This is a genomic window from Parahoeflea olei (genome assembly GCF_001703635.1).
Taxonomy (GTDB): domain Bacteria; phylum Pseudomonadota; class Alphaproteobacteria; order Rhizobiales; family Rhizobiaceae; genus Hoeflea; species Hoeflea olei.
This window is the reverse complement of the sequence record NZ_LQZT01000023.1, coordinates 171,623-228,481: the sequence shown is the minus strand read 5'-3', so window position 1 is coordinate 228,481 and position 56,859 is coordinate 171,623. Positions and strand designations below refer to the sequence as shown.

Sequence of the window (56,859 nt, the reverse complement as noted above, 5' to 3'; positions counted from 1 at the left end):
CGAGACTGACGGGGAGGAGCATGGGAGGATTGGATGTCGGCATCAGCGGCGGACCAGGGTCGCGGCACGGGCGCGAACCTGCTGACGGCATTGCGAGGAACGACGGGCCCGCTGATCGGCCTGATCCTGCTGTGCCTTTTCCTGACATTCGCCACCGACAAGTTCATGTCGGCGCGCAACCTGCTCAATGTTCTCGACCAGATCACGGTGCTCGGCATCATGGCCGTGGGCATGACCATGGTGATCCTGATCGGCGGCATCGATCTCGCCGTCGGCTCGGTGCTGGCGCTGGCGATGATGGTGATGGGCTATCTCGCCAACCAGCTCGGCCTGCCGCTGCCGCTGAGCATCCTGCTCGCGCTTGGCGTCGCCGCGGCCAGCGGCGCCGTTTCGGGCCTGCTCATCACCGCGCTCGGGGTGCCCGCCTTCATTGCTACGCTGGCGATGATGTCGGTGGCGCGCGGCCTTGCCAACATGATCACCGACGGCCAGCAGATCGTCGGCTTCCCCTCCTGGTTCAGCCTGCTCTCCTACAACCGCTATGGCGGCTTTCTGACGGTGACGGTGGCGGTGATGCTCGTCGTCTTCGTGCTCGGCTGGCTTTATCTGCGCTATACCTCGGGCGGACGCTCGCTCTATGCGATCGGCGGCAACCAGGAAGTCGCCCGCCTCGCCGGCATCAATGTCAATCTCTACACGATCGGCGTCTATGTCGTCTCCGGTCTGCTGGCCGGCCTCGCCGGCGTGGTGCTGGCCATGCGGCTCGACTCGGTGCAGCCGACGGCCGGCGTCTCCTATGAGCTCGACACGATCGCGGCCGTCGTCATCGGCGGAACCAGCCTCAGCGGCGGCAAGGGCGGCATCCTGGGAACCATCATCGGCGTGCTGATCATCGGCGTGCTGCGCAACGGCCTGAACCTTCTCGGGGTCTCGCCCTTCACGCAGGCCGTCATCATCGGCGTCGTCATCGCACTGGCCGTCGCGGCCGAAGCCATCAAGAGGAATTGAGGACGCGGCAGGCACCGTTTTGGCGGCGCCGCCGCCAGATCAACCCCGGGCATCTGCCGGGCAACCCCCTCGGTCCTGCGATGGTCGCAGGGATCCCGAACCAACGGAGGAGTTCCACCATGAAATTGAAGACCATGCTTCTGGCCGCCGCAGCACTGGCGACGACCGCCCTGCATCCGCTCGGCGCATCCGCCGATGAAGTCAAGAAGATCGGGCTCGCCGTCTCCAACCTGCAGGCCGACTATTTCAACCAGATCAAGATCGGCGTCGAAGCCTATGCCAAGGAGAAGGGCATCGAGGTCATCACCGTCGACGCCAAGAACGACAGCGCGACCCAGGTCAGCCAGGTGCAGGACCTGTTGACGCAGGACATCGACGCCTTCATCTACATCCCCGCAGGCGCCGCCGCCGCCGCCGTGCCGACGCGCCTCGCCAAGGAAGCCGGCATCCCGGTCGTCAACGTGGACCGCAATGCCGACGGCGCGCCCGGCGACACCTTCATCGCCACCGACAACGCCACCTCGGCCTATGAAGTCTGCAAGCACATCATCGGGCTCGCCGACGGCAAGGGCAAGATGCTGATGATCCACGGCCAGAAGGGCACCACCCCGGAAGTCGAGCGCACCAAGGGCTGCATGAAGGCGATCGAGGAGAACTCGGGCGTCGAGCTGGTGGCACAGCAGTGGAGCGAGCAGTGGTCGCAGGCAGAGGGCCTCAACATCGGCCAGAACCTGCTGCAGGCACATCCCGATGTGACCCTGATCTTCGCACAGGCCGATGGTCTCGCGCTCGGTGCCGCCCAGGCGGTCAAGGTCTCCGGCGTCTCGCAGCGCGTCTATGTCGGCGGCTTTGACGGCGACACCACCGCCCTGCCGATCCTGGCCGAAGGCGGCTTCGACGCCACCGCAACCCAGCAGGTGCGCGGTATCGGCCGACTGGCCGTCGACAGCGCCATCAAGCTTGCCGCAGGCGAAACGCTTCCCGCCGAACAGCTGCTGCCGGGCTTCCTGACCACGCCCGAGAACGCAGCCGAGTTCGTCGCCGAACATCCCTGATCACGACCGGAAGACAGCGCCATGACTGCCGCCGACCTCGCTCCCATCCTCTCGCTCCGTCAGATCCGCAAGGTCTACGGGCCGCTCGAGGTGCTGCACGGCATCGACCTTGATGTCAGGGCAGGTGAAGTCGTGGCGCTGCTCGGCGAGAACGGCGCCGGGAAATCGACCCTCTCGAGGATCATTTCCGGCGCCGATCAGCCGAGTTCCGGCCAGATGACATGGCTCGGCGCAGCCTATGCGCCGGCCACCCCCCGCGCCGCCATGGATGCGGGCGTCGGCATGATCCACCAGGAACTGCAGCTGCTGCCGCAATTGTCGATCGCCGAAAACGTCTTTGTCGGCCGCTATCTCACCAGCGGCGGACGGATCGACCGGCGGGCCATGGAAGAGCGCGCCTATACCGGCCTGCAGCGGCTCGGCCTCGACGTGTCGCCGAGCCGGCTGGTGGAAGGGCTTTCCACGGCCAAGCAGCAATTGATCGAGATCGCCAAGGCGCTGACGCTGAATGCGCGGCTGCTGATCCTCGACGAACCCACGGCAGCTCTCGGCGGCGAGGAGACCCAGCTCCTGTTCCGCCAGATCGAGCGCCTCAAGGCCGACGGCGTCGGCATCATCTACATTTCCCACCGGCTCGAGGAAATCCGCCAGATCGCAGACCGCATCGTGGTGATGCGCGACGGCGACAAGGTGCAGGAATTCGATCACGGCGACGTGCCCGTGCGCAGCATCGTCGAGGCCATGGTCGGCCGCTCGCTCGACCGCATGTTCCCGGCCGTCCCCACCCCCGCCGACGACGTCATGCTCGAGGTTCGCGGCCTTTCGGCGCCGTCGGGCAGCTTCCGCGACATCTCCTTCGCAGTCAAACGCGGCGAGGTCTTCGGGATTGCGGGCCTGGTCGGCGCCGGCCGCACCGAACTGGTCCGGGCGATCACCGGGGCCGACCCGATCTCCGCCGGCGACGTCGTGCTCGACGGCAAGGTGCTGGCGCTGCGCTCGCCACGGGACGCGATCCGCAACGGCGTCGTGCTCGTGCCGGAAGACCGCAAGCTGCAGGGCCTGGTGGTCGACCACTCGATCGCGGAAAACATCGGCTACGCCAATTTCGATACCGTTTCCAGGTCGGGCTGGCTGACCTCGAAACGGCTCAGCCGGTTCGCCGACGCCTCCATCCGGAAATTCGGCGTGAAGGGGCGCGGCGAACAGAACGCCGGAGAGCTTTCGGGCGGAAACCAGCAGAAGGTGGTGCTGGCGAAATGGCTGGCGCGCAACCCGAAGGTCGTGGTCCTCGACGAGCCCACCCGCGGCATCGATGTCGGCGCGCGCTCCTCGATCTACGACACCATCATGGACCTGGCCCGCCAGGGCATTGCCGTCATCGTGGTCAGCTCGGACCTGGAAGAGGTGCTGGGCGTGTCCAACAGGATCATGGTTATGGCACAAGGGAAACAGGCGGGCATCCTCGACGGCGCCGACGCCAACGACGTGTCGGTGATGGAACTCGCCACACTCTGACTTGCAGGAGAACGACCATGTCGGACATGACTTTGAACGCGCCGAAGCTTTTCGATCTTTCGGGCAATGTGGCTCTGGTGACCGGCGCCGGCAGCGGCATCGGCCAGCGGATCGCCATCGGGCTCGCGCAATGCGGGGCGGATGTGGCGCTGCTCGACCGCCGCAGCGATGACGGGCTGGCAACCACCGCCCGCCACATCAAGGCCGCCGGCCGGCGCAGCATCGAGATCGCCGCCGACGTGACCCAGGCCGCAGCCCTCGACGAGGCGGTCGCCCGCACCGAGGCGGAGCTCGGCAAGCTCACGCTCGCCGTCAACTCGGCCGGCATCGCCAATGCCAACCCGGCCGAGGAGATGGAGGAATCCCAGTTCCAGACGATGATGGACATCAATCTCAAGGGCGTCTTCCTCTCCTGCCAGGCCGAAGCCCGCGCCATGTTGAGGAACGGCGGCGGCTCGATCGTCAACATCGCCTCGATGTCGGGCGTCATCGTCAACCGCGGCCTCAACCAGTGCCACTACAATGCCTCCAAGGCCGGCGTCATCCACATGACCAAGTCGATGGCGATGGAATGGGTCGGACGCGGCATTCGCGTCAACACGATCAGCCCCGGCTACACCGCGACGCCGATGAACACGCGCCCTGAGATGGTGCACCAGACCAGGCTGTTCGAGGAACAGACCCCGATGCAGCGCATGGCCAATGTCGACGAAATGGTCGGCCCCGCCGTGTTCCTGCTGTCCGACGCGGCGAGCTTCGTCACCGGCGTCGACCTGCTCGTCGATGGCGGCTTCTGCTGCTGGTAACGGCCCAAAGCCCCGAATCCTTGCCAAAAGAGCACGGTGCCGCACGCGCCGTGCTCTTTTCGTTGGCGCACCCGGTCGCGATCAACGGGCCAGCCTGCCGATTTTGCCGGATCGTCTTAGTTTAGGCTTGAAAAGCCGGTGCGCTTTCCCCTACTTTGCAAGGGTTCTCAGGGCGGGGTGAAATTCCCCACCGGCGGTATCCGGCAATGCCGGGAGCCCGCGAGCGCTTTCACCCCTGGTGAAAGGCAGCAGATCCGGTGCGATGCCGGAGCCGACGGTTAGAGTCCGGATGAAAGAGAGCATCGGCATTGTGGCTTCCCTCGCGGGCAGGCCTTGGTGCTGTGTTCGCCCAAGGGATGGAAGGCGGCCGCAAGGTCGCAGTTTGGCCGCTCACGCGGTAACCCTTGAAAGGCACTGGAATGACACTTTCGACAATTGAAGATGCACTGGACGCACTGGCGCGCGGCGGCATGGTGGTGGTCGTCGACGACGAGGATCGCGAGAACGAGGGCGACATCATCGTCGCCTCCGATCACGTAACACCCGAGACGATCGCCTTCATGATGAAGCACGCTCGCGGGCTGGTCTGCATCGCCATGGAAGGCGAGCGGCTCGATGCGCTCGGCATCCCGCTGATGGTCCCGAACAATACGGAATACCTCAAGACGGCATTCACCGTCTCGGTGGACTATATCCACGGCACCACGACCGGAATCTCCGCCGCCGACCGTGCGGCGACGGTCAGGGCGCTGATGGACGAGGCATCGGTCGCGGATGATTTCGCGCGCCCGGGCCATATCTTCCCGCTGCGCGCCCACCCCGACGGCGTGCTCGGCCGGCCCGGCCACACCGAGGCGGCCGTGGACCTCGCGCGCCTGATCGGCGCAAACCCCTCCGGCGTCATCTGCGAGGTCGCCAATGACGACGGCACCATGGCCCGGCTGCCGGACCTGGTCGAGTTCTGCCGCCTGCACGGCCTGCCGCTGATCTCGATCGAGGATCTGATCCGCCACCGGGCGGCTCATCCGTCGTCCGCCTCTGCCGTTGCGGCCTGACGCCGGTCTCGCACCGGCACGATGATCCTTGAGCCCCGTGCCTCCCGCTGGGAGGCACGGGGTTCTTCGTTTGCGGGGCGGGCAAGGCCGGGCGGTTCCGGTCAAACGCCGTGGAAATCGGCGTGACAATGCTGTAAGCGGGGGCGTTCCCGGTCCGGCCGGGGAGTTCATGGGCAGGATCGGCCGCGCAGGCGAGGCTCCGGCCGGCAGGCCCGAGCGCGCGAACCGGGCAACATCCTCACCGGTTTCGGCCGGACAGCGCGGCATGGCCAAAGGAATGACCCTGGTGAAACTCGTGGTGACAGGCGCGACCGGATATGTGGGGCGGAACCTCGTTCCGCTGCTGCGGCAGGGTGGCGCGGATCTGCTGCTCGCCGGGCGCGACAAGGCGAAGCTCGCCCGCCTGTTTCCGGGCCAGGCCTGTTGCGATTATGCCGAGCTTGTCCGGGAGGCGCAGGGGGCCGATCTGCTGCTGCATCTGGCAGTCCTGAACACCACATCGCATGAGCCGCCCGAGGCCTTCCTCAAGGTCAATGTCGACGGCGCCCTCGACATGGCGCGCCGCGCACGCGAAGCCGGGATCGCCACCTTCGTGAACCTCTCCTCCACCCATGCGCTCGACCCGTCCAACCGCTCGCCCTATGCGCTCAGCAAGCGGGCCGCGGCCGAGGCGTTGGCCGGGCTCGAGGGCATCAGGGTGCTCAACCTCCATCTCCCCTATGTCTACACGCCGGATTTTGCCGAGCGGCCGGCATTCATCGCGAAGCTGCCCTCCGCGATCGCCCCGCTGGCCTTCGAGGCGGTCGCTTCGCTCAAGCCCACCGTCTCCATCGGGCGGATCGCCGGCGTGATTGGATCGCTCGGCGCCAGCGAGGCAACCCCTGCCCTTGCCGACCCGGCGATCCTCAGCGACGGCCAGGCGGAAAACCGGGTCTACCGCTTCCTCAAGCGCGGCCTGGATCTCGCCTTCGCCCTGGGTGTCGCCGTCGTCTTCTGGTGGGCGCTGGTCCTGATCTGGTTGCTGGTCCGGATAGAATCGAAAGGCCCAGGCATTTTCGCACAGGAACGGGTCGGCAAAGACGGCCGGCCCTTCATCTGCTACAAGTTCCGCACCATGAAGAGCGGCACCGCCAATCTCAGCACGCACGAAGTCAGCGCCAGTTCCGTGACGCGGCTGGGCGCGGTGCTGCGAAAACTCAAGCTCGATGAATTGCCGCAGATCATCAACATCTTCCGCAACGAGATCAGCCTGGTCGGCCCGCGCCCCTGCCTGCCGGTCCAGCGGGACCTGGTGGACGCCCGCCGCCGGCTGGGGGTGCTGGCGCTCAAGCCCGGAATCAGCGGCCTGGCGCAGGTCAACGGCATCGACATGCGCGATCCCGAAACGCTCGCGCGGTGGGACGCGCGCTACCTCGCGCTCCAGTCCCTGCTCCTGGACTTGAAGATCATCCTGGCGACCGCCCTCGGAAGCGGAAACGGAGACAGGGTTGCCAACTAGGCCGATCTCCCGTTCAGTCACACCGGCCGGCCGCACTGGCGGCGGGACAGCGGCGCGCGGCAGAAGGATACCAGCATCATGAAAGCACTTGTCACGGGCGGCGCCGGCTTCATCGGATCGAACCTGTGCCGGCTCCTGCGCTCGGAAGGGCACGAGGTGGCGGTGATCGATTCGCTGCTGAGCGGCTATCGGCGCAACCTGGATTTCGATCCGCAGATCCGCTTCATCGAGGCCGACATCCGCGATGCCGACGCCACCGCGGCCGCCATCGAGGGCTGCGATGTGGTCTTTCACCTGGCCGCCGCAGTCGGCAACAAGCGTTCCATCGACGACCCGCGGCTCGATGCGGACATCAATGTCATGGGCACGGTGACGCTGATGGAAGCCGCCCGCAAGGCCGGCGTCGGCCGCGTCGTCGTGTCCTCCTCGGCCGGCATCTTCGGCGAACTCAAGACCCTGCCGATCGCCGAGGATCATCCGGTCGAGCCCGACAGCCCCTATGGCGCCTCCAAGCTGTTCAAGGAAAAATTCGCGCTCAGCTATGCAAAGCTCTACGACATCGGCGTGGTGGCGCTGCGCTACTTCAATGTCTACGGGCCCAACCAGCGCTTCGACGCCTACGGCAACGTGATCCCGATCTTCGCCTACCGGATGCTGCGCGGCGAACCGATCACCGTGTTCGGCGACGGCGAGCAGACCCGCGATTTCGTCAATGTCGCGGACGTGGCCTGGGCGAACTACAAGGCGGCACTGGCCGATGGCGTCTCGGGCGCCTTCAACCTGGGCAGCGGCACCCGCATCACCATCAACGCGCTCATCGAGATGATGCAGCGGGTGTCGGGCCTCCGCGCCACCGTCGATTACGGCCCGCCCCGGCCCGGCGATGTGCGAGACTCCCTTGCCGATCTCTCCGCCGCACGTGCCGCGTTCGGCTTTTCGCCCTCGGTCGATTTCGAAGCCGGCCTGCGCGACTACATGGCCTGGCTCAAGACGGACATGGCGAGCTGACCATGGATGCCGGACCGCCTGACGGGGACAAGCTCAGGATCCTGATCGTCAGCCAGTATTTCTGGCCCGAGGACATCAGGCTCAACGAGCTTGCCGCCGGGCTGGTCGCGCGCGGGCACGAGGTGACCGTGCTCACGGGCCTGCCCAACTATCCCGCGGGCCGGATCTTCCCCAGCCATGGCTGGCGCGGCCCCTGGACCGAAACGCATGGGGGCGTGCGGATCCTGCGCGCGCCGCTGATCCCGCGCGGGCGGAAGAGCAGGATCGGGCTGGTGCTCAACTATTTCAGCTTCGCGCTGACGGCGAGCCTGGTGGCGCTGTTGCGCATCGGCGCGCGCCATGACGCCGTGTTCGTCTATGAAATCTCGCCCGTGACCGTCGGATTTCCCGGCATGGTGGCCGCGTGGAAGGCCCGGGCGCCGATGTTCCTGTGGGTGCTCGATCTGTGGCCGGAAAGCCTGTCGGCCTCGGGCATGCTCAACTCGCCGCTCGCAGACCGGGTGGCGAGCTGGCTCGCCCGCCGGGTCTATGCCGGCAGCGACGTCATTCTGGCGACCTCGCAAGGCTTCGAAAGCTCGATCCGCCGCGTGGCGGGAAAGCCGCGCGAGGTGAGATGGTTTCCGCAATGGGAGGACCTTCGCAAGGACACGGCCCCGATCGACGCCGCCGGCCTGCCCGGCCTGCCCGACGGTTTCAAGGTGGTGTTCACCGGCAATGTCGGCGCATCCCAGGATTTCGGGACGGTGCTCGCGGCCGCAAGCCTGCTCAAGCAGCGCAAGGACATCCAGTTCGTCGTCGTGGGCGACGGCCACAAGCTCGACTGGCTGCGCGCGCAGGTGGCCGAACGCGGATTGTCCTCGACCTTCCATTGCCTGGGACGGTTTCCATCGACCACGATGCCCGCGTTCTACCGGCAGGCCGATGCGCTGTTGATCTCCCTGCGCGACGAACCCGCCTTCGCGGTGACGGTTCCCGCCAAGCTGCAATCCTATCTGGCCGCGGGAAAGCCGATCGTCTCCTCGGTCAGCGGGGAAGTGAAGAAGATCGTGCATGACAGCGGCGCCGGCATCGGCGTCGATGCCGGCTCGCCCGAGGCACTGGCGGCCGCGATTGCCGGGCTTGCCGCCAGAAGCCCGGACGAGCGGGCGGAGATGGGCCGGCGCGGGCGCGCCTACATGGAAGAACACTACAACATGGACAAGCTGTTCGATCAGCTGGTCGGCTGGTTCCGCGCGGAAAAGAGCGTCCGCGCGGCCGGCGGGCGGGCGCGGCAGTGACGGGAGGGACGACGATGGAGCGGGGCATGCGCATACTTGTCCTGGGTGGCGACGGCATGCTGGGCCACCAGGTCCTCAAGCAGCTGTCTCCGCGCCACCAGGTGGCGGTGACGCTGCGCCAGGACAAGCAGACCTACCAGGCTTGCGGGCTGTTTGACGACACGAACGCGTTTTTCGGCATCGATGTGCGCAGCATCGACCGCGTGAGCGAGGTGATGGCGCAGTTCCGGCCCGATGCGGTGGTCAATTGCGTGGGCATCGTCAAGCAGCGCCCGGCGGCCATGCAGTCGATCCTGAGCCTTGAAATCAACGCGCTGCTGCCGCACCGGCTGGCAGTGCTGTGCCGCCTCTCCGGCGCGCGGCTGGTGCACATGAGCACGGACTGCGTGTTTTCCGGGCGCAAGGGCAATTACCTCGAAACCGACGTTCCGGACGCGGAAGATCTCTACGGCCGCTCGAAACTCCTGGGCGAGGTGGCGGACGAAGGCTGCGTCACGCTCAGGACCTCGATCATCGGCCGCGAACTCAGCCGCAAGACCGGCCTGCTCGAATGGGCGCTGGCGCAGCGCGGCCCCGTCAAGGGATATCAGAAGGCGATCTTTTCCGGCTTCACCACACTCGAGATGGCGCGCATCATCGAGATGGTTCTGCAGGACACGACCGGGGCGCACGGTGTGTTCCAGGTGTCGAGCGACCCGATCGACAAGCATGCGCTGCTGCTGTTGATCCGCGAGCACCTGCATCCCGCGATCGATGTGGTTGCCGACAGCGAGGTCCGGATCGACCGGAGCCTCGATTCGACCCGGTTCCGAAAGACTTTCGGCTACACGCCGCCTTCCTGGGGCGACATGATCGCCGAACTCGCAAGGCCCGGAGCGGCTTCGGCTGCGCCGTGACCGGCGTCCGGTTATCGGGCGGCACGGGTTGACGGAGGTGCGTGAGCCGGGCATCAAACTCCGGGAACGCCTCCGGCCAGCCGAATTCAGGGAAGTCACCGATGTTTGCAGACAAGGTCCTGTTGATTACCGGGGGGACAGGCTCCTTCGGCAGCGCGGCGGTCAAGCGCTTTCTTGACACGGACATCCGCGAGATCCGCATCCTGAGCCGGGACGAGAAGAAGCAGGATGACATGCGCAAGCATTACAATCATCCCAAGCTCAAATTCTATCTCGGCGACGTGCGCGATCCGGCGAGCGTCGACCGGGCCATGCGCGGGGTCGACTACTGCTTTCACGCCGCCGCCCTCAAGCAGGTGCCGTCCTGCGAGTTCCACCCGATGGAAGCGGTGCGGACCAATGTGATGGGTACCGAGAACGTGCTCGAAGCGGCCATCGCGCACCGGCTCAAGCGGGTGGTGTGCCTGTCGACGGACAAGGCCGTCTATCCGATCAACGCCATGGGCATATCCAAGGCGATGATGGAAAAGGTGATGGTCGCTGCCTCGCGCAATCTCGACCCCGCGCAGACGGTGATCTGCGGCACCCGCTACGGCAATGTCATGGCCTCGCGCGGCTCCGTGATCCCGCTGTTCATCGAGCAGGTCCGCGCCTGCAAGCCGATCACCATCACCAATCCGGACATGACCCGCTTCATGATGACGCTGGACGAAGCGCTGGAACTGGTGATCTACGCCTTCACCCATGGCCGCAACGGCGACATCTTCGTCCAGAAGGCGCCGGCGACCACGGTTTCGGTGCTGGCGAAAGCGATCACCGGCCTGTTCGGGAAACCGGATCATCCGATCCGGGAGATCGGCACCCGGCATGGCGAGAAGATCTTCGAAGTGCTGCTGAGCCGCGAGGAATTCGCCATCGCCGACGATCTGGGCGGCTATTACCGGATCCCCGCCGATGGCCGGGACCTGAACTACTCGATCTTCGTGGAAGAGGGCGAGGCCCGCCTCAACCAGATGGAAGAGTACAATTCGCACAACACCAGGCGCCTCGACGAAGCGGAACTGCGCGAACTGCTGATGAAGGTGAGCCATGTGCGCCATGCGCTCGCCGGAACCCAGCCCGACCTCTACGAGTAAGGCGTTCCCGCTTCGGCGGCATCCGGGTCACTGCGCAGGCCGGCTCGCCCGGCTTCGCGAACGGTCCGGTCAGCCGGGTCACTGCGCAGGCCGGCTCGCGCGTCCGATGCCGATGATTTCGAGCCCATAGCCCGCGGCGACCGCCGGGTCGAAGAGATTGCGGCCGTCGAAAATGACCGGATGCTTCAGCTTCCGGGCGATCTCCGCCATATCCGGCGAGCGGAAGCTCTTCCATTCCGTCACCAGCGCCAGCGCGTCGGCGCCGTCCAGCGCCGCCTCCTGAGTCGGTGCCAGCACCAGGTCGGAACGGTCGCCATAGACCTGCCGGCAGGCGTCCATGGCCTTCGGATCATAGGCCTGCACGCGCGCGCCGGCCGCCCACAGCGCCTCCATCAGCGTGCGCGAGGGCGCTTCGCGGATGTCGTCGGTGTTGGGCTTGAAGGACAGGCCCCAGAGCGCGAAGGTGCGTCCGCCGAGATCGCTGCCGAAGCGCGCGCGGATCTTGTCGAACAGCAGCGTCTTCTGGCGGTTGTTGCGGGCGTCGACCGCCTCCATCACCACCGGATCGATGCCGTGCTCGCGGGCGGTGCTGATCAGCGCGCGCACATCCTTGGGAAAACAGGAGCCGCCATAGCCGACGCCGGGATAAATGAAATGATAGCCGATGCGCGGATCCGAGCCGATGCCCAGGCGCACCTTCTCGATATCGGCGCCGATCTTGTCGGCGAGATCCGCCATCTCGTTCATGAAGCTGATCTTGGCGGCGAGCATGCAATTGGCGGCGTATTTGCTGAGCTCGGCGCTGCGCACGTCCATGACGAGGATCTTGTCGTGATTGCGGTTGAACGGCGCGTAGAGCTCGCGCAGCACCTGCTCGGTGCGGCCGCCGGCGGTCTCGACCCCGAGAATGATCCTGTCGGGGCGCATGCAATCCGCCACCGCAGCACCTTCCTTGAAGAATTCCGGGTTGGAGACGACGTCGAAGCCGAGGTCGGCCAGCCCCCGCTGCACAAGCCGGGCCTTGACGGCGGCCCTGACCTGGTCGGCCGTGCCCACCGGCACCGTCGACTTGTTGATGATGATCTTGGGCTCCTGCATCGCCGAGCCGACCAGGTCGGCGACCTCCAGCACGTGCCGCAGGTCGGCCGAGCCGTCCTCGTCCGGCGGGGTTCCGACCGCGATGAAGATGATGGCGGCGGATGCCACGCCAAGAGCCTGGTCGGCGGTGAAGGTCAGCCGCCCTGCCGCCTGGTTGTCGCGCACCAGGGCTTCGAGACCGGGCTCATAGATCGGCACCCTGCCCTTCTGCAGACCGGCGATCTTCCCGGCGTCCACGTCCACGCAGGTGACATCGTGACCGACATCGGACATCGCGGCCGCCAGGACCAGTCCGACATAGCCGGTTCCGAAAATCGCAATCTGCATGGGAGCAATTCTCCGCTTCCGATTGTTTCCCGTTAACGGGCCGGTGCCTTCGTAAACCGCGCCATTCCCGCAAAGTCAAGCAGAGCGGCGCTCCGGCGACCGCTGCCGCCCGCCGAACCCGGGCGCCGGAGGCCTGCTCCGGCAAACGCTCCGGTCATTTCCGCCCGGCCCGCCGCGCGTCGAGGCAGCGCCGGAACACGCCGAACAGCAGCGCGGCATTGCGCTCGGCGCTGAAATTCCGCTCGGCCAGCGCCTGCGCCTCCCGGCCCATGGCCCTGGTCCTGTCGCGGTCGGCGGCGCAGGCAAGGATCGCCTCGGCCAGACGCTCGGGCGCATGCGGCGGAATGGTCAGCCCGGTCACGCCGTCGATGATGGTGTCGTCCGTCGGATCGGTCACCGCCACGATGCTCGGCACCGCCGAAAACGCAGCCTCGAAAACCGGCCGGCCGGGCGCATTGAAATGGGAGGGAAAACACAGCACATCGAGATGCCGGTAGGCCTGGGCGATATCGCCCATGAAGCCAAGCATGTGGAAATCGCTCTCAAGCCCATAGTCCGCGATCCTGGCCCGGACCTGCGCCTTGATGTTCTGATTGAGCCCCAAGGCCTGCAGCACGCGGGCCTTGAGCGACGTGGAGGGGCGCGCGTCGTCGCCGACGATGACATATTCGACATCGCCGCCGCGCTGCTTGACGATCCGGGCGGCCTCGACCAGATCCTGGATCCCCTTGACCTTGAGCAGATTGCCGACGAAGCCGACCCGCAACGCGCCGGGCCGGAGCCGCGCGACCCGTTCCAGGAAGGCGGCATCGGGCGCGCCCGCCGGCTTGGGCGTGAAGGCATTGTGGATGACCTCGACCGGCAGGTCCTGCGGCAGGCTCTGGCGCACCGTCTCGTCGATGGCGATCACCGCATCGGCGCTGTCGCGCAGGACCGCATTGACGAAGCGGCTGCGCCAGGCCTTGCGGTCGAGGCGGGCGACGGACCGGACATGGACCACGACCGGCACACCGTAGCGCCGCCTGGCGAGCCACATTGGCAAAAGGCCGGTGAACTCGTTCAGGTGGATCAGGTCGATGTCCGGCCAGCGCCGCTGCGCTTCCCGGAGAGCGGAAAACGTCGCCGGCAGATTGGCGATCTCGCGCAGGATCACCAGCCAGCGCAAGCCGCGATAGTGGCTGTACTGGGTGTTGTCGAACTGGCTCAGGCCGGACACGGCAAGCACCTGGCCCAACTTGCCGAAAAACCCCTCCACGGTACCGCGCGGGGTCAGGAAATGGGCTTCGATCTCCCCGGGGAAGGCGCGCACGGCCTCCGTTAGGCTGCGCGACGAGCCGCCGAAGGCGCCGGTGACATGGATGAAGAGAACCTTCATCGGGCGCGTGCGGCCCGGCGTGCCGCTGGCTTCCGCCGCTTCAGCCGACATGGCGTCGCGTCGCATTGACCAGCTTCTTGGCAATCTCGAAGATCCTGTGGCTGGTCTTGTAGTCCTCGAAGGTCCTGGTGGGTGCGGCCATCATCGCATCGAACTCCGCCTCGGAGAATCCGAGCTTCTTGATCGTGTATTCGCGATCCTCCTCGAGCAGGTGCTCGGGATAGACCGGGAGTTCCATCTGCTCGAGTGCCTCTTGCCGGGTCATCTGCCCTGAGAGAACGAGATTGGAGTAATGCGCCTTGCGCTTGTCGATGCCGAACTTCCGCGGCAGGATATAGGCTTGGTAGAACCGGGTGTAGATCGACTCGTAGTGCTTGCCGCCGTAATAGACCCAGCCCAGCCGGGTCTGGAGCACGTCCATGGCCTCGGCCTTGTCGTAATGGACATAATTGAGGATGGAGACCATGCGAATGCGGCGCAGGAACACGAAATAGGCGAGCTTGATCAGCGAAAAATGCGGATAGCTCGACAGCCGTGACGAGCCGAACCGGCGGTGCACATCCTTGATGTAGCGCCAGTCGAAATATCCGTAGCCCCATTTCTCCGGCAGGATCGCCTCCGAGACCACATTGGTGCCGGTGATGACATGCCTGAGCCCGTGCCTGGCCGCCTGCTGGTACAGCAGCGCAAAAATGGCGTGGTCGGTCGGCACCTCGCCGTCGGGCGTCGAGGCCTTCAGGAAGGACGACTGCAGGTTCCTGAACTCCTCCCAGTTGAGAACATGGGTGTAGAGATCGATGCCGAGCGTGTTGAGCGTCTTCTCGATGTTGGCGACCGCGAGTTCCGAGTTCCAGCCATTGTCGAGATGCACCGCCAGCGGGCGCAGGCCCAGTTCCTTGACCAGCCAGGCGACATAGGTGCTGTCCACGCCGCCGCTCACGCCGATGACGCAATCATAGGGCTTGCCCGCCCCGGCCGCCCTGATTTCCCCGATCAGCGCCTGCAGCCGCTGGTCGCGGTCGCCGACGGGGATCAGCCGGGTCCTGGCGACCAGATCATAGCGATGGCAATGATTGCAGACACCATCGGCATCGAAACGGATGTCGGGGTCGGTGGTGTCCATGATGCAGCGTGTGCAGACTGTCATGCGGCTTTGCTCTCGCGAAGGTTCGGGTCACCGGCTCTCGGACAGGTCATAGCCTCTGTGGCATGATCAGCAAAGGTATTTCGCCCGCGCACCGGGCGCCGCGGGCAGATGGGAAAAGGAAAACACGGTCGATGCGACCAAGTTTCGTCCTGCCGCCCGGTATCGGCCGCGTCTTTCAAAGACGATCCCGCCCGGGGAAACGACACTGCTTTTGGGCTGCCTCTCAGCCGAGCACCGCTTCCAGCCGATCCCGCGGGGGATAGGTGATCAGCACCGCCTTGTGCGGACCCTGGAAGACGAACATCGCCCCGGCGGCGACCGCGGAGGCGCCCTTCTCCTTGGCAGCCCTGAAGTCCTCGACGCGCCCTGCCCCGCCGGAGGCGATCACCGGCAGGCTGACAGCGGCCGAGACGGCCTCGACGAGCGCGAGATCGTAGCCGGCCATCGTTCCCTCGTGGTCGACGGAGGTGAGATAGATCTCTCCCGCGCCCAGCGCCTCGAGCTGCCGGGCCCATGCCACCGGGTCTTTCTCGGCCACAGGGGCGCCGCTGGCGGAGTAGACCCGGGGAGCGCCGAAAAGGGTCTTCTTGACGTCGATGGAGACGATGATCGCCTGGCTTCCGAACTCCTCGGCGGCGCGTCGCACGAGGTCCGGCGTGGCGAGCGCCGCATGGTTGAGCACGACCTTCTCGACCCCCGCCTTGAGAATGGAGCGGATGTCCTCCACGGTCCGGATGCCGCCGCCATAGGCCAGCGGCATGAAGCATTCGGCGGTGATGTTGCCGATCGTCTCGAAGGCCGGCGGCCGACCTTCCCGGGATGCGGTGATGTCGAGAAGGATCAGTTCGTCGACTTCCTTGGTGTTGAATATCTTGATGGCATTGATCGGATCGCCGACATAGACCGGCTTCGAGAACTTCGTGGTCTTGACCAGTCCGCCCTGCCTGAGCAGCAATGTCGGTATCACCCGCGTGGTCAGCATCTGGGCTCTAGGTCCTCGAGGCGAAGTTGTTGAGAAACCACATGCCGTAGCGGTGGCTTTTTTCGGGGTGGAATTGCGCGCCGCGGATATGCCCCTTCTCGAAGGCCGAGGTGAAGTGAAACCCCGCATAGTCGGTTTCGAGCAGGACGTCGGCCGGATCGGCGCAGACCACATGGTAGGAATTGGCGAAATAGAAGCGCAGCCGCTCCGGCGGCTCGCTCAGAAGCGGCGACGGCTTCTGCCCGCGGACCTCGTTCCAGCCCATATGCGGCACGCGCATGCCGGGATGATCCTGGCTGCGAAACCGGACGGAGCGCGCATCGACCCAGCCCAGGCCGGCCTCGCTGCCTTCCTCGCTCGCCAGCCCCATCATCTGCATGCCGAGGCAGACGCCCAGGATCGGCACCCGCTGTTCGAGCACCTTGACATGGAGCGCCTCGACCATGCCGCTGGCCTTGAGCGTGCGCATGCCGGCGTCGAACGCGCCGACGCCCGGCAGGATGATCTTCTCGGCCTCCATCACCTCGTCGGCCGTGGTCGCAAGGCGCGAGGCGACGCCCAGCTTTTTCAGCATGTTCTTCATCGATCCGAGATTGCTGGTGCCGTAGTCGATGATGGTGATGGTGCTCATGCCGCAACCGTGTCCTTGTCCGGCGCGTCCGGCGCCGCCCCCAGGCTTTCGAGGAGGGCTTCGACCCGGCCGGGAAAATCACGCTCGAAGAAGTACCGGCTGGTTTGCTCGGGCACAACACCAAAGGCGCGGTTGCGAACGAGGCCCGCAAGATCCGCCGGTGTCGCGATCAGGCAGGCCCCCGGCACCCCGAGCAGGTCCGCCATCGCCTCATGCGTTTCGAGCGCGAGAATGCCTGTGGGCGTGCCGATTCCCAACGCATCGTAGTGGCAGGCGGAGGAAATGCTGATGTGCAGGTCGGACCGGGCGATCAGCGTATCGGTGCCGATGGCCGACGTCCCCGGCTCGATCACGACCCGCGGATCCTTGCCGAAGCGCTGCGCATAGAAATCCTGGTCGCCATCATAGGCCGGATGCAGCTTGATCACGAGTTCGAAGGTCGCCTCGCAGAGCTGCAGGAAACTGGCGATGAAGTCGCCCAGCGCCTGGCGAGCGATGCCCTGGGTGCTGAGCGTCAGGCGCGGAACGCCGCCGGGGCGGAAGTGCGCCGCGCGCTCAGCCCGCGCCCTTTCGAGAAACGGCGCCCCCACGGGCCGCACCCGGTCGTTCAGGTGCAGCCACGAGGCCTGCAGCACATCGGCGGAAAACGCGCCGTAGACCGCGAACACGGTGGGAACCAGCAGTCCCGTCGCCTCCGCCGCGGAGAGGTCCGGCGGCAGCGCGTTGGGGTGGGCATGGGTGAAGACGCCATGCTGCATCTCGATGTAGGGAATGCCCGCTTGCGCGGCCGCGCGCATCAGCCCGAACTGGCCATTGTCGGGACAGAGCACGGCCTTCGGGCGCACCCGCCACAGCACCAGACGGTAGAGCAGAACGCGCCACCAGAACACGTTGTAGACACGGCGGATCCGGGCCGGGGTATAGTCCCCGAAGCCCAGTTCGCCGCCGATCGCCCGGGAGATCGCGTCGAAGGCAGGGCTGCGCACCGCCACCGGCAAAACCCGTCCCAGAATGGCGCTGAGGGCGATCACCGCGGTATCGTCGAACACCGGCGGCGTGGACGCCCGGGCCATCCTCTGCTCATAGCCGACCGCATCGCAGGACGACATCTTGACCATGCCGGGCATCACCGGCTTGAGATCGTCGAAATAGATGTCGTCGACCCCGTCCGGGGTCTCGCGGCGATAGGCGGAATCGAAGGTCTTGCAGAGATAGGGCGCGCGCTTGAGCCCGAAAAAGCGGACGAAGCCCCGCACCAGACTGCCGAGCACCCGGCCCCGACCGACCGGGGCGCGTTCGAGGCTCAGCCCCTGGATCCTGACCGCCACCTCGAAGCGGATGAGCTGCCAGACCGCGGTCCCGCGGACCCGCTGCACGAACACGCCGGTGCGCCGTTCGAACTCGCGCACGAAGCCCGCGACCTCCGCATCCGTCATCTTTCCGTTCACGTCATTCATGTACGCCTCGGGACCGCAAAGCCGGAACGCAGCCTTTCCAGGGGCAACGGGCCGGGACGCCGGGAAGGCACTGACGCGCGAGGAAGCGGACAATCCGGCCTGTCACCAAGGCCCGCGCCGCTCCCAGGAGGCCACTTGTTTGCAAGGCAACACATGACAAACCCGCCGGGATGTGTCCACTGCAAATGGCGACGGCGCACCGGGAAAGGCCCCCTGCCGGCGGCATGTCAGCCGAAGAAGGATTTCAGGGCCTCGCTGACCTGCGCCACGTCGGCCTCGCTCATGTGCTCGCCGATCGGCAGGCTGAGCAGGGTGCCGGCGGCCTGGTTCACGAACAGGTCTTCGCCGCCCTGGTCGAGATAGTCGTAGGCGCGCAGTTGCGGCAGCGCGACCGGGTAATGGATACCGGTCTCGATCTCCTGCTCGGCGAGCCAGCGCCTGAGTTCGTCGCGCCGCCCGGTGCGGATGACGAACAGGTGATAGACCTGCCGGGCCCAGTTGGCGCGGCGCGGCAGCACGATCTGTTCGAGGCCGGACAGCTCCGCCATGTAGCGCTCGGCGAGCGCGATGCGATGCCGGGTCCAGCCGTCGAGATGCGGCAGCTTGGCCGACAGCACCGCCGCCTGGATCCCGTCCAGGCGCGAGTTCCGTCCTTCGAACTCATGGTCGTATTTGGCGATCCGGCCGTGATTGGCAATCTTGCGGGCCTTGTCCGCAAGCGCGGCATCATTGGTAACGATCGCGCCCGCATCGCCATAGGCCCCGAGATTCTTGCCCGGGTAGAAGCTGAAGGTGGCGATGTCGCCGAGCGTGCCCACCGTCCGGCCATGGCTCGTGGCGCCATGGGCCTGGGCGCAATCCTCGATGATCTTCAGGCCGGTCTCGTCGGCCAGCGCCCTGAGCTCGCTCATGTCGCAGGGGTGGCCGTAGAGATGCACCGCCATGACGGCCGAGGTTCGCGGCGTCAGCTTCGCCCGCACCGTCTGCGCCGTCAGCGTGTAGTGGCCCGGGTCCACATCGGCGAACACGACGCTGAGGCCCGCGCGCGTGACCGCTTCCGAGCTTGCGATGAAGCTGTTGCCGGGCACGATCACCTCCGAGCCCCGCGGCAGCCCGAGCGCTTCAAGCGCGATCTCGATCGCGTCCGTTCCGTTGCCCACCCCGACGCAGCACTCCGCGCCGAGCCAGGCGGCGAATTCCTCCTCGAACTTCCGCGCATAGGGACCGCCGACAAAGGCCGCATCGGCGATCACGGCGGCAATCGCCGCGTCGATCTCCGGCTGGATCGAGCGGTACTGCGCCTTGAGGTCGAGGAACTTGATCATGGCAGGTTCCTGAGTTTGCGGCAGGGATTTCCGGCATAGATCCCCGGCTCGGCAATGTCGCGCGTCACCACGCTCCCCGCCCCGATCACCACCCCGTCGCAGATGTGAACAGGGAGGATGGTGGCGTTGCTGCCGATGGAGACATGGCTGCCGATCACGGTGCTGCGCCATTTCGAGGTGTCGCCGCGCGCCGGCCCGCCATCCCCGAACAGGTCGTTGATGAACATCACGCCATGGGCAATCACGCAGTCGGCGCCGATTTCCACGCATTCGCAGATGAAGCTGTGGGACTGGACCCGGGTGCGCGCGCCGATCGTGACACCGCGCTGGATTTCGACGAACGGACCGATGAAGGCCCCCTCGCCGATGCTGCAGCCGTAGAGATTGACCGGCTCGATGACGGTCACGCCCTCACCGAAGCGCACGTCGGCGGCAATGCCACTGCTGCGGATCTGCGGCTCGGCCATTGTGCTAGCGCCCGAGCCTGGAATGGACCGGCCGCACCGGCAGGAGCACTTCCTTGCCGGTCTCGACCGATTCGTAGATCGCATTGATGAGCTCTATGCTCTTTCGCCCCTCCTGTCCGTCAACGCTCTGGGCGGCGCCATTGGCAAGGCAATCGACCACATGCTCGTAATACATCTGGTGGCCGAAACCGTAGACATTGGGCGGGTTCACCGAGTATTTCTCCATGAAGCCCTCTTCCTCCTGACGGCCGTCCGCGAAGTTCCAGGTCCTGAGCCGGTTGACGGCGAAGCCGCCGACCTCGACGGACCCCGTGGCGCCGAGCAGGGAGATCGAACCCTCGAGATCCTTCGGCCGCGCGGCCGTGGTTGCCTCGATCAGGCCGAGCGCGCCGTTCCTGAACTTGAGCAGGACGACGGCCGTATCCTCGGCCTCGATGTCGACCAGTGCGGTGGCGCTCTTGGCGAACACGCTCTCGACCTCCCCCATCATCCATTCGAGAAGATCGACGTGGTGGCTGGCCTGATTGGTCAGAACGCCGCCATCCATCGCCCAGGTGCCACGCCAGGGATCCTGGTCGTAATAGGACTGGTCGCGGCACCAGCGCACCCTGACGGTGCCCATGATCAGCTTGCCGAACCGGCCTTGCTCAAGAGCTTCACGCAGCTTGACGACAGGCACGTTGAAACGGTTCTGCTTGACCACGAACAGCGGCGCGCCCGACGCCGCGCAGGCCGCGATCATGGCATCGGCGTCGTCGAGCGTGAGCGCCATCGGCTTTTCGACGACGATCGGCTTGCCATGGGCCGCAAGCGCGATCACGTGTCTGGCGTGATTGCCGCTCTCGGTGAGCACCACCACGACATCGACGTCGCAGGCCGTCATCATCTCGTGCATATCGGTGAAGGCGGGCACACCGAATTGCCGGCCGATCGCCGCCGCCTTGGCCTCGACGATGTCGCAGACGGCGACCAGGCGCGCGCCCTCGATCTGGCCGTGGCCGAGAAGTTCGGAATGCCGCTTTGCGATCCGGCCGCATCCGACGAGGGCAAAATTGAGCATTGTCCGCCATCCAGCCTGTTTTGCGTGACGTCCCGAGCTTATCACATTCCGCCGTGACCGAAACGGCGCCACCGGCGCCCGTCGCGTGCAAGCTCTCAGAGATTGATGAAACGCTCGAGAAAGCCCAGGCCCGCCGGGCCGCTTCGTTCCGGGTGGAACTGCACGCCCATCAGGTTGTCGCGCCTGACGGCCGCGGTGATGGGGTTGCCCCCATAGTCGACCACCGCAAGGCGATGGGCGGGATCGGACGGGGTGCAGTGATAGGAATGCACGAAGTAGAAGCAATCGGGGTCGGCGCCATTGGCCAGCGGCGTGGCGTTCCAGGCTTCCGGCGAGACCTCTGCGGCCGGGCTCACCTCGCCCCAGCTGATATGCGGAACCCGCAGCGGCGCGCCGTCCTTGGCCGTGCCGGGGATCCGGTCGACGATCCCGGGAATGAAGCCGAGCCCGGTATGCTCGCCGAATTCGGTCGAGCGGTCCATCAGCAGCTGCATGCCGATGCAGATGCCGAGAAACGGACGCCCGGTATCGACGAAACGCCGCAGCGTTTCATCGAGGCCGAGATCGCGCAGCGCGCCGATCGCCCGTCCGAAGGCGCCGACACCGGGCAGGATCACCTTGTCGGCCGACAGGATGTCGGACGCGGCCCGGGTCAGGTTCGGCTCGCAGCCCGCCTGCTTGAGCGCGTTGCAAACGGAAAAGACATTGCCGATGCCATAATCGACCACGACGACGGATGTGCTCATGGCTAAACCATCTCCGGCTTGTGTGCCCGGACCGGTATTGCCGCCCGGGCCAGGTCTTCGCGCAGGCCGCCGAAGGTGACGGCATCGGTGTGGAGGGCCTTGGCGAGCGACACCGCGGTAGCACCCGCGCCCACGGCCTCGGCCACATGCGCACTGCCTGCCGCCCCGCCCGAGGCGATCACCGGGATATCCACCTCGCGCGTCACGGCGGCGATCAGATCGAGATCCATGCCCTTCATGGTGCCGTCGCGGTCGATGGAGGTGATGAAAATCTCGCCGGCGCCAAGCCGCGCGCCCTCGACCGCCCAGGCGATGACGTCGCGTTCGGTGTGGTTGCGACCGTTGTCGGTCATGGCTTCCCAGCCGCCCTGCGGCAGCCGCTTGGCCTCGATGGAGAGAACCGTCGCCTGCGAGCCGTAGGTGTCGGAGATCTCGCGCAGGATGTCCGGCCGCTTGGTCGCAGCGGTGTTGATCGCCACCTTGTCGGCGCCGACATCCAGCAGCTGCTTGACCGACTTGAGATCGCCGATGCCGCCGCCGACGGTGATCGGCACGAAGGCTTCCTGCGCCACTTCCCGGACGATGTCGGAGAGATTGTTGCGCTCGTAGAGGCTCGCCACCACATCCATGTAGAGCAGCTCGTCCGCGCCCTGCTGGTAATACAGCTTGGCGCGCTCGGCCGGATTGCCCATCTTGCGCCAGCCTTCCATCTGCACACCCTTGATCAGGTGCTGGAGCTTGACGTCGAGCCGGGCGATGAGGCGGATGTTCATGGTCGATCCCCGCGGGTGCGATCAGTTCTCGTCAAAGACCCGACGGCGGAGTTTCCACTCGCCATTCTCGTAGGTCCACAGATGCGGCGAGCGGAAGCGGTTGGCCAGCGCATCGAAATAGTCGCGGTCCATGACCGGCGCCTCGAACTGCCTGGACGCGTCCGGGAATTCCTTCTCGGGCAGGCTGAGATATTCCATCAGCTCGTCGGCGAACCGTTCCGGGAACTCGCCGTCGTAGCGGCGCACCAGGGCGACGCCCTCTTCGCGCTCGATGTCTTCGGAGCGGATTTCCTGGGCCGCATCATAGGTGGTGCGACCGATGCCGAACTTGATGAAGGTGGTGTAGTAGTGCAGGTCGTCGATGCGGTCGTCGATCGAATTGTATTTCGAATAGGTCCCCGGCGTGCGCTCGGGAGAGGCCTCGAAACCGCCGTGCTCGACGGCGAAATAATAGGCCGCCTGCGGGTGCCACTTCAGATAGTAGCCGAGGTAGTGCACCTCGATGCCCTTGCGGATGAGTTCTTCCGGATTGGAGGGGCGATAGACGTCGAGATCGACCGGACGCACCTTGTAATCCTCGAGCAGCGACTGGATCGAGGTTCCGCCCAGGAAGATCTCGCTGTCGGCCGAATTCGAGAAATAGGAGAAATCCCGCTTTGCGGAGGTGTTGTCGGCAATCGGGTTGCCGTATTCGGCTTCGTTCTCGCCGTAGAAGATCAGCGGAATGTCCATGCGCGCCGCCATTTTCGGCGCATAGGATTTCTGGCCGAAGATGAACGGCTGGAAGGGATGGAACAGGTTTTCGACCGCCAGGCGGGTGATCAGGCGCTTGACGCGGCCATTCGGGGTCAAGAGATAGTTGTCGAAGCCGGAGTGAATCCAGCGCTGGAAGTTGCGCCAGCCCCATTCGGTGTAGACATGCGGCGCCCAAGTCACCGTCAGCGGATTCATGCCGAATTCGTATTTCAGCATCCACGACTGGTAGAAGCTGTCCTTGCCGCCGGAGCCCGGCACGAGGCAGTCGTAGTGACCATTGCGCGAGCGGTATTTGTCGCACAGGGCCTGCAATTCGCGGCGGCGCTCTTCCCAATCGATATCGCCGTGCTTGCGCTCGGCCATGCGGCAGGCGTCGCAAACGCCTTCGGAATCGAAATTGATGGTCTGCTTCTTGCTGTCCTTGGTGTGCTTGTGCTCGACAGTCGAGTTCGGACGCTGGTTCGAGATCACGCAACGCGAGCAGAAAGCCACGTTCTGGGGCAACCCGTAATAGGTTTCCGGATTGTCCTGACTGGGAGCATACTTGGCCAGGTCCAGTTTATCTTTTCGCGGATCCGAGTGGATAAAGCTCATGAAAAGTCCTGTCTTCGGTCTGATCTCGTTTCGCGGTGGTTAACCGCAATCACGGGTGAGCGCAAGGCAAAAGCCCGCAGCAGGGCCGGGTTCAGGCCATATCGGCGTCCTCCACAGGCGCGAATGCAACAACGCTGCGCGCGAGCCTCTTGCCGATGAGACCCTTGAGACGGGCCGGCGGCAAACCGGTCTCGGGCCTCAGCGGCACCAGATCGCCGGCTCCAATGACATGGCCCTCCGGCAGGGCGCGTCCGAATTTCAGGCCTTTCCTGACCAGCGCGCGGGTTTCCATCTCGACCGGACGCGGCGCCTTGACGCCGTCACCGCGAATGAGTTCGGCGCGGCGGATCCCCTCGATCATGGCCCTGAGTTCGCCGGGCTCCAGCGAGGCGGAATGATCCGGCCCCTCCATGGTGCGGTCGAGCGTGATGTGCTTCTCGACCAGCTGCGCGCCGGCCGCGACCGCGATCGGCGCGACCTCGATGCCGGCGGTATGGTCCGAATAGCCGACCGCTTCCCCAAGCGCCTCGGCCATGGTGGTCATGGCGGCGAGATTGACCTCTTCGAGCGGCGTCGGATAGGCGGAGGTGCAATGCAGCACCACCAGATCGCCCTCGTGGCCGAGCCCCTGCCAGACCTGCCGGATGCTGCGCACGCACTCGGCCACCTCTTCCAGCGTGGCCATGCCGGTCGACAGCACGATCGGCAGCCGCGCCTCGGCCGCCACCTCGACCAGGGGCGTGTTGGTGATCTCTCCCGACGGGATCTTGATTCGCCGGATCCCGAGATCGATCAGAAACCGCAGCGAAGCCTCGTCGAAGCCCGTCGACATGAACTCGATGCCGCGCGCCTCGCAATGGGCCACCAGTTCCTTGTGATCGTCGAAACTCAGTTCGAGCGACTTGAGCAGCCTGTACTGGTCGAGCTCCGCATCGTTCTTCTTCTGATAGGCAACCGCCTCCGTTCCCTCGACGATCAGGTCATCGGCCCGGAAGGTCTGGAACTTGGCCGCATCAGCGCCGGCATCCGCCGCCACGTCGATGAGCCGGCGGGCGATATCGAGATCCCCGTTGTGGTTCACTCCGATTTCGGCGATGACAAAGCATCTCTTCGCGCTCATTTTGACTCCCTGGGCCGTGTGGTCTTGTTCAAGGGACGCGCCGGCGTCCCACCATAGGTTCCCGGCTCCGGCAGATCGGCCACCACCGCGGCGCCGTTGCCGATCACCACGCCGGGGCCGACGCGCATGCCGTGGCGAATGCTGGCGTTCGATCCGAGGAACGAACCGTCGCCGAGAGAAGCGCCGCCGGCCAGCACTGCTCCGGGAGCGAGATGGGCAAATGCGCCGACCTCGCCATCATGTTCGACCACGGCGGCGTGGTTGACTATAACACCATCGCCCAGCCTGGCGAGAGTGGCGACCACCGCTCCGGCGCAGACCACGACTCCACGGCCGACCTGCGCCGACGGGCTGACGATCGCGGCGGGATGCAGAACCGAGGCCGGCGCGAACCCCTTGTGCAGATAGGCCTCGAAAAGCCGCCTGCGCAGGGCCGGGTCGCCCACCGCGGCGATGAACCGCCAGTCCGCCGGCTCTGCCGCGATCCCGGTTTCATCGGCGACGCAGGGACAGATCGGAAAGCTCCAGCCGGCCGCAGCCTGGGGATCGACCACCAATAGCCGCGAGAACCGGCCGCTGAGAAAGGCCGCCTCGGCCACCACCCGGCCATGACCGCCGCCGCCCAGGACCAGAAGCCCCGGCAAGGCATGCTGCGGCGTTGTCCCGGAAGCCGCGCCGCTCTCATCCGTGGCTGACATGATCCCGACCCTTACCCTTTCCGGGGCACGCCCGGCAGATCGCAAAACGGCTTGCGCCCCAGCGATCCGAACTGCCCCGTCTCCAGCACAGAAACAATCCTGCCCGTGGCATTGCCGGGCCGGCCATAGGGCGGCTCGGCATCCTTGAGGTCCTTGCGGAACGCGGGGTCGAGCGCCCTGGCAATTCCGGCCCCGATGGCATCGGCGGTCTCGGGGACATCGATGATGCTGCGCGCCCGCAGGCGCCCCTCCTGCCGCGAACCGATATTGACCGTCGGAACGTCGACGGCCGGCGCCTCAATGATGCCCGAGGACGAGTTGCCGATCACCATCGCCGCATGCTTCATCGCGGCGAGATAGCGCAGCTGGCCAAGCGAGGAGACCAGCCGCACCCGCTCCGGGCGCTCCGCCTGGTAGCCTTCGAGCCGTTCGTTGATGCGGCGCCCGCCGGGATCGGCATTGGCCTTGGTGATCACCAGCTTGAGATCAGGAAACGCTTCGAAGGCCTGGAGCAGCGCTTCGAGGCCGGCCAGCGGCCCGCCCTTTTCCATGGTCGCCGGATGGTAGGTGACGAGCGCATAGTCCGCATCTTCGGGCAATCCAAGATCGCGCATCAGCTCTCGCCTGGGAGGCAGCTCCAGCCGCAGAAAATTGTCGAGCCCGATCGCGCCGACATTGAAGGTCCGTTCGGGCGCCTCCCCCATCTGGATGACCCGCTGGCGATAGTCTTCGGCGGCGGTGAAATGCAGATGCGCCATCTTCGTGATCGCATGCCGGAACACCTCGTCGACGGCGCCGAGCGTGACTTCGCCGCCATGGGCATGCGCCACCGGGATGTGCAGGAAGGTCGCCGCCGTCGCCGCGGCAAGCGCCTCGAACCGGTCGCCGAGCACAAGCAGCAGGTCGGGCTTCAAGCGCTCGAGCGCCGCGAGAAATCCGTCGGTTGCACGGACATAGGCGCGCCCCATGCCGGCATCGCTGTCGTCCTCGTCGAGGCACGGCACCGTGGCATCGATCTCGAATCCGTCGTCCCGGATGAAGCGGATGGTTTCGCCGAATTGCGGCGCCAGATGCATGGCGGAGGCGATGATCTGAAGTTTGAACCGCGGATGATCCCGCAAATCACGCATCAACCAGTAGAGAAGACCGTAATCGGCCCTGGTTCCGGTCGCGATGCAGATGCGTGATCGCTCCATGACGTCAGCGATCGGAAAGACCGTAAATGCGGGCGACGAGTTCGGTGCTCCGCAGAGCGTCGTCTATCGTCGCCGCACCGGTGTCGCGCCCCTGCCAGGCACCGAGGACCCGCTCGGCCTGAAGCCGGAAGCCGGGCTTGTAGCTTTGGTCGGCCTCCGTGGCTGCGACCTCGTTGAGGCTGCGTTCGCCGGCATTCTGAAACACCGCCCGCTCAAGCGGCCGCATTTCCCAGCGCCGGTGCGGCGCCGACACGGTACAGGCCCAGGGCCCGGGGCCATTCCAGATGCCGCGGTAGACGCCGGTGTCGCCGGAGGAGAAGCGGACATGCGCCAGCACCACGCCCGGGTCTTCGGCATTCCAGGGCTGCAACACGGTGACGTCGCTGACCTCCCCGCGCCCGAAGGCCACGAGATAGTCGACCAGGTGGATCGAGTTGGCGTACATCCAGTTCTGAACCACCGTTTCGGCGTGACCGATGACCCGCGCGGTCTCGAGGCTCTGCTGGTCCTGCACCTCGATGAACCGCGGACCTGCGTTCTCGGCAAGGTCGGCCAGCGCCGCCTGGGTGGAGCCGAGGGTGCGGCGGTTGAGGCCGACCCAGACCTGCCGTCCCTTCTGGCGTGCCAGCGCATGCACTGCGCGGGCTTCCGCCAGATCGAGGCCGATCGGCTTCTCCATGAACAGGGCAACGGGGCGTTCGAGAATCCTGGCGGCGACGTCGTGAATGGCCGGTTCGTAGACGGCCATGACCACCAGGTCCGGCTTGGCGGTGTCCAGCATGTCATCGAGATCGTCGAAGACGGCGGCAATGCCGTGCCGGGCGGCGATCGCCTCGGCCTTGTCCCGGGTGCGGTTGCAGATCGCCACGAACTCGACGCCATCGAGCCCTTCGAAGGCCTTGGCGTGTTCGGCGATCATGCCTCCGGCGCCGACAAAGGCAACGCGACAATTTCTTCGGTCCTGCATGGTAAAACTCTCGGAAATGGGCTGGATATATCCTTTAAGCCGGCCTAAAGCAGCCTATCCCCCGTGTCAATCAAAGGCCGCGCATTCCGCTTGCAACCGGCTGATACAGGGGAAAAACGAGCTTTCTGGCGAGGAAAACCGCATATGAAGATGTGTGTCGTGGCCGCCCGGGCGGGGTCAAAAGGTCTCCCGGACAAGAACATCAAGATGTTTGCCGGCAAGCCCCTGCTGGCCCACACCGTTGCCCAGGCGATGGAGTCGGGCATCTTCGACATCATCGCCGTGACCAGCGACAGCGCCCGCTATCTTGCGGTCGGGCGGGAAGCGGGAGCCAACCTGCTGATCGACCGTCCGGCGGAGCTCGCCACCGACACGATCAGCAAGCCGCCGGTGCTGCGCCACGCGCTGGCAATGGCGGAGGCGGAGGCCGGACAGGAGATGGAGATGCTGTTCGACCTGCAACCGACATCGCCGCTGAGGACGCCGGCCGACATTCCCGGCGCCGCCCGCACCCTCAACGACCGGCCGGAGCTCTACAATGTGGTATCGGTCAGCCACGCCAAGGCCTCGCCCTACTACACCCTGGTGGAGGAAACCGCGGACGGGCGTGTGGAACTTTCCAAGCCCCGGGACGGACGCTACGGCCGCCGCCAGGACCTTCCGGCCTGCTATGAACTCAACGGCTCGATCTATGCCTGGAGGCGCGAGCCGATCATTGCCGAAATGCCTGCTTTGACAGAAAAAACCGGCTTCTGGCTGATGCCCGACGAATGCAATTTCGACATCGACACCCCGCTTGATTTCGCCATTGCCGGCTTCGTCGCGCATCATCACTTCGGCTGGCCGGAAACCCACTGACCGTCCACACCGCCCGACCGCATGGGACAATGGCGCCGGTAAACCCACCGGAGACCGCCATGACCGCCACACCCAAGCTCGACCTGCCGCTTCTTGCCGCGTCCCAGGCCCAGAAGCACGTCACCCACAACGAAGCGCTGATGGCGCTCGATGCGCTCGTGCATCTGAGCCTGAAAAGCAGAACCCAGCTCGCACCGCCGCCGGATCCCGAAGACCAGGCCTCCTATTTCGTCCCGGACGGGGCCACCGGCGGCTTTGCCGGGCAGGAAGGGCGGGTCGCGACCTTCAGCGACGGGCACTGGATGTTTCGCACGCCGCGCGCCGGGTGGTTCGCCTATCTGGAAAGCGAATCCGCAGCCCTGATCTGGACCGGCACGGGCTGGCAGGGCCTGGGCGGCGGCGACAGCTCGCCGTCACGGCTCGGGGTCAATGCGGTCGCGGACACGACGACCCGGTTCGCCGTCGCCGCGGACGCCTCGCTGTTTACCAGCGAGACCGCCGATCACCGGCTGAAGATCAACCGGAGCTCACCCACCGGCACCGCCTCGGTCTTGTTCCAGACCGGCTTCTCCGCAGCCGCGGAAATCGGCCTGACCGGGGATCAGGCGTTGCGCCTGCGCCACAGCGCCGACGGCAGCAGCTTTGGCGACGCCATGATCATCGACACGGTTTCGGGCCAGGTGGCGTTTCCGGCGACATCGGGCGCGGTGGGCGGCGACTACCTGATCAACGGCGATTTCTCGATCAATCAGCGCAATTTCGGCGGCGGGGCGCTCGCCGACGGCAGTTTCGGCTATGACCGCTGGAAGGCCGTCGGCGCCACCAGCCTCACGCTTTCGGGCGGGCGCCTGGCACTGGCGGCGGGGAAGATCCGCCAGGTCATCGAGGCCCCCGACCTCGCCGGGGCAACCGTGGTGGTGTCAGTCGAAAGCCCCACCGGCGCCATTGCCGTCGAGCTCGGCAGCGCCAGCGGCCTCATTGCCGCCGGAGGCGGGCGGCGGCAGGTGCGACTGACGCTCGGCCCCGGCGACACCGGCAACCTCGCCCTGTCGCTGTCGGCCGCCTCGGGCAGCGTCAATTTCGCCAAGGTCAAACTGGAACACGCGCCTGCCGCAAGCCCCTGGCGCTCGCGCCGGCCGGGCGAGGAACTGTTCCTGTGCCAGCGCTACTACCGCATCCTGGCCTTCTCCCTGTCGACTGGCACCGGCGGCGGAACCCAGACCTACAGTCTGCCGATCACCCCACCGATGGCCTTTATCCCCGTCGCAACGCGACTGGGGAATATGATCTCCGCAGGAGAGGCCGGAACCAGCCGGCTCACCTCCAGCTCGGCCAACACCGCATCGACCTTCGGGGTCTACAATGGCGGGACCGGGATGGTTGGCGGGATCTTCGAGCTCGTGGCCGAACTGTGATGCATTGGCTCGCTCTGCACTGAGCCAATTTTCGAGACCGCAGTCACTCTAGGACCCGCCGCCATGAGAACGCACGAGATCGAGAATATGGGCGGCGGCCCGGGAGGGATCGGCGAGATTGCGTCTGGCGGCCTGCCAGCAGTCGCGTTTGCCCTCTTCGCTCATGGCGGAGAAGAGCTGGCCGCCCAGATCACTGCCGGGCAAGGCCACCTTGGCCAGGCCGAGCGCGATATAGGGAAGAGCCTCGAAGGCGATTTTGGAGGAAAGATCCGCATGCAATTCGGCGGAATGCAGCATCGCGACCGGCGTGACCAGCGGCGCGGGCGAATGAAAATTGAGATAGGCCGCATCGTAGAGGCAGTTGGACATGACCGCACAGACACAGTCGCACAACAGGAGCGAATCCTCGATCGGCCATGCCTCAAGGAAATGGACCTCCGGCAGACAGGCGCGCATCAGCTCAAGCGTGCGCTGCCGCTGGTCTGCGCTTTCGCGCGGATGCGGCTTGTAGACGACATCCACCTCGACCGGGAAGTCGCGCACCGCCCGCGACCAGGCGGCCATCGACCTGGAATAGCCGGGCACATCGTGCAGCGCCTGCCCGAACCATCCGATCAGCGGCCGGCCGGATGCGCCGATCCGCGTGCGGGCGGTTTGCCGTGTCTTCAGCATCTCCAGTGCGGCATAATCGGCATGCCGGGTCGAGCCCACGACGACGCAGTCAATGCCATGCGCCTGTCTCGTCAGGGCCGCGGCCGCCTCGTCCAGCACAAGAAACAGGTCGGGCTTCCGACCGAAGAACCCGTTCCATTCGCCCCAGAAATCCTGCAACAGGAAACCCGTGCACGAGCGCATCTGCAACAACGCCTCGTCGATGCCGCCTTGGCCGGGCGACGACAGACCGGCAATCACCACATCGGGCTGCTCGCGCTGCAGAATGAGCTCGGCCTGGCTGAGCAGGGCGGCCGCGTTGAGGTCGCCTGCGCTCTCGGCCGCCGGCAGCTCCACCGCGATGGAGGTGATCGAACGACGGCGCAAGATGCTCAAGGCCGGTTCCTGCGCGACCACCACCACACGGAAGCGGTCATCGCCCAGGGCCAGCTCGATAATCGGCGCCGCATAGAGCGCCGCCGCCGCATCCCGCGCCGAGAAAATTATGGTTTTTCGCGTATGCATCCGATAACTATGGTTGTGAATAGGCCTGAAGGGCAGCGTTCCGTGTGAATAGCTGTTAGATCTACAGCATCAAGTGGCCTGCCGCCATGGTGGCAATCCAAGTGTCCGACGAGTTTTGGGTGGCGTGCAACGAATGTTTCTTTTCTGTGTCTACTCCGTCTCCCAGATCCGGATATTTGAGGAATTCGCGCGACGGATGCCGGAGCGCACTCCCCGTCTGTTCCTGTCTTTCAATGACACGCCTGAAGTGAACACAACACTTCGCGTTACAACCGAGCGTATTTCCAGCCGGCTTGAGGTCCTGGCTGAACACAGCGGCGCCGTAACATCTTCCGAACTCGATGACGAGCGCGGCAGATCGGAATTCGAGATCTACAAAAGCAAGATCCCGCTCAACGAATCCTATTGCGACATTCTCCTGCGCCAGAAGGCGGCATGCCGGAAATTGCTCCTGGAGAACGCGATCGACACGGTCATCGTCTGTGAAGACGGGCCTGGCGGCTGTGCGGCTCTGATCGCGGTGGCGCAGGAGCTTGGTATTCTCGTTGTCGAAATGCCTTTCGGCATCGGCGAGATGCGCGACTACCGGATGCATATCGAAAACCGGGCTGCGGAGAAGACCCTCAACCTGGTGCCCGACGACCCGACCGGCAAGGCGCTGCGCAAATATGCTCCGAAGTGGATCCTGCCCACCGAATATGGCCCGATCACGCTGTTTCCCGCCGAATTCGTGCTTGCCCGCATCGCCGTCGGCCTGGATCTGCCGGAGCCCTGGGTGGTGCATGGCGGCTCGGCCGACGCGCTGCTTGTCGAATCGGAAGCCATGGAGCGCATTTATCGCCGCGAGAACGTCCCGGCCAGAAAGCTCATCATGACCGGCTCGTGCTACGCGGACGCCGTCTATGACGAAACCGCCTCGGATCCGGCGTTGATGAAGGCCTATGAGACCGCAAGCCTGATCGATGCCGAAAAGCCGCGCATCCTGATTGCCCTGCCGCCGAGCTATCACCGCGAGCGGAAGGCGGAATTCGCGACCTATCAGGAAACCTTGGAGCGGTTGCTCAAGGGCTGCAGGGCCGCGCATCCCAATGCCCATATCACCGTTTCGGTGCACCCGGCGGCGGATCAGGCGACCCGGCAAACCGTTGCCGATCTGGCCGACGGCGTTTCGGACGACTGGCTGTTGCGGCTGATCGCCAGGACGGATGTTTTCGTCACCGTAGTCTCCAGCACGATCCGTTGGGCACTGATGGCGAAGAAGCCAGTCCTCAACTATGATATGTATAGGTTCGATCAGCCGACCTACGATACCGCGCCGGCCGTCTTTACCACCCCCGAACTTAACCAGGCGCTGCAACGGCTCGGCGATATTCTGGCCACGCCCGAAAGCTATCACCGCGCCGCCATGGAAGTCAGCGCCTGCAGCGGCGAATGGGGCATGATGGACGGCCGCAATTTCGTGCGACTTTGGCAAACGTTGCAGGATCTTCGGCAACGGCACGCCGAAAGGGCAACAAAGCCCGGCAAATCAAGCCAACAGCGCAGCATCGCGCAGCGGGTGCTGTCGCTGTTCCGCAAGACACAGGATTAGACGCGTGGTGTCCGACTACAAGAGAACCGAGGTCTACAGCGGACCGGAAGCGGCCCAGCCCAAGCACATGTTCGTCTGGCTGTGCGACCGGCTTGCCGCCAGCGGCACCCCGCCCGCGCGGATTCTGGACGTGGGTGCGGCGACCGGCGACTTTCTCAGATATGCCGCGAGCCGGTTTCCGGATGCCCGCTGCGAGGGCCTCGAATATGATCCGGAACTGGTCCGGATCGGCACCGGCAAGGGCCTCAGACTGCACCACGGCGATGCCAACGCCATGGAGGACTTGCCGAACGGAGCATTCGACGCCGTGTTTCTGACGGGAACGCACAGCATTTTCGAGGATTTTCGGCCATCCTTTGCCGAATGCATCCGGGTAGCCCGCGGCGGCGGGCGGGTCTTCGTCACCGGCCTGTTCAACGATTATCCGGTCGATGCGCGGATTCACTGGCGATATGCGGAGCGATTCGAGGACGACTGGCATCCGGGCTACAACCTGTTCTCCAAAGCCAGCATAGCGGCGTTTCTCGCCAAGCAGCCGCGAGTAGAGGCGCATACCTTCGAAAAATTCGTCCTGCCCTTCGATCTCGCGCCGCAAGACGACCCTATCCGCTCCTGGACCGAAACCGGCAGTTCCGGCGAGCGCGGGTTTCGCAACGGCATCATGCCGCTCAATCTCGAATTGCTGACACTGACACTCACTCCGGAAGACCGAACTGAACGATGAGCACCAGGCCAAGGCAAAAAATCGGAAGCCAGTTTATCGGCGCGGGAGAACTGCCGCTGTTTCTCCCCGACATCGACGTCTATTTCAAGGACGATACGGAGGGTGCCCGCCGGCTGGTCGATGCACTGGCCTCGTTGGGCGTGACCACGCTGAAAGGCGCGCTGCTGCACGATCCGGAAACCTGCCTGCCGGGCGGAGACACCGCCTATTACGTCTCCGGGGAAGGCCTGCGGACGGAAAACTACCGCGCGATCGTCGATCGCCACGTGGTGCCGCTCGACACGCTGCGGCGGATCTATTCGGGTGCCCGGGACAAAGGCCTCGATCTGATCCTGAGCGTCTATGACGATCCGGGAATCGCTCTGGCGACCGAGCTCGGTTGCGCTGCGGTCAAGATCCCGAGCAGCAACATCACCCATGCGCCGCTGATCCGGGACGCGGCCTCGACGGGGCTGCCGCTGATCATCGACACCGGGCGGTCGACGACGGCGGAAATAGCCCGCGCCGTGGGCTGGGCCCGTCAGGCGGGCGTGACCGTGCTGATCGTCCAGCACAGCCCGCCGGGCCCGCCTGCCCCGGCAAGCGCCTTCAACCTCAACATGATGACGGCGCTCGGCGAGGACCACGACTGCTTCGACGGGCTGTCGGATCATTTCGTGGGCATCGACATGATGCTGCTCGCTGCCGCGCGCGGCGCCGACGTCATAGAAAAGGGTGTCTGCCTCGACGGAACCGGAAGCGACATCGACATCGCCCATGCGTTGCCGATTTCCCAGGTCGGAACCGTGCTCGAAAAGATCCGGCTCTATCACGAGGCGCTGGGCGCGCGCGAACGGGTGCTGCCCGCCGACCGACCGCTGCCGCCGGACCGGATGTGCGTGGTGGCGGCAACCGACCTTGCGGCGGGCACGCCGATCACGCGCGCCAATGTGCGGTTTGCCTTCCCCCCGCTCGGCATCGGCTGCGAGCACTGGGACCGCCTTGATGGCCAGCCGGTGAAGCGGTTCGTGCCGGCCGGCCAGCCGCTGCAAGACGATGACGTCTGACACCGGCTTCCAGGCGCCGATCCATCCGGGCCACGACCCGATCCCGTTGCGGTTTACAGCGATCGAGGGCGAGTGGGTGAGCCAGGCCCTGCCCGATCTTGCCATTGCCGGGGCCGAAAGGGCCGAGGACGGGCGTCCCGACGCCAGGACCGGCTACTACCGGCTGACGCTGGCCGATGGCCGGCAGCTGTTCGCGAAGGTGAAGGCCGGGGAACGCGCCGAGCGCGAGCGGCAGGCGGCGGCCCTGTCCTCGCAGCTTCACAGGCTCGGCGCCGCCACGCTCGCCGCCGAACGGATCCAGTCCTTCCGCCAGGACGGGCTCAGCCTGTTCCTCTACCCCTGGGTCGCGCCGGCTTTTTATGACGGGAGCCTGGCCGGATTGACCAGCCTGGGCGAGGCACTGGCGCTGCTGCATGGCAGGATGCGAGCCCTGCCGCCGGACTTCGCTCCCCGCAGGCATCTTCTCGACCTCTGGCAGGACCGGCTCGGACGGGTTGCACAAGCCAGCTTTGCCGATGACTACCGCCGGGCGCTTGGGGGTGCCGGCGAAGCCTTCGCCCGCGGCGAAAGCCAGATCGCCCACAACGACATCCACCGCGGAAACGTGCTATTTTCCGGCTCCAAGGTGGTTGCCTTCATCGATTTCGAGGACGCGGTCGCAACCGGCTCGTCTCCGCTGGTCGATATCGCCGGAAGCCTGGAGCGATTCTGCCTTTCGCCGGAACCGGGCGAGGAAAAGGTGCGGGCGCTGCTCGCGGGCTATGCGCGCCGGGACGAGGCAGGCGGCGTCACCAGCGCCTCCGGCCTCGTCGATGTGGGACTGTGCCGCTGCTATCATGCGCTCGCCATCCTGGAGTTTTCGAAGGCTCCCGAAAATCCGGCCTGGGTCGCAGAGCGGACGAAATTCACCACCCTGCTCGACCGCTGGTCCGAATGGGGGAAGGTCATCGACGCCGCCCTGCGGGGATTAGGGGTTTGACGGCAACCACCGCAGGCTTTATCCCGCTCTCAACAGCAACCGATCACGAATCCGGACAATTTCATGAAAACAGCTCTCATCGGACTTGGACGCATGGGGATGCGGCAGGCGACCGTGCTTCGCCAATGCGGCCTCGACATCACCGCGGTCGCCGACCTGAATGCCGAGGCCTGCGCAACCGCGGGCAAGGAGCATGACATCGCGCCCGAACGCCAGTTCGCCTCAGGCGAGGAGCTGATCGAAAAGATCAGGCCCGAATTGCTGGTGATCGCCACGACCGCGCCCAGCCACCGCGACCTGGTGATCAAGGCCGCCGGCAATGGCGCAAAGAAGATCCTGTGCGAAAAGCCGATGGCGGTGAGCCTCAAGGAATGCCAGGAGATGGTCGAGGCCTGCGACGCGGCCGGGGTCGATCTCGCCATCAACCACCAGATGCGGTCGATGGAACAGTATACCATTCCCAAGGAAATGTCCGCCTCGGCCGAATTCGGCGGCATCGGCAGCATCATCGTCAGCGCCGGCAATTTCGGCATGGCGATGAACGGCACCCATTATTTCGAGATGTTCCGCTACATGACGGATGAAGAGCCGGTGCTGGTCAGCGCCTGGTTCTCCGACGAGAACCTGCCCAATCCGCGCGGGCCGCAGTTCAAGGACGCAGCCGGCAGCGTGCGGCTGCAGACGGCTTCGGGCAAGCGTTTCTACATGGATTGCGATTCCGACCAGGGCCACGGCATGCAGGTGACCTACAATTGCCGCAACGGCCGCATCACCATCGACGAACTCGACGGCTCGATGCACTATGTCGCACGCCATGCCGAGCATCGCGAGCAGCCGACCACCCGCTACGGCATGCCCTACGACAAGGGCGCGCGCACCATCACGCCCGCCGATGCGGTGGCGCCGACGCGGGCGGTGCTCGAAAGCCTTCTCAAGGGCGAGAATTTCCCGAGCGGGCGTGACGGGCTGCTGGCCATGAAGCTGCTGATCGCAGCGCATGTGTCGAATGCGCGCGGTGGCGCCACCGTCGACCTGCGCAAGGAACAGCTGCCGGCCGATCTGGCGCTGCCGATTGCCTGATGACGCCCGGCGCCGTGCTGATCGGCAGCGGGCCGAGCCTGAATGTCGATGAACTCCGCGCCCTGGGCGGAGTTCCGGCGATCGCGTTCAACCGCTCCTTCATCGCTTGGCGCGACTGGGGCTTCACGCCGCGTTACTACGCCTGCACCAATGCCGCCACGGCGGCGCTGGTGGTCAATGACGTGGACGAGATCCTGGCCTTTGACGGGCTCGAGCGGATCTGGCTGCACCGCCGGTGCGCGCAGGCCGAAGCGGCACGATCGGACCCGCGGGTGGTGTTCGTCGATCCCGCCACGACGGATTTCGGCCTCCGCGATGGCCGGATCGCCGATTACGGCAATGTCGGCGCCTCGAGCCTGCAACTGCTGTGGAGCATGGGCCACCGCCGCGTGCTGCTGATGGGAACCGACGCCCGCTACCAGCTGAGGGAGGGCGGCCCCGCAGTCAATCACTTCCGGGCGGACTACATCCCCGCCGGCTTTTCCAGCAACACGCCGGCGAGCACGGAACGCTGGCGCGATGCGGTTGCCGATGCGCGCGCACACGGAATGGAGTTTCGCTTGCGGGCACCGGGATCGGCACTGACCGAGATCGCCGGGCTCGACCAGGATGCCGCATCCCTCGAGCAGACGGCGGCGTGGCTCAACCCGTAGGCCAGGCCCGGCCCGTCGAGGCGCCAGAGCCGCGTGATCGCCCGGCCACAGGCGCACGGCCGGCGCATGCCGACGCCACACGCCGCAGTCCGGAAGGCCGGCAATGTTCAATCCGCGCTGGAAGTCGCTTGGCAGACCATGTAAAGGTGCGGCCCCGGGCAGAGCGCAACACCATTGGTCCGCATCTCGTCATCCGGGTTTGCCGGTCAATGAAACATTTATGATGGACAGGTAAATGCTCGGCCATGCCGCAAGACGATTTCGCAACAGGGCATCCGTCTGGCTTGCATCCCTTCGCGGGACCCTCGCGGTTGTCCTGCTGACCCTGAAGCTTGCCGAAGGGCACTGGCTGTTCGTCGTCAGCTACATCCTTCTGGCAATCATCAATGCGGCGACCGAGAGCTTTTCCATCATGCTCATCGTGCCGCTGCTTCAGTCCTTCTCCTCCGACAGCATCTTCGCGGGCGTTCCGGTGCTGGATTCGGTCGGGCAATTGCTGATGCCGTTTCCGCCCGAAGTCAGGCTCCGCTGGGTGGCCTGCATCCTGCTCGGCATCATCCTGATCAAATCCGCCGTGCAGTACTTTACCGAGGTGATGATCTACCTGCTGCCCCTGCGTCTCGAACGGGACCTGAGAATGCGCGCATTCGCGGCGATCATGGAAAGCAACCTGACCTTTGCCGAGAGCATTTCGACGGGCGATATCGGCAATTACACCGCGTCCTTCCCGGCGCGCGCCGGGCTGGCGCTCCGCTTCCTGATCCAGGGCACCGCCGCCGTGATCACGATCGCCATCATGCTCGGCCTGTTCATCGCCATCACGCCGTCCGCGCTGATGGGCCTCGCCGGCTTCGTCATCATCGGCTCGGTCCTGTTCAAGAGCCTGACAGGCCCCCTCGCCAATCGTCTCGACCGGGAAATGACGGACTCGCAGCGCGAGTTCACCCAGGCCTATTTCGAGGCGGTCAACAACAAGCGGACCATCAGGATCTTCAACGCCACCGACACGTTTCTGACGCGCATCAACAAGCTGCTGGAGCGGCTGCGCGGCGTGCAGACGCAGACGATCGCGGTGCAGAATGCGACCTACCCGTTCTTCGCGACGCTGTCCGGCGTGCTGGTCTGCGGGCTCGTGCTGATGGCAAGCTTCGCGAGCCCCGATGAGGCGCAGGCGCTGCTCGGCGTGTTGCTGCTGTTCCTGGTCGCCTCGGCGCGCATGCTCGGCCCCTTCAGTGTGGCCCATATCGCACGCATGCATTTTTCCATCCATGCCGATCCGGTCCGCCAGATGGATTTCTTCCTCAGGGAAGCGGCGCGCAACAAGGATGTGGATGGCGAGACCGAGCTTCAACGCGCGGCTCAGGAAATCACCTTCAGGGATGTCTCCTTCGCCTATCCGGGCTCGCAATCCGGCGTGAAGGACCTGGATTTCACCGTCCGGCCCGGAGAGTTTCTCGCCATCGTCGGCCCCTCCGGCTCCGGCAAGTCGACCATCTTCCACCTGCTTTCGCGGCTGCGCCGGCCGGACCAGGGGGAGATCACGATCAGCGGACATCCGCTCAACGAGTTGCAGATCCGGTCCTGGTGGAACCAGCTTTGCATCGTCAGCCAGGATGTGCCGATCTTCAATGCGACCGTCCGCGAGAACATCCACTTCGGCAAGATCGGCGAGCCCGACGACGCACGGATCTGGGACGCCCTCGAGAACGCCGTGGCCGCCGATTTCGTCCGCCGCATGCCGGACGGGCTCGATTCGTCGCTGGGAGAATTCGGCTCGAACCTCTCGGGCGGCGAACGCCAGCGGCTTGCGCTGGCCCGCGCCTTCTATCACCGGACTCCGGTCATCCTTCTCGACGAGGTGACCAGCCAGCTCGATGCGGAAACCGAACACCGCATCGCCGAGAGCATCTCCCGGCTGCACAGCGAGAAGCACACCATCATCGCCATCGCGCATAGGCCGAAGACGATCCGGGGCGCCGATCGCGTGCTGGTCTTGCGGGACGGCCGGGTGGTGGCGTCCGGAGATCACGACACCCTCCTGACGGAAAACGGTTTCTACCGGGAGATGGCCGGTCCGAGTGAAAAAGCAGTGAACGGATGACGACCACCATCATCATCTTCCTGAATGCGGCGCACCAGCGGAGATACGTGGACGTCGTCACCAGCGCCATGGCGGGTGTCCCCGACGTCAGGGTCCGGGCGGTCGAGGTCGGCATCGACGATGCGTCGGAAGCCGATGACGTGATCGACGCCGAGGCCGATGAGACCGCCGGCTGGAAGTACAAGGCAGCCCTTGCGGCGATCCGCAAGCCGGCCTGGCTCGCCGCGAAATTCGTGGGGGCCGTCTTCTATCTGCCCTATGCCGGCATCATGAAGCTCACGGAGCTTTATCGTCGGCACGTGCAGGGGCGCCTTTATCCCTTGGCCCGTTCGGCCGCGCGGCGGCTGAGGCAGGCCGCAACCTTTCCGGCGCCGCGCATATCCAGGCGACCGGTGCGCCTGCGGCTGACACAGACGGCATTTTACACGAGCCTGCGCGACCGGACACGCCCCGCGCGCCAGCGGTTGCGGCAAACGGCGGCCTATGCCGAACTGCGCGACCGGACGCGCCCGGCGCGTGAACGGTGGCGACAGGCTGCCTATGTCACCAGACTGCGCGCGCGCGCGGGATCGCTGCGCCGGCGGGTGAACCCCTTGGGCTATTACTCCGGACTTCTTGAACGAACCCGGCCCGCGCGCCAGCGACTGCGATACACGACGGTCGTCTCCGGACTGCGCCAGCGGGCGCAGGCGGCGCGGCGGCTGAACCCCGCAGCCCCTCTTTCCCGACTGTACTGCCGGACGCGGGCGGCGTATGTCTCCGCAGCCGCCATCGTCCGACGGTTGCCGGCGAGATCGCGGACCTGGGCTTCCGGTCAAGTTACCCGCGCCTTGCGCAATCTGCGGCAACCGTCTTTCCTGTATGCGCTGTCGTCCGAGTATCACTGGCAACGCAACCTCGACAAACGGCTGTTTGCCCGCAAGCCGGACCTGATCGTGCTGCTTGAGGACAATGCCGAAGGGCTGACGGGACTGGTGTCGCACGGCGCCCGCAAGCGCAGGATTCCCTATGTGATCCTGCCGGACTACATTCCCAATCCGGCGGAACCGGCGCGCTATTACTTCAACAATCCGCATCATTCGGCTGCGACGCCGGCCGGCCGGCTCATCCGCTACCTCGCGCCGCAGTGGGTTCTCGACTATGACGGCAAGGAGTTGCTGCGACTGCCCGGCTCCGCGATCGTCTCGCGGTGGATCCGCGGCCAGCGCTGCCCGCAGCCGTGGATTCTCAATTCCGGATATTGCAGCGCGATCCTCCTCGAAAGCCAGTCATCGCAGAAACACTACGAGGATCTCGGCTTCCGTCCCGAGAAACTCAAGGTGGTCGGCGGTGCGATCGAAGACCAGTTGCACGCGATTTCACTTGAGAGGGAGGAGCGCCGCGCCGAACTGATGGACAAATACCGGCTCGACGGCGACAAACCGCTGATCGTCTGCGGCTTTCCTCCGGACCAGTATTCGGCGGCCACCGAGGGGTTCGAGTTCAACTCCTACGATGAGCTGTGCCGGAACTGGTTTGCGGTTCTGGAAGCCGTCTCCGACCGCGCCAATGTGCTGGTCGTCAGGCATCCGCGCACCCCAGAGATCGAATTGCGCCGGTACGCGCAAGAACGGGTGCACATCGCCAGCGAACCGCTCGACGCCATCCTGCCGGTTTCCGATCTCTACCTCGCCTGCATTTCGACCACCATTCGCTGGGCCCTGGCGCTGGCAATTCCGGTGATCAATTACGACACATACCGATATGACTACGGGGACTTCAGCGCCGCCAGGGGGTGCACCGAGGTCACCGGCATCGACGCGTTCCGGAAGGAAATCGAAACCCTGCTCGAGCCGGGCGAGTTCGACAGGATGCGCAGTATCGCGGAGGAAGATGCCGGCCGCTGGGGCCTGATGGACGGCAAGTTCCAGGACCGGCTCCGGGCGGCGCTGATCGAGCTAAGGGAACCCCGTGGGCGCCGTTCGAAATCGACCCACCGGCAGGGGTACCGGCTGCCGCGCATGTCGTGAAACCCGCGCCGCCCCCCGCCGCGGTCACGCTCACAGTTTCGCGATTTCATCCCGCGTGACATCGATGACGCGCGCCTGATCCGAAGCGGTCAGCCCCGTGGAGCAGGGCAATGTCAGCACCCTCGCCCAGATGTCGTCGCTGACCGGCATCGCGGTCACGGGCGCGGTGGCATAGGGCGGCTGCAGATGCGCAGGCTTCCAGAACGGTCGGGCATCGATGCCCGCCTCGCGCAGGCGCGCGCGGACATCAGGCAGATGCCGGGCATAGTCCCGTCTCAGCACAACGCCCGAGAACCAGTGGCCATTGCGGACGTAATCAGGGTCGGGGAACGGCTCGACCATGTCGAGGCCGGCAAAGGCATCGCGATAGGCGATGGCGATGCGCCGCTTGGCCTCGAGAAACTGATCGAGGTTTTCCATCTGCGCACAGCCGACCGCCGCCTGGAGATTGGTCATGCGGTAGTTGAACCCGACCATGTCGTGGTCGTAGTCCGCGCCCACGCGGGCGGTGGTGGTGAGGTGGCGGAACAGCTTGGCCTTGGCGTCGTCATCGGTGACGATGATCCCGCCGCCGCCGGCGGTCACGGTCTTGTTGCCGTTGAAGGAGAACATGGTGAAATCGGCGCCCAGCGATCCCGAGGGCCGGTTCTTGTAGCTGGTGCCGAGCGCGGCGGCGGCATCGGCGACGACCGGCAGGCCGTAGCGCGCGCCGAGCGCGACGATCGGATCCATGTCCGCCGGGATTCCCAGCGTGTAGACAGGCAGAATGGCCGCGACCCGCTTGCCGGTCGGCCTGTGGCGCAGGCTGCCATCGTCGTGCCGCTCCGTCTCGCTCTCGAGCGCGGCGGCGAGCAGATCCGGATCGAGGGTCCAGCTATGGGCTGCCACGTCGAACAGCCAGGGTTGCGCGCCGCAATGGGCGATCGCCGCCACCGAGGCGATGAAGGTGAAGGACGGCGCGATGACGAGGTCGCCGTGTCCCACGCCCGAGGCCACCAGGGCCGCATGCAGGGCCGTGGTTCCGGCAGAGGTGGCGACCGCGTGCTTCGCGCCGGAGGCCTCCGCAACCATTTTCTCGAAACGCCCCACGAACGGGCCGACCGTCGACACGAAGGTCGAGGTGATGCATTCCTGGAGATATTCTGCTTCTCGACCGGCAAGGTTCGGGACGGCTAAGGGGATCATCGGCTCATACTCTGAGATCGAGCGTTTTATCGCTGTATTTGTGGGTCGTCAGGAACGACGGTTCGATGCGGGCAACCAGGGTCTTGAGCCGATCCTTGTCCAGACTGGGCGGCCGCGCAAGACTTGCGGTGTCGCGGAAGATCGCCTCGACATCCTTGATGAGCGCCGAGACCAGGCCCTTTTCGGCCGGCTTGTAGGCAATCGCCATCAACTCGCCGAACCCCACGTCCAGCGCGGTCTCGCCTTCGGCAACGAATTCCTCGTAGGGTTTCTCGCCGGCGGTATCGAGCGGCGTGAGCAGCAGCGGCCAGCGCCCCTCGGCTCTCAGCCGTGCCACCGAGGCCCGCGCCTCGGCCTCTTCGGTCATGATCTCGGGCGTGTAGCCCATGGCTTCGAGGAAGCTCCGGGCCATGTTCTCGAGCGGCAGCAGGTGCTCGTCGGGATCGAGTTTCGGCACCATGATGTGCTGGTCCGGGCCGCAGACCGAGGCCAGCGCGCAGAGCTGGCCGGATTCCTCGAGCGAGACGAAATAGCGACGGGTGTCGCGCGGCGCGGCGAGCGGCTGTCCCTGCTGCAGCCGTCGCTCGAAGCTCTGCAGCAGCGAGCCGTTGGAAAAGGCCACATTCGCAAACCGCGCCGAGGTAATGGTCGCCTTCAGCCCTTCGGCCGCCTCGCCGCTGAACATGACGTGTTCCATCAGCCGCTTGCTCGCGCCCATGAAGGAACTCGGATTCGCGGCCTTGTCGGTCGAGACCGAGAAGAAGCGCCCGGTAAAGCCGGTTTCGCCAAGCCAGCGCAGCAGCTGCGACTGCTTGAGGAAGTTGGTGTCGAACATCTGCAGCATGGAGAAGACATCCTTCTCCGAGCGGACATGCTTGATGGCCGCAAAATTGAGGACGATGTCGTAGGGGCCCTCTTCATGCAGCAGCAGCCGCATCGCAGGCGAGCCGTAGTCGAGCGGCAGCGTGCGGAAATCCGCGACCGCGAGCGCCTGTTCGCGCGAACGCAGCGTCCGCACGAGTTCTGCCAACTCGTTCTCGTTGTGATCGACGACATGCAGCGATGCGGGTTCAAAGCCTGCAAGCACCTCCACGGTCGACGAACCGATGGAGCCGGCCGCGCCGATCGCGAGAATGCGCTTGCCCTTCACCCTTTCGGTGAGCGTGCCGGAAAATTTCCGAAGGTCATCGGTCAGCAGGGACACCGAACGTCCGGTGGCGAGTCTGGCTAGTGTGTTCGACACAAAGTCACCTATTGTGTTGGATTCACGTCAGAAAAGGCGGTCAGGCCGCGGATCCGGAGCCCGGGGATCCCTTTGCGTCCGGGCTCCCGGGAAAAGTGGTGTTGGCACGTTCGAGGTCGTCCGGCCGGCCGATGTCGAGCCAGTGCTCGCGCACCGGAAACGCCACGATCGGCTTGTCGAGTTCAATCAGCCGATCGAAGAAGCTGTTCATGTCGAAGAACTGATCGAACGGGACGTGGTCAAGAACCTCCGGCTCGAACAGGTAGATCCCGGCATTGACGAGGAAATTGTATTGCGGCTTTTCGCTCAGGCCGGTGATCCGCCGGTCGGAGACCTCGACCACCCCGAACGGCACCTCGTAGCTGAAGTTGTTGACGGCCATGGTCGCCACGGAGCGGTTTTCCTGATGGAAGTCGCGCATCGCCAGCAAGTCGACCGAGGTCAGAATATCGCCGTTCATGACGAAGAACGGGGCTCCCGGCCGCTGCTTGAGCAGCGAGAGCGCGCCGGCGGTTCCCATCCGCTTGTCTTCGCGCACATAGGTGAAGCGGGCGCCATAGCGCGATCCGTCGCCGAGATGCTCCTCGAGCATGTGGCCGAGGTAGTTGACGCACAATGTGATGTTGGACAGGCCCTGCGCCACCAGCCGGTCGACGATGGTGTCGATCAGCGGCCGTCCACCGACCGAAATCAGCGGCTTGGGCACCTTCTCCGTCAGCGGGCGAAGCCGCGTCCCCAGGCCGCCGGCCATGATCACCACCTCGTTGAGGTGGGTCGACTGCTGCTCCAGCAGGGGAAGATAGGCGAGGTCGCGGATCCGCCCGTCGTCGTCGACGATCGGCATGTGCAGGATCTGCTCGTGCCGCAACCGGCTCAGCAGCACCTTCTTGTCCGAGCCCCAGTGGGCGGTGCGCGGCTTTGCGTTCATGAATTCGCGGATCGGCGTTTCCAGCCCGTGCCCCTGGAGAAGGGTGCGCCTGATGTCGCCATCGGTGACCACGCCCAGAAGGCGCCGGTCCTCATCGGTGATGATGGCGATCTTCAAGCCGCTGGTGTCGATGGCCTCGATCGCCGCGCGCATCGGCTGGTCTGGCCGCAGCACAACTTTTTCTATGTCGACGAACACGGTATTCACCTCGCTAGCCCTTGGCGCCGGCGATGCGCCCCCGATCGAATGTCCGGTCAGATCCACGTCCCAGACGCGCAAGCCGACGCCTCTGCAAGGTATCGGATACGGAAGCCACTCAATACCTTCAACCGGTTTGACTTGCCACCCCCTTATTTAAGCAATCACCACCACAAAAACCCGTCGCACCAGCACGGCAGGCCGAGGCTTGAGGCGGCTTCAGCCGGGCGATGCTTGCCACGGTTCGGCAGCGGTCCGAGCGGCGCGGAACCGCTTGAACACCGTCTCTGCCGTCAGGCGCCCTCGCCTTTGCCTCAGCGGTGCCAAACCCGGCGATTGACGTAATCGGTGTAGCTCATGACGATCCGGACGATCTTGTCGGAGACATTGGTGGGCAGGTAGTCATTGGGAATGCGCAGGCTGCGCTCGGCGCCGCGCGGCTGCCCGGCGAGGATGTCGAGCGCCTGCAGGATGCGCGCCGGATCGAGCCCGACCATCATCACCGAAGCTTCCTCGACACCCTCCGGGCGTTCGTGCACGTCGCGCAGGTTGAGCGCCGGAAAATTCAGGATCGCGCTTTCCTCGGTGATGGTGCCGCTGTCGGACAGCACCGCGCGCGCCTGCACCTGCAACTGGATGTAGTCGAGAAAGCCGAAGGGCTTTTCGAACCTGACCAGCGGATGGGCGGCAAGCCCCAGAGTATCGAGCCGGTTGCGGGTGCGCGGATGGGTGGACACGATCACCGGCTCGGCGTTGCGATCCGCCAGGTCGTTGACGATCCCGACAAGCGCCGCGAGCCGCTCCGGGGCATCGACGTTTTCCTCGCGATGCGCGCTGACGACGAAATAGCGGCCCTGTTCGAGGCCGAGCCGCGCGAGGATGTCGGATTTGCCGATCTCCTCGCGGTAGTGCTCGATCACCTCGCCCATCGGGCTGCCGGTGACGATCACCTGGTCGGGCGGAAAGCCCTCGCGCAGCAGGTACTGGCGCGCGATCTGGCTGTAGGTCAGGTTGATGTCGGAGACATTGTCGATGATCTTGCGGTTGATCTCCTCGGGCACCCGCTGGTCGAAGCAGCGGTTGCCCGCCTCCATGTGAAACACCGGGATCTTGCGCCGCTTGGCGGAAATGGCCGCCATGCAGCTGTTGGTGTCGCCCAGCAGCAGGACGGCATCCGGCTTGTGCCGCTCGAGCGCCGCATCCGCCTTGACGATCACGTTCGCAATGGTTTCGGCGCTGCTCTCTCCCGCAGCCTCGAGAAACTCGTCGGGGCGGCGAATCTTGAGCTGGCCGAAGAAGATCTCGTTGAGCTCGTAATCGTAGTTCTGGCCGGAATGAACCAGGACATGGTCGAAATGCCGGTCGAACTTGGCAATGACCCGGGACAGCCGGATGATCTCCGGCCGCGTTCCAACGATTGTCATGATCTTCAGCATGGGGACCTCAGGGCTCACTGTTTGCGCCGCGGGCGATCGCGGAGCGTTGCATCATTTGCACCGTAAACGGTCATCCGGCCACAGGGAATAGCTCCCGGGATGTCCTGCGCCTGCCCCGTCGCGGCCGGCAAGCCTCGGCGGCGCGGGTCGAACAAAGACCGTCCGCGCGACGCCCCGGCGGCCTGCCCTCACGCAATTGCGGCTGCGGCACCGGGGCCGCTTCTGCCGAAGGCTTGCTACGCCGCAGCGCAGGTCTGGCACAGGCCGCGCAGTTCGAGGGTCGCTTTCTTGAGGACGAAGCCCGCCTCTTTCGCCAGTTGCGACAGTCGCCCGTCGAGCGCCTCATCGGCGATTTCACGGACCTGGCCGCATTTCTCGCAGATCATGAAGGCCACCTTGTCGTCGCCGTCGCAGCCGGGATGGCGACAGGCGACGAAGGCGTTGAGGCTTTCGAGCCGGTGCACCAGGCCGAACTCGACCAGCTTGTCGAGCGCGCGGTAGACCTGCAGCGGCGCGCGGAAGCCCGCGTCGCGCAGCCGGTCGAGGATGGTGTAGGCGCTGAGCGGGCCTTTCGCATTGGTGAGTTCTCCCATCACCAGCGACTGGTTGCGGGTCAGGTCCGCGGGATGGTGATGACCGTGGTCGCTCATGAACTGGCTCCTTTCTCGGCGGTATCCGCCGCTGCGGCCGGGGCGCCGGGCCTGGCCGCGGCGCGCGGCAATGTCACCGCCAGCGACAGCACGAACAGCGCGAGCGCGGTGACGACGATGGAGGGACCGGCGGGCGTGTCCCATCTGAGCGATCCGAACAGCCCGCCCGTGGCCGCAAGCGCGCCGGCAAGCGCCGCGAGCAGCGCCATCTGTTCGGGGCCGGCGGAGAACCGGCGCACCGTCGCCGCCGGAATGATCAGCAGCGCCGTGATCAGCAGCACGCCGACGATCTTCATCGAGATCGCGATCACCGCGGCCATCAGCAGCATGAAGACGATGTTGACCCGCTCCGGGTTCATGCCCTCGGCTTCGGCCAGTTCGCGGTTGACGGTGGCGGCAAACAGCGGCCGCCAGATTGCGGCCAGGACCGCAAGCACGCCGGCGCCGCCCAGCCAGATGACACCGATATCGGCCTTCGAGACGGCGAGGATATCGCCGAACAGGAAGCCCATCAGGTCCATGCGAATCCAGGTCATGAAGGCGAGCGCCACCAGCCCGAGCGCGAGCGCGGAATGGGAGAGAAGCCCCAGCAGCGCATCGGAGGAGAGCGTGCCCTGCCTTTGCAAAAGAAGCAGCGCGATCGACACGCAGGCCGAGACGGCGAAGACGGCGAGCGTGATGTTGATCTCGAACAGGAAGGCCATAGCCACGCCGAGCAGCGCCGCGTGCGAGAGCGTATCGCCGAAATAGGCGAGCCGGCGCCAGACGATGAAACAGCCGAACGGTCCCGCCACCAGGGCGACGCCGATGCCGGCGATCAGGGCGCGCGTGAAGAAATCGTCAAGCATCGGTGCGGCTCCCGGCCAGATAGCCCTGGTCGTCATGGTCCTGGTCATGAGCATGGTCATGCCCGTGCGCATGATCGTGCCCGTGCGCATGATCGTGGTTATGGTGACCGTCGCCCGGATGGCAATTCTCGGTGATGGAGCCGTCGCCGTGGCGCACGCGTCCGTCGGGCAGATGGGTGTGGTCGTGATGATGCTCGTAGACGGCAAGCGTCGCAGCCGCGCGGCCGCCGAACAGGGCCTTGTATTCGGCGCTCGAGGCCACCGCGGTGGGCGTGCCCGAGCAGCAGACATGGCCGTTGAGACAGATCACGCGGTCGGTGGCCGCCATCACCACATGCAGGTCGTGGGAGATCAGCAGAATGCCGCAGCGCATGGTGTCGCGGATGCGCTTGATGAGATCGTAAAGCGCGATCTCGCCGGTGAAATCCACGCCCTGCACCGGCTCGTCGAGCACCAGCAGGTCGGGCTTGCGGGCCACCGCGCGGGCGAGCATCACCCGCTGGAACTCCCCGCCCGACAGTGTGCGCACCTCGGCGTCCGCCAGATGCGCGACGCCCGTCGACTGCATGGCGCTTTCGGCCTCTGCCGGATCGACATGGCCGGTCAGGCGCATGAAGCGGCGCACCTTGAGCGGCATGGTCCAGTCGACCGCAAGCAGTTGCGGCACATAGGAGACCTTGAGATCCGCACGGCGCACCACGGTGCCCTCGTCGGGCTTGAGAATGCCGAGCGCCATCTTCGCGGTGGTCGACTTTCCCGATCCGTTGGGACCGATCAGGGTCACGATCTCGCCGGGTTCGATGGCGAGGGTGACGCCGCGCACGAGCCAGCGACCAGCGCGATGGACACCGGCATTGTCGAGCGTGACGAGAGGGGGACGGGCGTGAGACATGGCTGATTTGACCTTTTCGCATCGAACGGCGCAAGGGGTTGCGCGGCGTTATCCCACACGTTATACCGTTACGCAAATATGTAATTAAATAACGTGACAAGCCAACCAACCGGAGACCCCAATGCTTCACCGCAAAAGCCTCACCCTGCTCCTCGCCTCCACGCTGCTTGCCGGCCTTGCCGGCACCGCCCGCGCCGAGGTCCATGTGGTGGCCTCGATCAAGCCCGTGCATTCCCTTGTCGCCGCGGTCATGGAAGGGGTCGGCGAGCCCGGGCTGATCATCGAAGGCGCAGGCTCGCCGCACACCTATGCGCTCAAGCCCTCGCAGGCGCAGATGCTGGAGCAGGCCGACCTGATCTTCTGGGTCGGCCACGAGCTCGAGGCTTTTCTCGAAAAGCCGCTGGAGACGATCGGCGCCAAGGCCAAGACCGTCGAGTTGCTCGATGCGCCGGGCCTCGTCAAGCTCGGCTTTCGCGAAGGCGGGGCGTTCGAGCCGCACCACCATGGCGGTGAAGCCGGCGAACAGGAGGGCGAAGCGGGCCACGATCACGACGCTCACGAGACTCACGAGTCCGGGCACGACCATCCCGAGGCGGAGCACGATCATGAGGCCGGGCATGACCATGATCACGCGCATGGCGCCTTCGACGCCCATGTCTGGCTCGACCCGGTCAATGCCAAGGCCATGGTCGGCGAGATCGAGACCGCGCTGGTCGAAGCCGATCCCGACAACGGCGCGCGCTATCATGCCAATGCCGAGGCCGTGCGCGCCCGGCTCGATGCCTTGAACCAGGAGGTCGCGCAGCAAATCGAGCCGGTCCGGGGCAAGGGCTTCGTGGTGTTTCACGATGGCTACCAGTATTTCGAACACCGCTTCGACATTCCGGCCTCGGGCTCGATCACGGTTTCGCCGGAAGTCCTGCCGGGCGCGGAGCGGATCGCGGAAATCCGGACACGGGTGAAGGAACTGGGCGCGGCCTGCGTGTTCGCCGAGCCGCAGTTCGAGCCCAAGCTGGTGGCAACCGTGCTCGAAGGCACGCAGGCCCGGTCCGGCGTGCTCGATCCGCTCGGCGCCGGCCTTGAGCCCGGCCCCGGGCTCTATTTCGAGCTGATCCGCGCCATGTCGACCTCGCTCACGACCTGCCTGTCCCAGGACGGCTGAGCGGCAATCCGCGAACGCCGGGCCGGCCCTTGTCCACGGACAGGGGCCGGCCGCTCCCCCGAAAATGCGGGACACAAGCCTGACGCCAGTTTATACCCGTTGTGTAGCGATCGTTTCCACGCTTACCCGAACACATCGGCGGACCGGCCATGCCCGAAACCCTGAAACTGTCTGACGCAGGCCATCACTTCATTCTCGGGCTCCGGCCCGGCCCCACGCTGCACGAGATCGACCGCGAGATTCTCGAAAAGGTGCAGCCGGCGGGCGTGATCCTGTTCCGCGACAATTTCGACCAGACCGCCTTCTATGCCGACTGGCACCGGCAGCTTGCCGAACTGCGGCAAGCCATCGCCGCCTGCCTGAAGCGCGACCGCTTCATCATGTCGGTCGATCACGAGGGCGGCCGGGTTGTGCGCGCCCCCGCCCCTGTCACCCGCTTCGAATACGCGACCCACTGGGCCGGCAAGGCCGAAGCGATCGGGCGCGCCATGGGCCACGAACTGGCCTCACTGGGCTTCAACCTGAACTACGCCCCCGTGGCCGACATCAATTCCAATCCGGACAATCCGGTGATCGGCGCGCGGGCCTTCGGCGCCGCCCCGGAGGCGGTCGCCCGGGCGGCCCTCGCCTTCGCCCGCGGACAGCAGAGCGAAAAGGTTCTCGCCTGCGTCAAGCATTTCCCCGGCCATGGCGACACCACCGGCGATTCACACTACACGCTGCCCACCGCCCAGGCCGACCGCGCCACGCTCGACGCCCGCGAACTGGTGCCGTTCAAGGCGGCGATCGGCGCCAGCATTCCGGTGGTCATGACCTCGCACCTGATGGTGCCGGCGCTCGATACCGAAAACCCGGTGACGCTGTCACAGAAGGTCGTGCGCGATTGCCTGCGCACCGAACTCGGCTACCAGGGCGTGGTGGTGACCGACGATGTCGGCATGCATGCGATGGACGACTATCGCGAGGCCCCGGGCCTGGCCGCCGACATTCTCAACGCCGGGCATGACCTGATCATGCTGTGCGCGCACTGGACCGACACGCGCAAGCTCTACGACTTCGCCGAAGCTGTTCTCAAGGCCGGGCAGGCACAGGACTATGCGACCCGGGTGCTCGCGCCCTCGCGCCGGCGCATCGAGGCGCTGCTGCAGCGGCTGCCCGACAACCGCCCGGTGCTGTTGCCCGAATCGGTATTCGAAGCCCACCGGGCCCTCGGAACCGAGTTCGGCGGCGAGCGCGCCGAGGTGATGTGACACAGGGGCGGGCAGCCCCGGACCATCGGTCCGGACCAGTGCTGCCGGAGCGACCGTCACCCGCCGCACCGGTGCGCGATGTCACCGGTCGGGAACCATGATTTCGGGGAGGACAAAGGGAAGGCGTGCTGTGCCGAAAGGCAGGGCCGGCTAGCCGACGGAGGATTCACGATCGTGGTAGCCAGCGCCATGAATGGCGGTTCCGGCCGGGGACCAGTGCGTGCGCGGCCGCTTGATCAGGTCGGACAGAAAGTCGGCGAGCCGGTTGTAATCGACAGGCTTCGGCAGGCTGAGCAGCGCGCCGACGCCCCGGTCCGGCCCCTCGGGCGGACTGTTGCCAAGCGTGATCACCGGGATCTCCCGGCCGTGCAGGCGCGAAACGATGGCCATAGCGGTGGTATCGAACTTGTGCAGATCGAAGATCGCCACGTCCACGGCATGGTGCGAGACGCGATCGGCGCAATCGGAGGGCTTCACCGGCTCGACGGCGAATCCACGGCCTTCCAGCTCGAGAAACATGTCCACCATCATGCCGGGCTCGTCGACGACGATCAGGATTTTCGGGGTCTTGTCCATGCGGGTCTCTCCCTGGCTTCGAATTGATGATCTGAGCGATGCGTCAATCGCGTGTGAGAATTTCCGCCCCCGAATGCATCCTCCCTTCCCTCAATATCGGATGAAGCTGTGGCGATATAAAGACCACGGTTGAGACGAGGACGCACAGTGCGTAACTCGCATCTTTTGAGCCACTTGAAACAAAGGCTATAAATACTCACTTATACACACATGCCGAATTGACCGGGGGCTGAGGAGATGTATCGGGAACGAAATGAGCGCCTGCAAATCATGGTGGCGCAGGAAGAACTCAACGCCATCGATGACTGGCGCTTCAGGCAGCGCATGCCGAGCCGCGCCTCCGCCGTCCGCGAATTGCTGCGCCGGGGGCTGCAGGCCGAAGGCGTCGAGATCGCCGCGTCCCATGAAAAATCGAGTGATTTCGGCGTGATCAAGAAGCGCGGCCCGAACGAGTAGCCGCCAGCCGGTCAAACAGGCCGGCCTGCAAACCGGTCATTTCCGGCTTTTCCGCGCCGACCCGGCCGGACGGTCTCAGCCGACGTGAACCGGCGAACCGGCCAGCAGGCGGGCGACCGGCGTGCCGTCTTCGAGCGCGGTGTCGCCCCACCACGACGCGAACGGCGCCGGATCCGGGCTGCCGAGAAGCGCATCGGCGCAGCGGAGCGCGAACACACAGCGGACAGAGTCGGCACCATGGCTGCGACGGAAGGCGAGCACATGGCCGGCGCGGTCGCCGCTCACCGCAATCGGCTGGTAGGCGCCGCGCGCGAACAGCGCCGGATTGTCCCGCCGTCGCCCGAGCAGATCGCGGATCAGCGCGATCTTGGCGCCGCCGGCAAGGCCCGGCGCGGCGCTGTCCGGATCGTCGAGCGCAGCCTCGCGCTGCGCAAAATCGACGGGCCGGCGGTTGTCCGGGTCGACCAGGCTGAAATCGGCGAGTTCGGCGCCCTGGTAGAGATCCGGCATGCCCGGCGCCATGCAGCGCAATCCGGTCTGCACCAGCATGTTGGAAAGCGTCGCGCCGGCCGTGAGATCGACGAACCCCGTGAGGTCGGCCAGGAACTCCGGGGACGCCGACGGATCGAGCAGGGCACGCGACAGCCTCTCGCAGGCCTCTTCGTAGGTTTCCTGCGGCGCCTCCCAGGACGTGTGCAGCTTGGCCTCGCGCAGCATCTTTCTCTGCCAGTCGGCGATGCGGTCGGCATAGGCGCCAAGGCCAACGCGATCGTCCGGCGCGAGCCCCGGGGGCCAGGCGCCGTACAGCGTCTGCAACAGCATGTAGCGGTCGCCCGGCACGACGCCGCTGGCATCCCCGCCCGCCATGTCGTCCCAGCGCTCGACACGGTCGCGCCAGAGGCCGGGAATGGCGCTCAGCACCGCAAGCCGCACCCGCAGGTCCTCGCCGCGCTTGTGGTCATGGGTGGCGGTGGCGAGCATGGAGCGGGGAAAATCGCGGGCGCGTTCGATCATGGCGCGATGGAAGGCCCCGACGGAGAGGGAAAACCGCGAGGCGTCGAAGCCGACATCGGCGCGCGAGAGCAGAAGCCCGTGCCGGTAGAAGGCGGTGTCTTCCACCGATTTGGCAGCGATCGGCGCCGAGAGCTGCTGGAACCGCTGCACGGCGACAGCGGCAAGCGCCGGCGCGCCAGGCCCCTCGCCCGCAAGCCAGGCGAGGATATGATCGACCACCATGTCTTCCCCCGGCGGGCTGAACCGCGCGGCCTTGGCGCGCACGTTCTCGCGCACCCAGGCGTCGCTTTCGGGCGCGGACGCGCCGGTGCCGTAGGTGCGGTAGACCGGGAACACCCAGAGCATGCGCCTTATCGCCCGGCGCAGCATGCCGCGCGTCAGGCCGGCGGTCGTTTGGCTCGAGGCCGCCAGGGCCACGAAGGCGGCGACGCAGGCCTCGAACTGGCCGTCGAAGGACCAGTCGAGCATGTCCTGGCGCGCCTGGAGTTCCTGCTCCTCGAAATCGCGGGTGCGGCCGCTGAAGCGCGACCAGAGCGCGCCGAGCGGCTGCGCGCCGGCGGGGTCGTGCAGCAGCGCCGAGACATCCTCCATGAAATCGTAGCCGCTGGTGCCGTCGACGCCCCAGTCGGTGGCGAGCCCCTCGCCCGGCCCCAGGATCTTTTCGACGACGATATAGGCCGGGTCATCTTGCAGGCGCGCGGCTTGGCGGATGCTGTCGAAGCGCGCCCTGAGCCTGCGGCAATAGCCGGCGGGGTCGGTCAGGCCGTCGACATGGTCGATGCGCACGCCGTCGATCACACCCTCCCGGTAGAGCCGGAAGTAGAGCGCGTGGCTCTCCTCGAACACCTCGGGGTCCTCGACGCGCAGGCCGGCGAGATCGTTGATGGTGAAGAACCGGCGCCAGTTGAGCTCGTCGTCGGCCGCCCGCCACCAGGCGAGCCGGTAGTGCTGGTGGTCGAGCAGGGCCGGTAGGTCGTCCGCTGCGAGCCCGGCGCGGGCGCGGGCGTGGTCCTCGCGCCTGAGCGGCAGGCGCCGCTCGCCATAAAGCACCAGGTCCGGTTCGCCGCCGCTTGCATCGAGGGCGATATCCCCGTTCTCCAGCGCCTCCGGCAGTGGCGCGCCCAGCAGCGGCAGCAGCAGCGGCCGGCGCCAGTCGATGTCGAAGAAGTGTGCGTAGCGGCTGTCGCGGCCATTCTGCAGCACGTCGTTCCACCAGGCATTGTCATTGCCCGCCACGCCCATGTGGTTGGGCACGATGTCGATGATCAGGCCCATGCCGCGCGCGCGCAGCGCCGCCGACAGGCTTGCAAGTCCCTCTTCGCCGCCCAAAGCGGGATCGACCCGGGTCGGATCGACCACGTCATAGCCATGCATGGAGCCGGGCGCGGCGGTGGTGACCGGCGAGGCGTAGACATGGCTCACGCCCAGGCGCTCGAGATAGGGCACCAGCGCCTCGGCCTCGGCGAAGGTGAAATCGCTGTGGAACTGGAACCGGTAGCTCGCGCGCGGGCTCATGAGCCCCCGGCCTCGCCGTTCGCCTGTGCCGACACGGGGTCGCCGCGCCGGGAGCGGTCGAGGCGGGCAAGCCGCGCGGCCACGCGGGGGCCGGCGAGCAGCGCGTCCGTGGTGCCGGGCATGCGGCGGCGCCAGTTCGGATGCTCGTCGATGGTCCCGGGCAGGTTCGGCTGCTCGACGAGGCCGAGCACGTCCTCCATCGGTACGATCGCCAGCTCGCAGGCGGTCGCGCCGACATGGGCGAGCGCCGCATCGGCGAACGTGTCGGTATCGTCCGGCCCCGGCTGCGGCCCGGTCGCGGAGCCGGCGGCCTCGAAGGCCTGCCAGATGCGGGCCCGGTCGTGCGCGCGCGCCTCGCGGTCGGCCGCCTCGTTCTCGGCGCGCGAGCTGCGGCCGAGACGCCAGGTCCAGTCGATGTCGCGCCCGCGCCACCAGCCGGCGACGGTCGGCAGGTCGTGGGTGCCGGTCATCGCGGTCGCCTGCCGCTGCCAGCGCTCGGGCGCAATGAAGCTTCCGTCCCACTCGCGCTCGAACCAGAGAATGCGCATGCCGAGCACCTCGCGCGCCTCGAGCCGGTCGCGCAGGCCGGGCGGAATGGTGCCCAGGTCCTCGCCGATGACGACGGCGCGGGCGCGCACGGATTCGATGGCGAGAATGCGCAGCATGTCCTCGAGCGGGAAATGCAGATAGGCGCCCTCGTCGGCCGTGCCGCCCTGCGGCACCACCCAGAGCCGGTTGAGCCCGAGCGCATGGTCGATGCGGATGCCGCCGGCATGGCTGAGGCCCGCGCGCAGCGTGGCGATGAAGCCCTCGAAGCAGGTGCGCTTCAGGGCCATCGGCGAAAAGCTGGTGAGGCCCCAGTTCTGCCCGTCCGGGCCGAGCACGTCCGGCGGCGCGCCGACCGACAGGCCGGTCAGGAGTTCGTCGCGGCGGCTCCAGCCATGGCTGCCGCCGGGATCCATGCCGACGGCGAGATCCGAGACGAGCCCCACCGCCATGCCGGCATCGGTGGCGGCCTTCTGCGCGGCTTCGAGGCTCGCCGTGGCGAGCCACTGGGCGAACACGTAGAAATCCACCTCCTCGCTGTGGCGACCGGCGAATTCGGCGACCGCGGCGCCTTCCGGATCGTGGTACGCGGAGGGCCATTGCTGCCAGCCGCCGGCTCCCTCGGCAAAGAAGCGGGCATGCAGCGCGTCGAACACCGCGTGCTGCTCGAGCGCCTGCCCGCCCCGGGCGCGGAAAGCCGCAACCGCGGAACGCACCTGGTCGCTCCGCGCGGCGAAGGTCGCGCGCAGGGCCTGAAGCCGCGCCGGGATGGCGTGCTCCCAGTCGATGAACTCGCCGGTCGATCCCCCAATCGTGCCACCGGACGCACCGCTGGCCTCCGGGGGATGCCCGATCAGCGCGGGATCGCCGAACAGGATGTTGAGAAAGGACCGGCTCGAGGGCGAATAGGGGCTGAAGCGCCCCGGATCGGCGGGAAACAGCGCATGCGTGGGGCTGATCGCCAGCACGTCGGCGCCGTGGGCGGCGAAGCTCCGGGCGGCTTCCGCCAGCGCGCCGAAATCGCCGAAGCCCGGATGGCCCGCATGCCGGAGCGAGGGGACCTGCACCGCGGGTCCCCACAGCTTGCGCCCGGCGGCGGCATCGGCGACCGAGAAACAGCGCCGCGGCGCCACGGCGATGCGGAGTTCGCCTCCGCCCTGCGCGAGATCGTGATAGCCCGGAACGTCGACCGGCAGGATGGAGAGCCCGCCCTCGTCCTGATCGATGCGGACCGGCACGGTTTCGCCGGATTCGAGCCGGAGTTCGGCCTCACCGGGCGCGCCGAAGCCGTGCGGCAGGCCTATGCGCTCGCCGATATCGGCGGAGACGAAGCGGATGTCGCGCTGCGCCGCATG

Annotated in this window: 50 protein-coding genes and 1 riboswitch (1 of these 51 running past the window's edge); of the genes, 23 read left to right on the top strand and 27 right to left on the bottom strand. The window is 65.9% G+C overall.

All coding sequences use genetic code 11. From position 1 onward, the window contains the following. Positions 1 to 33 precede the first annotated feature (33 nt). From AWJ14_RS13940 to AWJ14_RS13895, 10 genes are all read left to right on the top strand, one after another. The gene (locus AWJ14_RS13940) at positions 34 to 1,008 is read left to right on the top strand and encodes an ABC transporter permease (protein WP_066180249.1); all 975 of its coding nucleotides are present in this window, start codon (positions 34 to 36) and stop codon (positions 1,006 to 1,008) included. 119 nt (positions 1,009 to 1,127) lie between these two features. Then, the gene (locus AWJ14_RS13935; RefSeq protein ID WP_066180247.1) at positions 1,128 to 2,063 is read left to right on the top strand and encodes a substrate-binding domain-containing protein; all 936 of its coding nucleotides are present in this window, start codon (positions 1,128 to 1,130) and stop codon (positions 2,061 to 2,063) included. Positions 2,064 to 2,084: 21 nt separating this feature from the next. Beyond that, positions 2,085 to 3,578, top strand: a complete 1,494-nt coding sequence (locus AWJ14_RS13930) for a sugar ABC transporter ATP-binding protein (RefSeq protein ID WP_066180244.1) — start codon at positions 2,085 to 2,087, stop codon at positions 3,576 to 3,578. Between the two features lie 17 nt (positions 3,579 to 3,595). Next, the gene (locus tag AWJ14_RS13925) at positions 3,596 to 4,384 is read left to right on the top strand and encodes an SDR family oxidoreductase (protein WP_066180242.1); all 789 of its coding nucleotides are present in this window, start codon (positions 3,596 to 3,598) and stop codon (positions 4,382 to 4,384) included. Between the two features lie 159 nt (positions 4,385 to 4,543). Further along, positions 4,544 to 4,689: riboswitch (FMN riboswitch) on the top strand. A 114-nt stretch (positions 4,690 to 4,803) separates the two neighbouring features. After that, positions 4,804 to 5,439 (top strand): 3,4-dihydroxy-2-butanone-4-phosphate synthase, encoded by a 636-nt coding sequence (gene ribB / locus AWJ14_RS13920; protein ID WP_066180238.1) that lies wholly within the window; start codon positions 4,804 to 4,806, stop codon positions 5,437 to 5,439. Positions 5,440 to 5,704: 265 nt separating this feature from the next. Beyond that, complete coding sequence (locus AWJ14_RS21965) at positions 5,705 to 6,937, top strand: hybrid nucleoside-diphosphate sugar epimerase/sugar transferase (protein WP_210183544.1); 1,233 nt, start codon at positions 5,705 to 5,707, stop codon at positions 6,935 to 6,937. 78 nt (positions 6,938 to 7,015) lie between these two features. Next, positions 7,016 to 7,945, top strand: coding sequence for an SDR family NAD(P)-dependent oxidoreductase (locus AWJ14_RS13910; protein ID WP_066180236.1), 930 nt, complete (start codon positions 7,016 to 7,018; stop codon positions 7,943 to 7,945). Positions 7,946 to 7,947: 2 nt separating this feature from the next. Further along, entirely contained in the window at positions 7,948 to 9,222 is a 1,275-nt protein-coding gene (locus tag AWJ14_RS13905) for a glycosyltransferase family 4 protein (protein WP_066180233.1), read from the top strand. A gap of 26 nt (positions 9,223 to 9,248) precedes the next feature. Continuing rightward, positions 9,249 to 10,118, top strand: coding sequence for a dTDP-4-dehydrorhamnose reductase family protein (locus tag AWJ14_RS13900; RefSeq protein WP_066180232.1), 870 nt, complete (start codon positions 9,249 to 9,251; stop codon positions 10,116 to 10,118). Between the two features lie 101 nt (positions 10,119 to 10,219). Beyond that, positions 10,220 to 11,254: a polysaccharide biosynthesis protein gene (locus tag AWJ14_RS13895; RefSeq protein ID WP_066180230.1), complete on the top strand. Its 1,035-nt coding sequence runs from the start codon at positions 10,220 to 10,222 to the stop codon at positions 11,252 to 11,254. Positions 11,255 to 11,332: 78 nt separating this feature from the next. On the opposite strand, the gene AWJ14_RS13890 is transcribed toward AWJ14_RS13895, so the two are convergent. The 16 genes from AWJ14_RS13890 to AWJ14_RS13815 form a co-directional block, all read right to left on the bottom strand. Then, positions 11,333 to 12,679 (bottom strand): UDP-glucose dehydrogenase family protein, encoded by a 1,347-nt coding sequence (locus tag AWJ14_RS13890; protein ID WP_066180228.1) that lies wholly within the window; start codon positions 12,677 to 12,679, stop codon positions 11,333 to 11,335. A 154-nt stretch (positions 12,680 to 12,833) separates the two neighbouring features. Then, positions 12,834 to 14,120 (bottom strand): glycosyltransferase family 4 protein, encoded by a 1,287-nt coding sequence (locus AWJ14_RS13885; RefSeq protein WP_083220268.1) that lies wholly within the window; start codon positions 14,118 to 14,120, stop codon positions 12,834 to 12,836. Then, positions 14,095 to 15,201: an N-acetyl sugar amidotransferase gene (locus AWJ14_RS13880; protein WP_083220267.1), complete on the bottom strand. Its 1,107-nt coding sequence runs from the start codon at positions 15,199 to 15,201 to the stop codon at positions 14,095 to 14,097. Before AWJ14_RS13880 ends, AWJ14_RS13885 begins: the two co-directional genes overlap by 26 nt. 223 nt (positions 15,202 to 15,424) lie before the next feature. Beyond that, positions 15,425 to 16,183 (bottom strand): AglZ/HisF2 family acetamidino modification protein, encoded by a 759-nt coding sequence (locus AWJ14_RS13875; protein WP_066180224.1) that lies wholly within the window; start codon positions 16,181 to 16,183, stop codon positions 15,425 to 15,427. Positions 16,184 to 16,190: 7 nt separating this feature from the next. Beyond that, on the bottom strand, positions 16,191 to 16,814 hold the full coding sequence (gene hisH / locus AWJ14_RS13870; RefSeq protein WP_066180222.1) for an imidazole glycerol phosphate synthase subunit HisH: 624 nt from the start codon (positions 16,812 to 16,814) through the stop codon (positions 16,191 to 16,193). Next, positions 16,811 to 18,271: a hypothetical protein gene (locus AWJ14_RS13865; protein WP_066180220.1), complete on the bottom strand. Its 1,461-nt coding sequence runs from the start codon at positions 18,269 to 18,271 to the stop codon at positions 16,811 to 16,813. The genes hisH (AWJ14_RS13870) and AWJ14_RS13865 overlap by 4 nt, the downstream gene beginning before the upstream one ends. A 227-nt stretch (positions 18,272 to 18,498) precedes the next feature. Then, on the bottom strand, positions 18,499 to 19,596 hold the full coding sequence (locus AWJ14_RS13860) for a DegT/DnrJ/EryC1/StrS family aminotransferase (RefSeq protein ID WP_066180218.1): 1,098 nt from the start codon (positions 19,594 to 19,596) through the stop codon (positions 18,499 to 18,501). Continuing rightward, positions 19,593 to 20,063, bottom strand: a complete 471-nt coding sequence (locus AWJ14_RS13855; RefSeq protein ID WP_066180216.1) for an acyltransferase — start codon at positions 20,061 to 20,063, stop codon at positions 19,593 to 19,595. Before AWJ14_RS13855 ends, AWJ14_RS13860 begins: the two co-directional genes overlap by 4 nt. 4 nt (positions 20,064 to 20,067) lie before the next feature. After that, entirely contained in the window at positions 20,068 to 21,123 is a 1,056-nt protein-coding gene (locus AWJ14_RS13850) for a Gfo/Idh/MocA family protein (protein ID WP_066180214.1), read from the bottom strand. A 95-nt stretch (positions 21,124 to 21,218) separates the two neighbouring features. Continuing rightward, positions 21,219 to 21,869: an imidazole glycerol phosphate synthase subunit HisH gene (gene hisH / locus AWJ14_RS13845; RefSeq protein WP_066180213.1), complete on the bottom strand. Its 651-nt coding sequence runs from the start codon at positions 21,867 to 21,869 to the stop codon at positions 21,219 to 21,221. Between the two features lie 2 nt (positions 21,870 to 21,871). After that, positions 21,872 to 22,642 (bottom strand): imidazole glycerol phosphate synthase subunit HisF, encoded by a 771-nt coding sequence (gene hisF / locus AWJ14_RS13840; RefSeq protein WP_066180209.1) that lies wholly within the window; start codon positions 22,640 to 22,642, stop codon positions 21,872 to 21,874. A 21-nt stretch (positions 22,643 to 22,663) separates the two neighbouring features. Further along, positions 22,664 to 23,992: an N-acetyl sugar amidotransferase gene (locus tag AWJ14_RS13835; protein WP_066180207.1), complete on the bottom strand. Its 1,329-nt coding sequence runs from the start codon at positions 23,990 to 23,992 to the stop codon at positions 22,664 to 22,666. Between the two features lie 91 nt (positions 23,993 to 24,083). After that, positions 24,084 to 25,112, bottom strand: a complete 1,029-nt coding sequence (locus AWJ14_RS13830; protein WP_066180205.1) for an N-acetylneuraminate synthase family protein — start codon at positions 25,110 to 25,112, stop codon at positions 24,084 to 24,086. Then, positions 25,109 to 25,810, bottom strand: coding sequence for a NeuD/PglB/VioB family sugar acetyltransferase (locus tag AWJ14_RS13825; protein ID WP_083220266.1), 702 nt, complete (start codon positions 25,808 to 25,810; stop codon positions 25,109 to 25,111). Before AWJ14_RS13825 ends, AWJ14_RS13830 begins: the two co-directional genes overlap by 4 nt. 11 nt (positions 25,811 to 25,821) lie before the next feature. Next, positions 25,822 to 27,006, bottom strand: a complete 1,185-nt coding sequence (gene neuC / locus AWJ14_RS13820; protein WP_066180203.1) for a UDP-N-acetylglucosamine 2-epimerase — start codon at positions 27,004 to 27,006, stop codon at positions 25,822 to 25,824. A gap of 4 nt (positions 27,007 to 27,010) precedes the next feature. Next, positions 27,011 to 27,973: a Gfo/Idh/MocA family protein gene (locus AWJ14_RS13815; protein WP_066180201.1), complete on the bottom strand. Its 963-nt coding sequence runs from the start codon at positions 27,971 to 27,973 to the stop codon at positions 27,011 to 27,013. Between the two features lie 144 nt (positions 27,974 to 28,117). Between AWJ14_RS13815 and AWJ14_RS13810 the strand changes: the two genes are divergently transcribed. Further along, the gene (locus AWJ14_RS13810; RefSeq protein WP_066180199.1) at positions 28,118 to 28,831 is read left to right on the top strand and encodes an acylneuraminate cytidylyltransferase family protein; all 714 of its coding nucleotides are present in this window, start codon (positions 28,118 to 28,120) and stop codon (positions 28,829 to 28,831) included. A 59-nt stretch (positions 28,832 to 28,890) separates the two neighbouring features. Next, entirely contained in the window at positions 28,891 to 30,246 is a 1,356-nt protein-coding gene (locus AWJ14_RS13805) for a DUF2793 domain-containing protein (RefSeq protein WP_066180197.1), read from the top strand. Between the two features lie 48 nt (positions 30,247 to 30,294). Here the strand turns inward: AWJ14_RS13805 and AWJ14_RS13800 are convergent, their stop codons facing one another. Continuing rightward, positions 30,295 to 31,422 (bottom strand): hypothetical protein, encoded by a 1,128-nt coding sequence (locus AWJ14_RS13800; RefSeq protein ID WP_066180194.1) that lies wholly within the window; start codon positions 31,420 to 31,422, stop codon positions 30,295 to 30,297. Positions 31,423 to 31,618: 196 nt separating this feature from the next. Between AWJ14_RS13800 and AWJ14_RS13795 the strand changes: the two genes are divergently transcribed. The 8 genes from AWJ14_RS13795 to AWJ14_RS13760 all read left to right on the top strand — a co-directional run bounded on the left by AWJ14_RS13795 (position 31,619) and on the right by AWJ14_RS13760 (position 41,605). Then, the gene (locus AWJ14_RS13795) at positions 31,619 to 33,013 is read left to right on the top strand and encodes a CDP-glycerol glycerophosphotransferase family protein (RefSeq protein WP_066180192.1); all 1,395 of its coding nucleotides are present in this window, start codon (positions 31,619 to 31,621) and stop codon (positions 33,011 to 33,013) included. 4 nt (positions 33,014 to 33,017) lie between these two features. After that, on the top strand, positions 33,018 to 33,737 hold the full coding sequence (locus AWJ14_RS13790; protein ID WP_066180190.1) for a class I SAM-dependent methyltransferase: 720 nt from the start codon (positions 33,018 to 33,020) through the stop codon (positions 33,735 to 33,737). After that, positions 33,734 to 34,783, top strand: coding sequence for an N-acetylneuraminate synthase family protein (locus tag AWJ14_RS13785; protein ID WP_066180188.1), 1,050 nt, complete (start codon positions 33,734 to 33,736; stop codon positions 34,781 to 34,783). Before AWJ14_RS13790 ends, AWJ14_RS13785 begins: the two co-directional genes overlap by 4 nt. Then, positions 34,773 to 35,762 (top strand): phosphotransferase enzyme family protein, encoded by a 990-nt coding sequence (locus AWJ14_RS13780; RefSeq protein ID WP_066180186.1) that lies wholly within the window; start codon positions 34,773 to 34,775, stop codon positions 35,760 to 35,762. Before AWJ14_RS13785 ends, AWJ14_RS13780 begins: the two co-directional genes overlap by 11 nt. 63 nt (positions 35,763 to 35,825) lie before the next feature. After that, a complete protein-coding gene (locus AWJ14_RS13775; RefSeq protein ID WP_083220264.1) occupies positions 35,826 to 36,842 on the top strand; it encodes a Gfo/Idh/MocA family protein in 1,017 nt (338 codons plus the stop codon). Then, positions 36,842 to 37,495: a hypothetical protein gene (locus tag AWJ14_RS13770; protein ID WP_066180182.1), complete on the top strand. Its 654-nt coding sequence runs from the start codon at positions 36,842 to 36,844 to the stop codon at positions 37,493 to 37,495. Before AWJ14_RS13775 ends, AWJ14_RS13770 begins: the two co-directional genes overlap by 1 nt. A gap of 235 nt (positions 37,496 to 37,730) precedes the next feature. Next, a complete protein-coding gene (locus tag AWJ14_RS13765; protein ID WP_066180180.1) occupies positions 37,731 to 39,596 on the top strand; it encodes an ABC transporter ATP-binding protein in 1,866 nt (621 codons plus the stop codon). A gap of 140 nt (positions 39,597 to 39,736) precedes the next feature. Further along, positions 39,737 to 41,605 (top strand): hypothetical protein, encoded by a 1,869-nt coding sequence (locus AWJ14_RS13760; protein WP_139112653.1) that lies wholly within the window; start codon positions 39,737 to 39,739, stop codon positions 41,603 to 41,605. Between the two features lie 30 nt (positions 41,606 to 41,635). Here AWJ14_RS13760 and AWJ14_RS13755 read toward each other — a convergent pair whose 3' ends face one another. From AWJ14_RS13755 to AWJ14_RS13725, 7 genes are all read right to left on the bottom strand, one after another. Further along, positions 41,636 to 42,790, bottom strand: a complete 1,155-nt coding sequence (locus AWJ14_RS13755) for a DegT/DnrJ/EryC1/StrS family aminotransferase (protein WP_066180177.1) — start codon at positions 42,788 to 42,790, stop codon at positions 41,636 to 41,638. A gap of 4 nt (positions 42,791 to 42,794) precedes the next feature. Continuing rightward, a complete protein-coding gene (locus tag AWJ14_RS13750; RefSeq protein ID WP_245304280.1) occupies positions 42,795 to 43,994 on the bottom strand; it encodes a polysaccharide biosynthesis protein in 1,200 nt (399 codons plus the stop codon). A gap of 79 nt (positions 43,995 to 44,073) precedes the next feature. Continuing rightward, the gene (locus AWJ14_RS13745) at positions 44,074 to 45,159 is read right to left on the bottom strand and encodes a nucleotidyltransferase family protein (RefSeq protein ID WP_139112652.1); all 1,086 of its coding nucleotides are present in this window, start codon (positions 45,157 to 45,159) and stop codon (positions 44,074 to 44,076) included. Between the two features lie 314 nt (positions 45,160 to 45,473). After that, positions 45,474 to 46,595 (bottom strand): non-hydrolyzing UDP-N-acetylglucosamine 2-epimerase, encoded by a 1,122-nt coding sequence (wecB, locus tag AWJ14_RS13740; RefSeq protein ID WP_066180169.1) that lies wholly within the window; start codon positions 46,593 to 46,595, stop codon positions 45,474 to 45,476. Between the two features lie 236 nt (positions 46,596 to 46,831). Next, on the bottom strand, positions 46,832 to 47,245 hold the full coding sequence (locus AWJ14_RS13735) for a Fur family transcriptional regulator (protein WP_066180167.1): 414 nt from the start codon (positions 47,243 to 47,245) through the stop codon (positions 46,832 to 46,834). After that, complete coding sequence (locus tag AWJ14_RS13730; RefSeq protein ID WP_066180164.1) at positions 47,242 to 48,093, bottom strand: metal ABC transporter permease; 852 nt, start codon at positions 48,091 to 48,093, stop codon at positions 47,242 to 47,244. The genes AWJ14_RS13735 and AWJ14_RS13730 overlap by 4 nt, the downstream gene beginning before the upstream one ends. Continuing rightward, positions 48,086 to 48,985 (bottom strand): ATP-binding cassette domain-containing protein, encoded by a 900-nt coding sequence (locus tag AWJ14_RS13725; protein ID WP_066180162.1) that lies wholly within the window; start codon positions 48,983 to 48,985, stop codon positions 48,086 to 48,088. The genes AWJ14_RS13730 and AWJ14_RS13725 overlap by 8 nt, the downstream gene beginning before the upstream one ends. A gap of 121 nt (positions 48,986 to 49,106) precedes the next feature. On the opposite strand from AWJ14_RS13725, the gene znuA reads away from it, so the two are divergent. Next, positions 49,107 to 50,147: a zinc ABC transporter substrate-binding protein ZnuA gene (gene znuA, locus AWJ14_RS13720; protein ID WP_066180160.1), complete on the top strand. Its 1,041-nt coding sequence runs from the start codon at positions 49,107 to 49,109 to the stop codon at positions 50,145 to 50,147. 149 nt (positions 50,148 to 50,296) lie between these two features. Next, complete coding sequence (locus AWJ14_RS13715) at positions 50,297 to 51,397, top strand: glycoside hydrolase family 3 N-terminal domain-containing protein (protein ID WP_066180157.1); 1,101 nt, start codon at positions 50,297 to 50,299, stop codon at positions 51,395 to 51,397. A gap of 150 nt (positions 51,398 to 51,547) precedes the next feature. Here AWJ14_RS13715 and AWJ14_RS13710 read toward each other — a convergent pair whose 3' ends face one another. Then, positions 51,548 to 51,973 carry a DNA-binding transcriptional response regulator gene (locus tag AWJ14_RS13710; protein WP_066180154.1) on the bottom strand — a complete coding sequence of 142 codons (426 nt, stop codon included), beginning with the start codon at positions 51,971 to 51,973 and terminating at the stop codon, positions 51,548 to 51,550. Positions 51,974 to 52,210: 237 nt separating this feature from the next. Here AWJ14_RS13710 and AWJ14_RS13705 point away from each other — a divergent pair, with 237 nt between their 5' ends. Further along, positions 52,211 to 52,429, top strand: coding sequence for a hypothetical protein (locus AWJ14_RS13705; RefSeq protein WP_066180151.1), 219 nt, complete (start codon positions 52,211 to 52,213; stop codon positions 52,427 to 52,429). Between the two features lie 75 nt (positions 52,430 to 52,504). On the opposite strand, the gene treY is transcribed toward AWJ14_RS13705, so the two are convergent. Together treY and malQ are read right to left on the bottom strand one after the other, a co-directional pair. Further along, positions 52,505 to 54,958, bottom strand: a complete 2,454-nt coding sequence (gene treY, locus AWJ14_RS13700) for a malto-oligosyltrehalose synthase (RefSeq protein ID WP_066180149.1) — start codon at positions 54,956 to 54,958, stop codon at positions 52,505 to 52,507. Further along, positions 54,955 to 56,859: the 3' portion of a 4-alpha-glucanotransferase gene (gene malQ / locus AWJ14_RS13695; protein ID WP_066180146.1), read on the bottom strand. 168 nt of this gene lie beyond the right edge of the window; only the last 1,905 of its 2,073 coding nucleotides appear in the window; the start codon falls outside the window, past its right edge; the stop codon is at positions 54,955 to 54,957. Before malQ ends, treY begins: the two co-directional genes overlap by 4 nt.

Bases quoted from the DNA above. Each gene is read 5' to 3' on its own strand.
- AWJ14_RS13880 (WP_083220267.1), bottom strand. From the start codon at position 15,201: ATGACAGTCTGCACACGCTGCATCATGGACACCACCGACCCCGACATC.
- AWJ14_RS13865 (WP_066180220.1), bottom strand. From the start codon at position 18,271: ATGAATGACGTGAACGGAAAGATGACGGATGCGGAGGTCGCGGGCTTC.
- AWJ14_RS13810 (WP_066180199.1), top strand. From the start codon at position 28,118: ATGAAGATGTGTGTCGTGGCCGCCCGGGCGGGGTCAAAAGGTCTCCCG.
- AWJ14_RS13705 (WP_066180151.1), top strand. From the start codon at position 52,211: ATGTATCGGGAACGAAATGAGCGCCTGCAAATCATGGTGGCGCAGGAA.
- AWJ14_RS13830 (WP_066180205.1), bottom strand. From the start codon at position 25,112: ATGAGCGCGAAGAGATGCTTTGTCATCGCCGAAATCGGAGTGAACCAC.
- AWJ14_RS13800 (WP_066180194.1), bottom strand. From the start codon at position 31,422: ATGCATACGCGAAAAACCATAATTTTCTCGGCGCGGGATGCGGCGGCG.
- AWJ14_RS13725 (WP_066180162.1), bottom strand. From the start codon at position 48,985: ATGTCTCACGCCCGTCCCCCTCTCGTCACGCTCGACAATGCCGGTGTC.
- hisF (WP_066180209.1), bottom strand. From the start codon at position 22,642: ATGAACATCCGCCTCATCGCCCGGCTCGACGTCAAGCTCCAGCACCTG.
- AWJ14_RS13860 (WP_066180218.1), bottom strand. From the start codon at position 19,596: ATGATCAAGTTCCTCGACCTCAAGGCGCAGTACCGCTCGATCCAGCCG.
- AWJ14_RS13825 (WP_083220266.1), bottom strand. From the start codon at position 25,810: ATGTCAGCCACGGATGAGAGCGGCGCGGCTTCCGGGACAACGCCGCAG.
- ribB (WP_066180238.1), top strand. From the start codon at position 4,804: ATGACACTTTCGACAATTGAAGATGCACTGGACGCACTGGCGCGCGGC.
- AWJ14_RS13710 (WP_066180154.1), bottom strand. From the start codon at position 51,973: ATGGACAAGACCCCGAAAATCCTGATCGTCGTCGACGAGCCCGGCATG.
- AWJ14_RS13850 (WP_066180214.1), bottom strand. From the start codon at position 21,123: ATGCTCAATTTTGCCCTCGTCGGATGCGGCCGGATCGCAAAGCGGCAT.
- AWJ14_RS13935 (WP_066180247.1), top strand. From the start codon at position 1,128: ATGAAATTGAAGACCATGCTTCTGGCCGCCGCAGCACTGGCGACGACC.
- treY (WP_066180149.1), bottom strand. From the start codon at position 54,958: ATGAGCCCGCGCGCGAGCTACCGGTTCCAGTTCCACAGCGATTTCACC.
- AWJ14_RS13925 (WP_066180242.1), top strand. From the start codon at position 3,596: ATGTCGGACATGACTTTGAACGCGCCGAAGCTTTTCGATCTTTCGGGC.
- AWJ14_RS13795 (WP_066180192.1), top strand. From the start codon at position 31,619: ATGCCGGAGCGCACTCCCCGTCTGTTCCTGTCTTTCAATGACACGCCT.
- AWJ14_RS13755 (WP_066180177.1), bottom strand. From the start codon at position 42,790: ATGATCCCCTTAGCCGTCCCGAACCTTGCCGGTCGAGAAGCAGAATAT.
- AWJ14_RS13815 (WP_066180201.1), bottom strand. From the start codon at position 27,973: ATGCAGGACCGAAGAAATTGTCGCGTTGCCTTTGTCGGCGCCGGAGGC.
- AWJ14_RS13805 (WP_066180197.1), top strand. From the start codon at position 28,891: ATGACCGCCACACCCAAGCTCGACCTGCCGCTTCTTGCCGCGTCCCAG.
- AWJ14_RS13735 (WP_066180167.1), bottom strand. From the start codon at position 47,245: ATGAGCGACCACGGTCATCACCATCCCGCGGACCTGACCCGCAACCAG.
- neuC (WP_066180203.1), bottom strand. From the start codon at position 27,006: ATGGAGCGATCACGCATCTGCATCGCGACCGGAACCAGGGCCGATTAC.
- znuA (WP_066180160.1), top strand. From the start codon at position 49,107: ATGCTTCACCGCAAAAGCCTCACCCTGCTCCTCGCCTCCACGCTGCTT.
- AWJ14_RS13855 (WP_066180216.1), bottom strand. From the start codon at position 20,063: ATGGCCGAGCCGCAGATCCGCAGCAGTGGCATTGCCGCCGACGTGCGC.
- AWJ14_RS13890 (WP_066180228.1), bottom strand. From the start codon at position 12,679: ATGCAGATTGCGATTTTCGGAACCGGCTATGTCGGACTGGTCCTGGCG.
- AWJ14_RS13835 (WP_066180207.1), bottom strand. From the start codon at position 23,992: ATGAGCTTTATCCACTCGGATCCGCGAAAAGATAAACTGGACCTGGCC.
- AWJ14_RS21965 (WP_210183544.1), top strand. From the start codon at position 5,705: ATGGCCAAAGGAATGACCCTGGTGAAACTCGTGGTGACAGGCGCGACC.
- hisH (WP_066180213.1), bottom strand. From the start codon at position 21,869: ATGAGCACATCCGTCGTCGTGGTCGATTATGGCATCGGCAATGTCTTT.
- AWJ14_RS13885 (WP_083220268.1), bottom strand. From the start codon at position 14,120: ATGCGACGCGACGCCATGTCGGCTGAAGCGGCGGAAGCCAGCGGCACG.
- AWJ14_RS13765 (WP_066180180.1), top strand. From the start codon at position 37,731: ATGCTCGGCCATGCCGCAAGACGATTTCGCAACAGGGCATCCGTCTGG.
- AWJ14_RS13905 (WP_066180233.1), top strand. From the start codon at position 7,948: ATGGATGCCGGACCGCCTGACGGGGACAAGCTCAGGATCCTGATCGTC.
- AWJ14_RS13910 (WP_066180236.1), top strand. From the start codon at position 7,016: ATGAAAGCACTTGTCACGGGCGGCGCCGGCTTCATCGGATCGAACCTG.
- AWJ14_RS13775 (WP_083220264.1), top strand. From the start codon at position 35,826: ATGAAAACAGCTCTCATCGGACTTGGACGCATGGGGATGCGGCAGGCG.
- AWJ14_RS13875 (WP_066180224.1), bottom strand. From the start codon at position 16,183: ATGCTGACCACGCGGGTGATACCGACATTGCTGCTCAGGCAGGGCGGA.
- AWJ14_RS13785 (WP_066180188.1), top strand. From the start codon at position 33,734: ATGAGCACCAGGCCAAGGCAAAAAATCGGAAGCCAGTTTATCGGCGCG.
- wecB (WP_066180169.1), bottom strand. From the start codon at position 46,595: ATGCTGAAGATCATGACAATCGTTGGAACGCGGCCGGAGATCATCCGG.
- AWJ14_RS13895 (WP_066180230.1), top strand. From the start codon at position 10,220: ATGTTTGCAGACAAGGTCCTGTTGATTACCGGGGGGACAGGCTCCTTC.
- AWJ14_RS13730 (WP_066180164.1), bottom strand. From the start codon at position 48,093: ATGCTTGACGATTTCTTCACGCGCGCCCTGATCGCCGGCATCGGCGTC.
- AWJ14_RS13900 (WP_066180232.1), top strand. From the start codon at position 9,249: ATGCGCATACTTGTCCTGGGTGGCGACGGCATGCTGGGCCACCAGGTC.
- AWJ14_RS13770 (WP_066180182.1), top strand. From the start codon at position 36,842: ATGACGCCCGGCGCCGTGCTGATCGGCAGCGGGCCGAGCCTGAATGTC.
- hisH (WP_066180222.1), bottom strand. From the start codon at position 16,814: ATGAGCACCATCACCATCATCGACTACGGCACCAGCAATCTCGGATCG.
- AWJ14_RS13715 (WP_066180157.1), top strand. From the start codon at position 50,297: ATGCCCGAAACCCTGAAACTGTCTGACGCAGGCCATCACTTCATTCTC.
- AWJ14_RS13940 (WP_066180249.1), top strand. From the start codon at position 34: ATGTCGGCATCAGCGGCGGACCAGGGTCGCGGCACGGGCGCGAACCTG.
- AWJ14_RS13930 (WP_066180244.1), top strand. From the start codon at position 2,085: ATGACTGCCGCCGACCTCGCTCCCATCCTCTCGCTCCGTCAGATCCGC.
- AWJ14_RS13780 (WP_066180186.1), top strand. From the start codon at position 34,773: ATGACGTCTGACACCGGCTTCCAGGCGCCGATCCATCCGGGCCACGAC.